Here is a 56,791-nt window from a genome sequence, read left to right as displayed (position 1 = left end):
GATCCGATAGTCGTTCACGACGCCGATACCGGGGCCGTCGTCAACTCGAACCCGGCCGCGGCCGAGCTGCTCGGGTTCGACCGAACGGAACTGGTCGGCACGCACGTCGGTGCGTTCAGTCCGCCCGGATACACGACCGAAGACGCGAACGAACTCATACGGGCGGCAGTGTCGTCGGGCCCGAAAACGGTCGAGTGGGCGATCCGGGACGCGGGCGGGGACAAGCGGTGGGTCGAGGTGACCCTGAAGCGGGCGGAGATAGACGACCGGACCCGCGTCGTCGCGTTCTTCCACGAGATCACCGACCGGAAAGACCGGGAGCAAGCGCGTCTGGAGCGCAACGAACAGCTGACCACGCTGATCGATAACCTCCCCGTCGTCGTGTTCACTATCGACCCCGACGGCGTGTTCACCCACTCCGCGGGGAAAGGGTTAGACAGCCTGGGACTGGAACCGGGCGAACTCGAAGGGGTCCCGGTGTTCGAGGTGTACGCCGACTACCCCGACATCATCGAGGCGGCCGAGACCGCCCTGGACGGCGATGAGGTCCGGGTCACCCAGGAGGTCGGCGAGCTGGTGTTCGAGACGTGGTACCGGCCGCTGTTCGACGGCGGGGAGCTCTCTCAGGTCGTCGGCGTCTCCCGGGACATCACGGACCTCAAGCGCCGCGAGGAGCGCGTCGAGGCGCTCAGCGACGCGACGAACGAACTGCTGTACAGCCGCTCTGAGGAGGCCGTCGCCGAGACCGTCACGGGAATCGCACAGCGTATCATCGACCGGCCTCTGGCCGCGATGTGGGCCTACGACGGGAGCGAGGACACCCTCTATCCCATCGGCGCCGCTGGCCCGGCGACCGACGCCGACGCGGACGGACTGTCCCCGATGGGCCCCGGGACCGACGAGCACCGGATATTCCACTCGGGCGAGCCGACCGTCGTCGAGGATTACGGGGAGCTCCCGAATCCGTCGTCACCGGAGACGCCGCTCCGGACGCTGCTCTGTCTCCCGCTCGACGGCCGCGGGATGCTGTGTATCGGCTCCACGGCGATAGCGCCGTTCGACAGCGACGAGCGGTTCCTGCTCGAGATTCTCGCCAGCACGGCGGCCGCCGCGCTGGCCCGCGTCGAGCGGGAGACCGAGCTCAAGGCGAAACAGACCGAACTGGAACGGTCCAACGAGGCGCTCCAGCAGTTTGCCTACATCGCCTCTCACGACCTCCAAGAGCCCCTGCGGATGGTGTCGAGCTACGTCGACCTGCTCGACAGCGAGTACGGCGACGAACTCGACGAGGAGGCCACGGAGTACATGGCCTTTGCCGTCGACGGCGCGAACCGCATGCAGGAGATGGTCGACGCCCTGCTCAGATACTCCCGCGTCGAGACGCAGGCGCGGGAATTCGAGCCGACGGACCCGGCAGAAGTGGTGGCCGAAACGCTGAGCGCCTTGCGGATGCGCCTCGACGAGGTCGGTGCGACCGTCTCCACTGGGTCGTTCCCGGCGGTACGGGCAGACCCCAACCAGCTCGGGCAGGTGTTCCAGAACCTGCTCGAAAACGCCGTCGACTACGCCGACGAGGCGGGCGTCGAGCCCCGCGTCGAGATAGACGCGACCGAGGCCGACGGCATGGTCGAGTTCCGCGTCTCGGACAACGGACCGGGGATTCCGGCCGGGTCCGAGAAGGACATCTTCGAGATATTCAAGCGGGGCGGGGCACACGAGACAGCGGGCACCGGAATCGGGCTCGCCGTCTGTCAGCGAATCGTCCAGCGACACGACGGGCGTATCTGGGCCGAACCGTCCGAGACGGGGGCGGTCTTCAGATTCACGCTCCCCGCCGCGTCGGAGGTGGACGCCGATGAGTGACGGGGACGCGGGGCGGCCGGTCGAGATTCTGCTCGCCGAGGACAACCCCGGCGACGTCAGGCTGACCGAGAAAGCCCTAGAGAAGGGCAGCGTCCTCAACAACCTCCACGTCGTCAACGACGGCGTCGAGGCGATGGCGTTTCTCAGACAGGAGGGGGACCACGGCTCGGCGCCACGTCCCGACCTGTTGTTGCTCGACCTGAACATGCCCCGCATGGACGGGCAGGAGGTCCTCGCGGAGATGAAAGCCGACGAGGAACTGCGTCGCATCCCGGTGGTCGTCCTGACCAGCTCCGCGGCCGAGGAAGACATCGTCGACTCCTACGACCTCCACGCCAACGCCTACCTGACGAAGCCGGTCGACTTCGACGGGTTCGTCGATATCGTCGGCTCCATCGAGGAGTTCTGGCTCTCCGTCGTCAAGCGGCCACCGAGGTGAGTATGTCCGACACCACATCCCGCATGGACGTGTTGCTCGTCGAGGACAACCCCGGCGACGCGAAACTCGTCGCCCACCACCTCGACAGTTCCGACTCCACCCACCTCGTCGACGACATCGGGCTCACCCACCTCGAATCGCTCGGTGCCGTCGAGGAGACCGAAATCGACCGGTACGACGCCCTACTGCTGGATCTGGGGCTGCCCGAATCGACCGGACTGGAGACTCTCGACCGGGCGACCGAACTGGTCACGGACCTGCCGATAATCGTGCTGACCGGGATGCGGGACCGCCAGAAGTCGATGGGCGCCATCGAGCGGGGCGCCCAGGACTACCTCCCGAAATCCGACCTCGACGGGGACCGCCTCGCCCGGACGCTCCGGTACGCCGTGGTTCGGAGCCGCCAGCAGCGGACGCTCCGTCGGCGGCGCGACCAGATGGAATTTTTCAACAGCATCCTCCAGCACGACATGCTAAACGGGATGAACGTCATCCGCGCGCGTGGGGACCTGCTGGCGGACAACCTCGACGGCGACGAACGGGAGTACGCCGAGACGATCGTCGACTGGAGCGACGACATCATCGACCTCACGGAGAAGGTCCGCTCCGTGCTGAAGACGCTTTCGGAGGACGGGATGAACGAGATGCAACGGCGCGATCTCGGCGCGGTGCTCGACGCCGCGGCCGACCGCGCCCGCTCGAAGAGCCCGGCGTGTACGGTGAACAACCACGTGACGGACATGGAGGTCGCGGCCGACGAACTCCTGGAAGACGTCTTCGGAAACCTCTTTCTCAACGCCGTCGAGCACGGCGGCGACGACGTGACTATCGACGTGACCGCGACCGTCGGGGACGTGTTCGTGACGCTCCGGATCGCCGACGACGGCCCGGGGATTTCGCCCGGCCGCCGCCGCCAGGTGTTCGAGCGCGGCCAGAAAGGCTCGGGCTCCTCGGGGACCGGCTTTGGCCTCTACTTCGTCGACTCGATGGTCGAGAGCTACGGGGGCCGCATCTGGATCGAGGAGAGCGACAGCGGCGGCGCGGCCTTTGTCGTCGAACTCCCGCGGACGGAATAACCTCTGGGCATTTGCAAACATTTTTGCATGATTCTGGCGTATTGTCGACGATGCCGACAAAGAGCGCTCTCGCCCAGCAACTCGGTGTGGTCGCCGGCTTTTCCGACCCCCGGGCCGACCTCGAACAGTACCGGACCCCGCCGGAGCTTGCGGCCCACCTGGTCCACAGAGCCGACCTGGAGGGCGACATCCAGGACCGGACGGTCGTCGACCTCGGGTGTGGCACGGGGATGCTCGCACTCGCCGCAGCCCTCCGGGGTCCCGACACCGTCGTCGGCGTGGATATCGACCCTGACCCGCTGTCGACGGCCCGGAAAAACGAGCGGAAGGTCGGCTCAACGACATCCGTCTCGTGGGTGCGGGCCGACGCGACGCGGGTCCCGCTCTGTCCGCCGGTCGACGGGACGACGGTGGTGATGAACCCGCCTTTCGGTGCGCAGTCGGGCAACGAACACGCCGACCGGGCGTTCCTGGCGACCGCCGCCGAGCTATCGGGCGTCTCCTACTCGCTGCACAACGCCGGCAGCGAGGCGTTCGTCGAGTCGTTCGTGGCCGACAACGGCGGCGAGGTCACCCACGCCTTCGCCGCCGAGTTCGAGGTCCCCCACCAGTTCGACTTCCACGACGACGAGTCCCGGAGTATCGACGCCGAACTCTACCGCATCGAGTGGCGCTAACCCGCTAGTTCCCCGCCCGGGCCACCACGACCCGCGTCCCGTTGCCGGCGGCGTACAGCCGCGACCGGTTGCGCTCGAAGGTGAGACCGCCGATATCCCGACTCGATATGTTTTCCGGCACCGGGCCGCGGTCGACGGTCGACCCGTTCCGGCTGACCGCTATCTCGAAGCCGCCCCCGTCCGGCCGAAGCGTGAGGTTGCGTCCCGCGATACGACCGTCTATCGTCGATGGCTCGGAGGTGTAGACGGTCCGGGCCCGCTCGCCGCGACGTGCCAGCGAGACGCTGTAGACGCTGTCGTTGCCCGCGACCGACCAGCTTTGCCGGTCTACCTGTACCGTCTCGCGCCAGCCCACACCGCCGACGACCACGGTCGCGTCCCCCTGGAGATCCAGCCGCGACCGGGAGACCGCGACGGTCCATATCTCGCGGTCGGCGCTGGCGACGACCACGCCGCTTTCCGTGATGTTCCCCCGGGCCGTCGGCGGGAGGGGCATGCTGTCGACGTAGGCGTTCCGGACATCCTCCTGATAGGTGACGACGTAGTCGCGGACTTCGACCCCGTCCTCCGGGAGGTCGCCGGTATCGAGGGCGGCCCCGTTCGCCGGCACCGACGCGAGACAGAGGGCCGCGAGCGCGACCACGAGCGCAAACCCGGCCACCGAGGGCCACCCGCCGTCGAAGGCCGGGAACGCCCGCCTGTCGGTGTACAGCGTCGCGGCCGAGACCAGCACCGCAAGCAGGAGTACCAGCGCGGTGCCGAGCCAGCGAAACAGCGTGAACCGGCCGCCGCCGACCGGGATGTACACCGCCCAGAGACCCTGGACCACGGCGAACACCAGCGTCGCGAAGAAGACCCTGTCCGGCCCAGGGCGCTCCGAGCGGGCCCGCAACAGCGCCGTCCCGAGGAAGACGCCGGCCAGCAGCCCGATGGCGTGGCCCTGGATGGCGATGTTCGCCCACCCCGGCGTGACGTACTGGACGCTGCCGCCGACGGTCGGCTCCGGCGACCGCAGCGCCGTGTACACGAGGTCGATGATCCGGCTCCCCAGAAGCGCCCCCAGGAAGAGCGAGGGGCGGGTCACCAGCGCGAAGCCGGCCAGCGCAAACACCACGCCGGAGAAGCCGACGATGGGCCCCAGGGCGAACACGCCGGTGAAGACGCCGACGGCGATCATCACGACCGGGACGACCAGTATCCGGGCGAAGGGGTTCGTCCGCAGTGACCCGAACGAGGACTCGCCGCGCCGCTGGGGGTAGTGGCTCCAGACGTACTCGACGACCGTCCCGTAGACAAGCGTCCCCAGCAGATTCCCCGTGACGTGACCGAGGCTCCCGTGTGTGAACGGCCCCGCGAGCATCCCCAGCGGGTAGTAGTACGACCACGTCCGGAACGGGGTCACGAGCAGCTCCGAGTGCCAGTAGGCGCCCTGGACGAAGAGATAGACCGCAAGAACGCCGGCTATCGTCAGCAGCGTCCCCCACGGTACACCGAGCAACAGGCGCCCGCGAAGTCCCGCGACGAGCCCGGGCCCGACCAGCCGCCGGACGGCGACCCACGTCGCGAGGACAGCGAAGACGACGACCAGCGGTCGGACCGGCACAGCGGCGAGGAGTGCAGCCGGCGACTGGAACATTCAGGCAAACATCGACACCGGGGGGGTTTGAAATTGGCGACCGCCGACGCCTCGACAGCCTAGAACGCGCCCAGACCCAGGCTGTAGGGCCAGGCCGTCCCGGCGAGAGAGAGCAGGGCGAGAGCGCCGCCCGCCATCGCGACGTTTTTCAGGAACTGAGTCATCTCGTCTTGCTGTTGTTCCTCGGGCACGGCCCAGAAGCCATGCATCGCGACGGCCGAGACCAGCAGGAAGACCGCCAGTGCCCCCGCCGCGACGACCGGGTAGGCACCGACGATGATGAGGAGGCCGCTGAACACGAGCAGTCCGCCGCTGCCGTAGACCGACGCCGCCGGCGCGGGCAGGCCCTTCGCCTCGGCGTAGGGTATCATCCCTTCGGCGCCCGTGAAGTGGTTCAGGCCCATAAAGGCTAGTACGCCGCCAAAGAGGAGCCGCGCGAGGAGGAAGAGCTCGGCCGCACCGGCCGTCTCGAAGGCCATCAGGCCGACACCTGCCGTCCGAGGGGTGATACGTGTCGATCCGTCGATACCGCGAATGGTGGTTTCATTACGTTACTTGGTTCGGATGCGAACCTATATATCGCTTCCCGGACAAAGAGGATACCAGATCACACCGATGTCATCAGAACTCTTCGCAGACGAGGCCGAGACGAACGACGGCGCCTGTCCGGTCGTCGAGTCCATCGAACAGGTCGGGTCGAAGTGGCGACTGGTCGTCCTCCACGAACTCCAGAACGGCGAGCGCCGGTTCAACGAACTCAAGCGAGCCACGGACGCCAGTTCCCGCACGCTCTCGCGCGTGCTCGACGACCTTCAGGAGACCGGCTTCGTCGAGCGCCGGCTGGAGGAGGACGCGCCGGTCGCGACGTACTACCGGCTCACCCCCAAGGGCGAGTCGCTCTGTCCGGTGTTCGACGAGATAACCGCGTGGGCCGAGGAGTGGCTCTCGTCCTGCGAGCAGTCGTCGAACGCCCGCGATAGCGCCGACGACTGATACTGGTGGCTGTACCTTCGTAGAGATATTCGCGGTGGCGAAGTACGTCAGTTTGTTAGGGCCACCAGTATGAACCGCGCTCGCGAAGACCGCGTCGAACACAGCCTTTTCCATCCCGAAGCCCCTCACTCCGGACAATGGGAGTACAGCCACCGACCGACGACACCGAGGAGCCGACCGCTATCGAGTTCGGCATCGCGGCGCTCGACGCCAAGCTCGGCGAGGAGACCATCGACTACCCCGCCACCGCCCGCGAGGTGCGCGAGCAGGCGGGCCACATCGAGGTGCCGTACAACTCCGCCGGCCACAGCATAACTGTCGGAGAGGCCCTCGAAATGGCGACAGAGACCCGGTTTGACTCCGAGCAGGAGCTGTTCAACGCCTTACACCCCACGTTCGAGCGCAAGCGGCAAGCGGCCTCGAACAGCCTGCTGACACAGCTACGGGCGCTTGTCCCGTTCTGAATCGCCGCGCCGGTCGGTGGGGCCGCGACCGGTATCTCGGTCGCCACGGCTCTGTCACTTCTCGGGCGCCGGCGCGTCCGTGTCGCCGTCCGGCGTCGGCTCGTCCGACCCGTCGCCGGACTGCCGGGCGCCCCGTCGCTCCTCGCTCAGTCGATTGGCGAGGGTTTCGAGTTGCTGTGTCTGTTCACGGCTCACCGTCACGATCATATCGGAGAGGACACCGAACATCAGCAACTGGATACCCAACACGACGGCGATACCGCCAACGGTGGCGATGACCTCGTGGGAGATGCCCCTGACGAACCACTCGTAGATGACGTAGACACCCAGCACCGCCCCGACACCGATGGTGGATACGCCGACGCTACCGAAGTAAAAGAGCGGGTTGTTCGTCTTGGCCATCCGGTACAGCGTCACGATGATGAGTCCACCGTCCCGGACCGGGCGGAGGTTCGTCTCCGATTCCTCGGGCCGGGGCAGGTACGTTATCGGGACGACGACCGTTCTGATACCGTGTTTGACACACTCGACGGCCATCTCTGTCTCGATGCCAAAGCCCTCGGCCGACAGCGAGAGCCGCAGGAACGACTCGCGGGTGAACGCGCGATAGCCGCTGAGGATGTCGGCGTAGTCGTGGCCGTGGATGAGCGAGAACGCGCCGTTGATGATGCGGTTGCCAACTTGGTTGAGCCGCGTCATCGCGCCGGGCCGCATGTCGGCAAAGCGGTTACCGATGACGTGTTCGGCCCGCCCGTCGAACAGCGGTTCGAGCATCCGGTCGGCCTCCTCGGCCCGGTAGGTCTCGTCGGCGTCGGCCATCAGCACGTAGGGCGCCTCGACGTGTCGGCGAACGGCCTCGCGGACGGCCTGGCCCTTCCCCTCGCCAGACTGCTCGACGACGCGAGCCCCGGCCGCCTCGGCGAGTTCGTAGGTGTCGTCGTCGCTGCCCCCGTCGACGACGAGGACGTTCTCGAACCCCTGCTCGCGGAACCCCTCGACGACGGACCCGATAGTCGCGGCCTCGTTGTAGGCTGGGAGCAACACGCAGACGTCGTCACGGTCGGCCATTGTCGAACGTCTGCCACGCGCACTCAAATAACTGCGGGTCCTCGCAAACGCGAGCGGTGCTCTCGGCTCCGACTGCTTGACCCGCTAGCGTCTGTCGTTCTCTCCGCCACTCACACTACACTCTTGGAAGCCCTCACCCACTCGACCCGGCTGTGCGGGATATCCTCGCTGCGCTCGGATAGTGCCCGCGCAGCCGGGTCGACCGCGTTCGCCCTTCCAGTCCGCCAGGCTCTCCGCCGTCAACCTGCCCTTCCCCGACTCAGCCGATGAAACGGCTTCGCGGCCGGGAGTGCGCTCTGTCGCACGACTCGGGGAAGGGTAGGCTATCCCTGGTGGACTGAAAGGGCGAGCAGTCGAGGGCTTTCGGGGTATGAGCAAATGCGGGGGAAGAGATTGCTAGCGAGCAGTCGAGGGCTTTCGGGGCGGTGAAGAGTCTGATTGCAGCGGTAGGAACAGCTGGCGAACAGCCCCAGAGTGGCTCTGCGAGCCGATCGAACACGACCGGCAGAAGTGGGTCCCCGTTACTCCTCGCGGTCGTCGCTCATGTGTTCCCAGACCTCGACACAGCCACAGCCGTCCTCGACGTCCTGCAGGTGTGCGTCGTCGCGCTCGCGGCTCTCGGACTTCTGGTTACTCACGTTGCGAGTAACTATTCTGAGCAATCAATAAATACTTTCCGGCGCCTCCCGCGCGTTTTACGTAGCGGGTCGTAAAGGGGAGAGTATGACCGAAGCGTCCGACGTGTTCGACCGCGTTGGGCTGACCGAGTACGAGACGACGGCCATCGAGCAGTTGCTGGCGCTGGGGCGAACCACCGCCCCCAATCTGGCCGAGGCGACCGGCATCCCCAAGGCCCGCATCTACGGCGTGCTGGAGTCGCTGGCTGACCGCGGGTTCATCAAGGTGATTCCCGGCCGGCCCAAGGAGTACCAGCCCAAAGCGCCCGACGAGATACTCGACCGGGCCGTCGAGAACAGCCGCCAGTCCTACGAGTCCTTCGCGGCCGACATCGAGGCCAGCCGAGACGACTTCCTGGCCGAGTACGAGCCACAGTTCGAGCGGGCCAGCGAGGACATCTCGCCGACCGCCGAACTGTTCCACGTCGTCGACGTGGGCGAGCCAAGCGAACGCGAAACTCGCCGGCTCTACGGCGACGCCGAGGAGACGCTTGGCATCATCACCAACAGTTTCGCGTATCTGGACAGCGTTATCGGGGCGCTAGAGGGGGCCGTCGACCGCGGCGTCGACGTATCTGTGCTCTTTCTCCATCCCGACGCGTTACCGGCGGAGAAGGCAGCCGTGCAGGCGGAGATGGTCGAACGACTGGCGACGGAGTTGCCTGAGGTCGGGGTTCGGTTTAGCACGGAGAAACTGCCGTGGCGCGGGACGCTGGTGGACCCGAGCATGGACTACGACGGCGGCGAGGCGATTTTGCTAGTGGAGGAGCCCGACGTGCCAAACCACATGCGCCAGGCGGCGTTGACGGAGAACGGCTCTTTTGTCGCGGGGATGAAGCGGTACTTCGACCTGGTGTGGGAGTACGAGAGCACGGCGACTCAGACGTAGCCGAGGTCTTCGAGACGGTCGTAAGTACCCTCGTCTAAGTCTTCGAGGCTCTCGCCGTCGGTCCTGACATCCAGCTTGGACAGCTCGTCGAACACCTCGTCGACGCGACCGTCGTCGGTCCGGGCGATGCGATAGGCGGTCTGTGGGTCCCGGCTGTGTATCGTCGCCGCGGTGTCACGGACCCGGCAGTATTTCACCACGACGCCGGCGTCTTCGTCGTAGTCGAAGACGGCACGCTTGTCGTCGAGCCACGGTGAGAGGTCCGAGACGTAGTCGCTGGCACGCCGCTGGAGCGGTTTGTCCAGCCCGACCGCAGTGGCGACCACTGGCTCATCGGGGCAGGACCCGGCCGACGGGGACGCTCCCTCGCGGACGGCGTTTACCACGTCCGGGAACGCCGTCAGCGTCGCCGGGCGTTCGACCCGGCGGGGCTCGGTCTGGCCTGGCTGTCTGACAAGCAGCGGGACGTGGACCACGGCGTCGTGGATAGCGACGCCGTGTTCGGCGATTCGAACGCTGTCCTGGAGCCGGCTCGGCTCGCCGAACCCCTCTCCGTGGTCGCTCGTGATAACGAGCAAGGTGTCATCGAGGTCGCCGCGGCGCTTGAGCGCGGCGACCAGCCGCTCCAGTTCGGCGTCCATCTGTCTGATAGCACCGTCGTACAGCGACTCGACGGCCTTCTTTTGCCACCAGGGGTTCTGGCCGCCGTGGAACACCCACTTCTGGTCTTCGAAGGCTGACTGCAGCCCGCTGGCCTTCGAGCCGCCCCACAGGTCGTGTTCCGCGGCGGGCTCGTATGGGATGTGAGCGTCCATTAGATTGACACAGGCCGCCCACGGGCCGTCGCTGTCCCCGCTCCACTCTAGGAACGCGTCGACGTAGACATCGGCAGGCGTCGAGGCAGTGACACACCCAGGCAGATAGCGCATGTAGTCCGACTGGAGTTTCGTGGCGACGCCGTTGGCGAGCGAGCGGACCGGGTGGTCACTGGCCAGCGCCGTCTTGACGAACTCGGCGTAGTTGCCCTGGCCCTCGTTCGAGACGAACTCGTGTGGGTTCACGCCGTCCGGGAACGGAACGTTCCGTGCGCCGACGACTGTGTCGAACCCGTCCTTTAGTCCGACGTCAACCGCTGTCAGCCAGTCGATCTCGGTGAAGATGCCGGTGTCGTACCCCTCGGCGCGGAGCTTGTGAAAGACCGACACCGTCGGGTCGAGTCGCTCGGCCGCCGAGACGACGCCGTGCTCGTCGACATGGAGCCCAGAAAAGATGCTCGCGTGGCTCGTGACACTCCGGGCACCGGGCGCACGCGCCTGTTCGTACAGTGTCGCCCGCTCAGCGGCGAACGACTCGAGGAACGGCGTCGTCTCGTTTACGTGTCCGTAGGCGCTGAGATTCTGCGCACGGGCGCTGTCGAGGATAACCAGGAGGATGTTCGGGTCGCTCGACATGGCTACATATACCCGAGGTCTTCAAGATGTTCCCTGACTTCGGCTCCCGACCGGTCGCCGTCCGCCGACGCCGTGGGCCGTGGTGTCGACATGTGGTCGTTTTCGTCGAGTTCGGCTTCGATTGCCGCCCGGATATCGACGACGCTCTCGATGGCGTCGACCATGTCGGTGTCGGTCCCCGCGACCATCGCCTCGTCGGTGTGGACGCCGTCCTGTAAGCCGTGGTCACTGACTAGGAGCAGTTCGTCGTCATCGCCGAGGTCGTCCCGGACATCGCCGACGAACTCGTTGAGTTCCTCGTAGGCACGGTCCTGCAGCGAGGGCTGTTCATACGCGACGTGCCCGATGAGATCGAGCCCACTCGTGTAAGCGAACACAAGTTCGTGCCGTCCCCCTCTGAGCGCACGGCGTGCGCGGGCGAGGCGAACCATCGACATCTCTAGGCACTGCTCGTAAAACAACCCTGGGTCCGTCGAGGAGTGCCCGCCCTTCGCTTCGAGGTCCCGCTCGAAGAGGTCTCCGAGGTCCCGCCGGAGGCTATGTTCGCGGTCCTCCGTATCTGGGTCGACCACGTAGTTTGGGATGCCGATGGGTGCCGCCTTGTGGCCGTCAAAGACCGTCGTCAACCCGTTCTCCTCGTAGTAGGTCGCCGGAATTCGGAACGCGTCCTGTTCGGTGTTGTTCAGAAGCCATGCCCCAAGACGCGTCTGGAGCCCCGACGGGAGGAGGTAGTCCGCAGCAGCGCTGCCAAACCGGAGGACCGGGCTCTCCCAGGCGACGCCGTCATCAAGCGTGATACCGTGTTCCGACGGCGTGAGGCCGGTGATTATTGTCGGCCAGAGCTCGTGCGTGCTAGGTCCACCCTCGACGCTCCGTATCGTCTCGATAGGTCGGTGGTCGGTGAGCGTCAGGTTCGGATGCGCGGTCGAGTCAACTAGCTCTGGGTCGAGTGCATCGATACCCAGCACGAGGAGGACCATATCTACTCCGAACGTATCAGTCAGTGATTTAAGACCTTTCGATGCTCGCGGTACGCTTACCCGACAAGTGACCGATACACGTCGAGGTACTCCTCGGCGATTTTCCGCCAGTCGTACTTCTCCTCGATGCGGTCCCGTGCCTGCCTGGCTATCTGTTTCGTGAGGTCGTAATCCGAGAGCAGCGTGGTGACGGCGTCCGCGATTGGCTCGGGTGACTCTATTGGAACGACGAACCCCTCCTCCCCCTCTCGGACCATCTCGCGCGCCCCGGAGATGTCGGTGACGACCACCGGACAGCCGGCCGCCATCGCCTCCAGACGCACAAGCGAGAAGCTTTCTGACCGGGACGGATGGACGAAGGCGCGCGCCCGCGAGAGGTGATCTCGGACGACAGCCTGGTCGACGTACCCGTGGAAGGTGACGTTCTCCGATAGGTCGAGCCGCTCGACCTGTGCGCGCAGTTCGTCTTCTAGCGGGCCGTCGCCGAAGACGTTGAGGTGAACGTCCGGGTGTTCCCGCCGGATGATGTCAAGTGCCTCGAAGAGGACGTCGTACCCCTTCCGTTCCCGGAGGCTCCCGATAGCTACCAGCTCCGTCGTGTTGTCGGGCTCGCTGTACTCGAAGAAGTCCGGGTCGACACCGAGCGGTATCGTCCGGAGCTTCGACTCGTCGACGAACTCGCTGTACACCTCCCGGGCCTCCTCATGAACGACGATGACCCGGTCCGCGGTCTCTAGCGTCCGCTGGAACAGGTCCATCCGAGGTGGGTCAAAAACGACATCCCGCGTCGCGTCGACAGCCGAATGCAACGGATCCGTAAGCGATCGCGAGAGGTCCGACCCGACCCACGACGACAGCATCCGGTTGAACTCCTCGGCCATAATCGCGTGTCCCGCCTGACAGGGGCCGACGACGACCGGTACCTCCCCCTGCAGACCCGAGACCAGGAGCGGATTGAACCACCGGTAGCTGAGGTTCATGTGGTGGTAGATGTCCACGGGTCCCTGACGCAGCTCCCGCAGGAGCGTCCGGTATAATTTCGCGTAGAACACGATCCTGTTCGAGCCGCCCAGCGGGTGTACAGTGACGTTATTCGGGTCGACCGGGTCCGAAACCGTCCGCGTGTACGTATCGACGGTAAAGCGGTCGTCGTGGAGGTTGTTCAGGAGGTTGTAGCTCTTCCCGTATTCGTCGTTGTGCATATCCGCTTTGGTCGGCCCGACGAGAACCCGCGGCATGGGTGGTGATGGAGTAGTCGCAGATAAAACCGTTGTGTCTGTCGACAGCCCGTCCAGCGGATAGAACCGAGACGGAGAACATAATAACCCAACAGAAAAACAGGGCGTGTACGATGGACATAGACCGGGCGAGCGTCACCATTTACGCCTCGAATCTCCTTTTGAGTCTCCTGGGATTCGTCGGCACCGCCTACTTCGCGCAAACGCTTGGCGGGACAGTGCTCGGGATTTTCTTCACGTTCGACGCCGTGATGAGCGTCGTCGAGACGGCGACCCGGTTAGGTGTCGATACGGGCATCGAGAAGCGGATGAGCGAGGCCGGTCAGGAGCGTCGGGGTGCGTACCTGACTGCCGGCTATCTGATAACGCTCGTGCCGATATGCATCGTCGCGGCGCTGCTTTTCCTGTTCAGGGACTGGGTCACCACCTACATCGGTGTCGCGATCGTCCCGCTGCTCGTGGTCCTCATCGTCTCCAGCACCGGGCGCTGGCTTATCGGCGCGGCTCTCCGCGGTGAGGGGGCGGTAGCACGGGCCTCCGTCATCGAGCTGGTCGGGGAAGCAGTCAGAGTGGTGACGAGCGTCGCCCTCATCGCGGTCGGCTACGAGGTCTTCGCGCTCCTGTATGGCGTCCTCGTCGGTATCCTGTTCAAATTCGTCGTGTTCTACTTCTCGTTGTCGAGCGACATTGTCTGGCCGACGATGGACACCGTCAGGGACCTGTGGGGGTTCTCGAAGTTCACGTCGTTCAACAGCGTGAGTTCCCTGGCGTACAACTGGGCCGACACGCTAGTGCTTGCGTACTTCGCCTCGAAGAGTGCTGTCGCGGTGTACGAGGCATCGTGGAAGGTCAGCGTCGTCGCGGTCATGGCCAGCCAGGCACTAAGTCGAGCAGTGTTTCCGTCCATCAGCGAGTGGGCGTCCCGCGGGGAGTACGGCCGTATCGAGACGGCACTGAGCGAGGGGTTCACCTACGGCCTCTTGCTCGTCATCCCGGCCGTGGTTGGCGTGACGATACTCGCCGAGCCGTTCATGCAACTCGTCTACGACTTCGAGACGGGCGGGCTTATTCTCGTGCTCCTGATGGCCGAAAAACTCCTGCAGGCTCCGAAAATACTGATTCAGCGAACGCTCACTGGTATCGGAAAGCCAAACCTCGTGTTCCGGACGGCCGCGCTGACCCTCGTCGCGAACGTCGTTTTGAATCTGTTGCTCGTCCCGGAACTCGGGTCAGTCGGGGCGGCGGCGGCGACGATAACGACAGTGAGCATCGCGCTCGTCGTCCAGATCGTATACCTCCGACAGTTCATCACCGTGACGGCAAACTGGCGCGCCCTCGGCAGACAGACGGTGACGGCGCTGGCGATGGGTGTAGTCGTGTACGCGGCGGCGACCGTCCTGCCGCCGTCGACGCTCATGACGCTCGGCGGCCTCATCGCGCTTGGCGTGGTGGCGTACGGCCTCGGCATGGCGACGGACCGCGAAATCAGGGAACGCGTGTTACAGATGGTGTAGCTACCGACAACACGCGGTGAGTACCGACCGATACCGCTCACAGGCCGCCTCGAAACTGTACTCGGCCTCTATCAGGTCGCGTCCGTTCTCGCTGATGCTGTCTAGGTCGTCCCGCTCCAAAATATCGAGTACCGTTTCCCGGAGAGCCGCCGGCTCCCGTGAGTCAAGCAGGAAGCCAGTCTCACCGCTACGGACGACATCGGGGACGCCCGAGACCGGTGAGGCCAGTACGGGCGTCCCGCAGGCCAGCGCCTCCAGAATCGTCGTCGGCAGTCCCTCCGTCGGCTGTGACGGCAACACGAGCAGCGAGAGGTCGTTCAGTTGCTCTGGAACGTCGTTGTGATCCACCCAGCCGGTGAGTTCGACCTGCCCGCATTCGATTTCCGCCGTGAGTTCGGTTTCGAGCCACCCCCGGAGGTCGCCGTCACCGATAAACCGGAAGGTCACGTCGGCTGGAAGGTCGGCGGCGACGGAGGCGAGCTCCCGAATGCCTTTCTCCTCATCGATCCGGCCGAGGAATCCGACGACACGGTCACGGTCGGCGTAAGGCCGACGCACCCGGAACTCGTCCGTGCGAACGTAGCGCGCTCCAATCGGATACACCGTCGGCGCTTCCGGATGCAGGTCAAGTTGGCGGGCCATTTCCGGCGTGTAGGTGACGACGCCGTGGGCCGTGGCGAACCCGGTCCGTTCCAGCGCACGCACCACCCCGGCGAGCCCGGCAGCCACCCTGTCGGGCAGTCGCTGTTTCCAGTTCAGACGGAGCGTCAACGGCACGTCACCGCGTGGTTCGACGAGGACAGTCTTCCCGAGCAGGCGGGCCATGACGATTGGGAGTAGGTAGGAGGTCGCGCCGAAAAACAGGACCACGTCCTCGTCTCGGTCGGCGATGACCCGGCACATCCGGAGTTGATTCAGCAGGAACCGGACCGCGGCGGTAACGACGGACTCGCCGGCGCTCTTTCGGGTCAGTTCGATGAGTTCGTGCCGGTCGCGTATTTCCGAATCCGCGGGCAGGTCGGCCGTCACGAGCGAGACAGACGTGATGGCAGAGAGGATATCGAGCAGGCTCCGCGTAGCGTTCTCACCAGCGGCGGCCAGGGGATGGGTCACAACGCAGACGCTCGGGAGTGGGTCCTCACTCACGGCTTTCAACCTCGCTTATCCTCACGGTTGTCTCGCCCCGTTCCACGTTCCGTTTTGTGTGCGGCAAAGCGCTCGCGAACAGTGGTATCCATGTTGCTATCATCAGCAGGTCGGTTCATCGTCACTCCGCTGCAGCACAACGATAGTTGGGTTCCCGTCCTCGGGGAACGAGGCAAAGCCGGCGCTGTCTCTGAATTTCCGTTCCGCGCTAAGTTCGGTGTCGACCGGCGGCCCGAAGGTCCGGACGATTTCGTAGTCTTCCTCGGCGAACAGCGCCGACATACGTTCGGTCACGCCCGGGTACACTGACGGGTCCTTGAAGAATCGGAAGTAGTGGTAGCTGGAGAGGACGACGTAGTCAGGCGCGTTACAGTCCAGCCGTTCGAGGCCTGGTTGCCACTCTTGACGTGGGATCGTCGAGTGGATGACATACCGGTTCACCGTAGCCTTGTCGGGAAACTCCGGGAGGTACACTCGCTGGGAGTACACGTCAACGGTGTCTGAACTGTCCAGGTTGGCGTGTGTCCAAGTCGTCGCCTCCTGCCGTGACTGATTGAGATCGGCGACGCCAGCGAGAGTGTGGACCCCCGAGAAGACGATAACGAGCGTGAGCAAGCCGATGCCAGCCACCCGGACAGACCGCGTAGACCGGGTTAGCTCGGCTCCGGCGACGCCGGCGAGAACCGCGAGAATCGGGAACAGCGGCATCACCCGCGGGAACTGCGTCATGTTCCCCTGAATTATGACCCAAAAGTACGGGCCTGCGTAGAGAAGTAACAGCCAGACAGCACTGTCAAGCGTGCCACGCAGCAGGAAGCCGACAACGAGTACTACGGACACCATCGCAAACAGGAACAGCGCGATGCCCTGGCCTTCAGCGAGGTGTGCCAACTGGATGAGCCATCCGGGGTCCGACCAGCTGTACGAGACGTCGGTCGTGCTCCGGACGACGTATCGGGATATTTCGTCGGCCCACGAGCCCGGATGGACGAATATCGACGGCGTCGTGGTAACGTACCCGAGTATCGTCAGCGCCGGGTATTTCCAAGCCGTCGTGACGAACTCGACGACTGTCCCCGACTCCTCCCAGTGGCGCTCGATGATGACGAGCGCGAGAGGGGCGACGAGGAGCCCGGCAGTCGCCTTCGTCGACGCTGCCAGGCCGGCGACCAACGCGGCGGCCAGCAGTGTTCTGGTGTTGCCGGAGTGAAACGCACGGACCGTAAGCAGGAACCCGAGCATCAAAAAGAACGTCATCGGAACGTCCTCGGTCGCGTAGTGGGCCGTGAGGACGTACCCGACGGTCGTCGTGAGAAACACCGACGCCAGGATTCCGGCACGGCGGTTCAGCAGCTCACGTCCGAGGTAGTAGACGACGACAACGGTACCGACACCGAACACGACGGAAACGAGCCGACCGGCCAGCAGCACATCGTAGAAGGCCCTGAGGAGGTCCGGAGACACGCCCCAGCTCGGTGAACTCCCCACGCTGGCCGCGCCCGAGATGATGTCGCCGAACTGCCCAGTCATGAGCCAGTACAGTGCCACCGGAACGAACGAGAGCCCGAGCAGGTAGAGGTGGAAGTTCCCGCCCTTCCGGAAGTTGTCGATGAAGGGGTTCTGCTCGTACCCAATCCTGAGCGCGAGTTCGATGGCTCCGGTTTCATCAGGGAAGGTCAGATGCGGGCGTAGCCGCCAGGTACCGAAGACCATCAGCAGGAACGCAGCCAGCGCAATGAGCGGCACAAACGGTTCGCGGCGGACCGACGTGCGTATGCTGTTCCACAGACTAGAGGGCATTTCCTCGTGATTGACCACTGACTGTAATAGTCTGTGCGATTTCGGGAGACAGCATCCCGATGATATAGGCCTCGGTGTTGCTTTCGGATACGTCTCTTTGTTAAGGGAGTCACAACCTAAAAACCACTCTAACGGACTAATACTCGAAATTTCTGCGGTATCGGTACAGATCGAGCAGGTAGCAAATGGCAACTGTTAATAAATGCGCACCTTGTAGCGCATACAGAGCCTTAGAATGGCAAAAACAGGGAGCCTACCGGACGGGTCGGTCGTATCAGCGACAGACACCGACAGTGACTTCCAGACATCTGTCGTGCTTCCTGCATATAACGAGTCCGAGAATCTGGAGCCGCTGATCGATGAGATTCAGTCGACGTTCCGGGACAATACGACGTACGGCCCGTATCAAATAATTGTCGTTGACGACGGGAGCACGGACGGGACGGCCGAGACGATACGGCAGATCGCGACGGACCGTGACGAAGTGACAGGGGTCTTACTTCGACGTAACTTCGGTCAGAGTGCGGCTCTGGCCGCCGGAATCGACTACGCGACAGGAGAATATATCGTGACGATGGACGCTGACCGGCAGAACAACCCGGCGGACATTCCGAAGCTCCTCACGAAACTCGAGGAGGGGTACGACTGCGTCAGCGGCTGGCGGCGCGACCGCGACGACCCGCTTTCGAAAACCATTCCGTCGGCGATACAGACACGGTTGGCGAAGCTGACCGGGCCGGATATTCACGACTTCGGATGCACGCTGACCGCCTACCGAGCTGCGGGGCTGAAAGAGATAGACCTCTACGGAGAGGGACATCGGTACATCCCGGCAAAGTTGCACAAGCGCGGGTACAAAATAACAGAACTACCCGTCGACCATCGTCCGCGGACTGCTGGTGAGACGAAGTACGGCATGAAACGGCTGGTCAAAGGGTTCGTCGACCTTCTGTTTCACGTCTTCTGGAACCGGTTTTCCACTCGGCCGTCCCACTTCTTCGGCGGTATCGGGATCGTTCTGATGACCGTCGGTAGCCTTATCGGATCACACATGGTAGTTCTCAAGTACGCCTTCGGACAGTCGCTGGCACCACACGTCCCGCGGCTCATTCTGACTGTCGCCCTCGTCATATTCGGGGTTCAGCTTGTGATGTTCGGGTTCCTCGCGGAGATGATCGTGAAACAGCAGTACCGGGACGAGGAACCGTACCGCGTCAACGCCGTTATCGGTGAAGACTGACAATGCAAGACTTCGACTCACACACTATCGAGAACGTACTGCTCGTCAGCATCGACTGTCTCCGTGAAGACGTGCTTCAGCGGGGGATATCGGAGGGCATCGTCCCGACGCTCGAACGACTCGCAACGGATGGCCTGTACTTCGATCAGGCGTACACCGTGGCGAACACCACTGATCCGAGTCTCACGTCGTTCATGACTGCCTCGTACCCCCACACGCACGGCGTGCAGGAGAACGGCTGGGGGCTTGACGAATCCGTGCCCGTCCTATCGGAGGAAATACAGGAGGCCGGGAACGACACGTTCGGCGTCGTCAGTGTCGATCACCTCAGTGACGAACACTCGGGACTCGGACGCGGGTTCGACGAGTACTGTGACGGCGGCGGCTCCTACGACACGCTGTACCCGATTCTGAGTCGAATATACGACACGAAGACGTTCAACACGGTATTCGGAGCGGTGAAAGACATCGGAACGGAACAGTGGAATTTGAAGTCGCTCCTGCGCCAGACGGGCCTCATCAGACTCCACTGTCGAACGGCCAAGAGCGTGACACAGAACGCTGTCGACCAGCTCGACCGCGTTGACAGCCCCTTCTTCGGCTGGGTCCACTACTTCGATATGCACGAGCCGCGGAACTACGACCGCAGCGATCTCGAAGCCCACGACGAGTACACAGCCGCGATGAAGCTCATCGACGAGTACGTACAACAGTTACTCGACGAACTCGAGGCGCGGAACCTCCGCGAGGAAACGCTCGTGATCCTCACCGCTGACCATGGCGAGGCGCTAGACGACCACGGATACACTGGCCATGGCCGCCAGCTCTACGACGAGGAACTCCACGTCCCGCTTGCGTTCCATCACCCGGACATCGAACCGGAGACCGTCTCCGATCAGGTCCGAACGATTGACATCGCACCGACAGTACTTGACCTGTTAGACGTCGAAGTACCGGACAAGTTCGAGGGGCGGAGCATCCGCGCGAACGACGACGGCACGCCGCCGGGAGACCGCGACGCGTTCCTGACGGCCTACCCGGAGTTTACGGAGTCGATCGGCCTCCGCACGCCGGTGTGGAAACTCATTCGTGAAGGATCCGACCACGAACTGTACGACCTGTCCGCTGACCCCGACGAAGAGAGCGACCTCGTCGCCACTGGAGCGACCGACGGAACGCCGTACGACGACCTCCGCGAGAAGCTACAGGAATGGGATAGCGCCGGGAGCGAGGTCAGCGACCAAGACGTCGATGCCGACACCCAGGAGATGCTGAAAGATCTCGGTTACGTGGACTGATCGCAGGACTCAAGTGGTTCTCAATCGGTGCTGATAGCAATGAGAGATATTATATTCGTTACCGCAGACTCTGTCCGCTACGATTTCGTGGACGCCATGGAGTTCGTTTCTACGTTCTCTCAGCACCAGGGCGTGACTGGGGCTCACTACACGCGGCCCAGCCTCGCCAGTATTCTCACTGCGTCGTACCAGGGGGCTATCGAGTCCCGTGCGATGTCTCCGACAGTCGCCGAAGCGTTCTCGCAGGCGGGATACACGACCATCGGCCTCTCCTCGTCTCCCCACACTGACCCACGGTTCGGATTTGATGCTGGGTTCTACGTGTATAACAACTACTCCGAAGCGGGCAACCGCGGCAACCCTCTTCGGCAGTTCGCGTCACAGTTCGACCTCATCCGGAAGGTCTACCATCGCTTCCGGCCGCCCCACGCGAAGCTCTCGAACCGGCTTCCCGACAACGAACTCATCGACAACGCGATCGCGGCGTTCAACGACGAGTCGGGGCCACGGTTTATGTGGCTCCACATGATGGGGACGCATCGCCCGTACGGCCTCGGCGACGACGCCGTGCCGAAAGAGATCGACCGAAAGGCGCTGTTTGCCCCTGAAAAACTCAGTGCGGACGAGAAGGAAACGATTACGCAGAAGTACCGCCAGACCCTCTCCCGGGCGGATGCCGAGATAGAGCGCCTTGTCGACTCCGTCGACTCGTCGGACCCCCTCGTCGTGTTCAGTTCGGACCACGGTGACGAGTTCGGCGAGGACGGCCAGTACTTCCACCAGCCACAGCGGCGGCGAGTGGTCGACACGCTGACCACCGTGCCCGTGGCGACGAATGACCTCTCGCTGTGTGAGCCCCTCAGCGTCCTCGACATCGCGCCGTCGCTACTGGGTGAAGTCGGCGGTGAGATCCCCTCCGAGTGGCACGGGAAAGACGTCCGTGAGACGCCACGCGACCAGACACTCACGATCGCGCCGTGGCACGGAACGACGACCGTCGCGTGGCAGGACTTCGAGACGAAGATTGTAAGCCGCGACGCGGACGTGTCGATGGTCCGGAACGGTGAAACGGTCGACGTCGAGCGCAATGACGTGGATGAAGACCTCAAACAACAGATGCGTGACCTCGGTTACGTCGAGTGATGGCCGATGACGGTAGCCTTCTAAAGGGATACATTTCGGTCTTTACAGGGGATCTCGGTCGGCTTCTGACGTTCGCCGTTTTCATCCCGTTACTGGTCCGTACCGTTGGCCAGGACGGGTTCGGGACCTACGCGCTGGTGATGGCGATTTTCCTCCCGAGTCGGAAAATACTGAACCTCGGGCTGTTCGAGGCGACCAAGACGTACGCGTCGAGGGAGACCGGCGACGACCGAACCAGCCTCGTTACCACATCGTTCGCGCTTCACGCCGCGACCCTGCTCGTCGGTATTCCGGCGCTGGTCGGACTCATTACCTGGTTTACCGACGGAACACTCCAATCGGCGCTGTACCTGATGCTCGGTGCAGTCGTCGGCGAGCAACTGTACTACTTTGGTCGCGGCGTGCTCCACGCGTACAAACGGGAGGAGCTCGCCGAACCGCTCGTCCCTGCCCGGTCTGTCATCCTCGCTGTCGTTGGGCTCTCGTTAGCCAGTGCCGGATACGGCGTGCCGGGCGTGTTTGCCGGATTCGCGACAGGGTTTCTGCTCACTGGTATCCTCTCGACGGCACTAGCGTTCCGTGAGGCCGGTGTACTCCCGTCCGTACGCAGTTTAGCTCTGAAAACGTACACGCGACCCTTGGTTCGGTTCGGGGTTCAGTCGATGGCGCTTACACTCCTGTTGACGAGTATGTACAAGATCGATGTCCTGCTCGTCAGCCACTTCTGGGATGCGACGAAAACTGGGCACTACCGGGCGGCGCTACAGGTTTCGGAGTTCATGTGGGTTGTCTCAGTGGCGATGGAGATGGTGATGATCCAGTCGACAGCGGAGCTCTGGGAAGACAAGAAGATAGACCGCCTTACGTCGCTGCTGTCACGCCTTCTCCGGTACGTCATCGTTCTCACAGTTTTGCTCGTCGCCGGCGTGTTCGTCCTAGGCGAACAGTTCCTCACCGTGTACTTCGGCGCGCCGTACGAGGCAAGCGTCCGGCCACTACAGGTACTTCTTCCGGGCGTGCTGGGCTTTGCTGTCGCACGGGTTATCTGGCCGGTGTTACAGGCAGGGGGGCACTTGCGCCAGTTACTGCTCGCAACGGGGGTGTCAGTGGTCGTCAACGTGGTCCTGAACGTGCTGTTGATACCGCGTGTTGGCATCGTCGGCGCGGCTATCGGCACCTCGACGGCATACGGGCTCATGGCGGTAACCCACATTTTAGCCGCACGCAATGTCGGTCTCAGGCCGCTCACCGGGTTCCCGGCAGTTCGGGTTCTCACTCTCGGGCTCGGTACGACCCTGTTGTTGCTCGCACTGGAACCGTACGGTCCGTGGTTTGTTGACCTGAGTGTCCTCCCGCTCGTTGGGCTAGGAGTCTACGCACTCGGGACCCACGTCTCCGGCGTCCTGACTATCAGCGAGGCGACCGAAGTCCTAGACTCAGTGCTGAATTAAATCACTGTTACAGAATCGATCGCATTCAGGAAGCGGTGGCTACCGCCAGACGTACATTCCGTAGAGATATCCCACGCCGACACTGCCGGTGAGAAGAAATAGGAAGACCAGCTGCAGGACTGCGCCGAGAGACGGGGATTCGGCGAATCCGCGGAGGCGTGACGGGAGGAACCGAAACAGGAGGTCACCGAGGAAGTCCGACTCCTCGCCGGTCGATTCCGGTACAAACACCTCCATCCCGCGTTTCGAGTACCCCTGCCAGAACGCGCGGTCGACGAGCCAGCCGGGGTCGGTCCGGTAGTCGAACACCTTGTGAGCGACCAGCGCGTCGGGGACGTAGTAGACGCCCGTGTCGTACTCGCTCCGGAGGCGGGCACACAGCTCCGTCTCGCCACCCTGGAGGTTCTTTTCGCCCTGTCGCCCGCCGATGTCGTCCTCGAACCCTCCGAGGTCGAGAAACACGTCCCGGCGAAAGGAGATGTTCGAGCCGAAGGTGTTGCGGACTTCGCCGGCCTCGTCGGGGTCGCCGTCCGGTCCGAACCCGCGGTTGGTGACGCCGACGAGCCAGTAGAACTCCTCGGGGAGAAACCGGGGCTTGCCGGCGACCCAGGCCGGGACCATCCGTCCGCCGACCGCCTGCCGGTCCCCGTCTGCCTCGTAGGCGGCGACCAGTCGCTCGGCCCAGTCCTCGGCGGCGACGGCATCGTCGTCGAGAAAAGCGACCACGTCCCCGGTCGCCCGCTCAGCGCCGTTGTTCCGGCTCTCCAGCAGGCCGATGTTCTCGTCGTTGCAGTGTGTCACCACGTCGTCGCGGTCGCCGAAGTCGTCCTCGAACTGCTCGTAGACGTCGTCGTTCCCGTCCGAGACAAGTACCAGCTCCACGTCTCGGTGGGACTGTCCGAGAACGCTCTCAGCGGCCTCCATGCAGTCATCGTACCGCTCCAGCGTGTGCGTACAGAGGACGACCGAGACGCGCATTGGCGTGGAATGCATCACCGTCGCTGTTAGGCGTTTCCATCCCGTGTCGGGCCGCTCATCGACCCGAGGTCAAAAGGCTTATGCGGGCCTTGGCAGTGTCTCTGACTAATGAGTCACTCACGGGGCACGTCTACCGATACCCCCGAACCTGAGTCCGCGCTGGACAGGGTCAAATCATGGTACCACGTGCCAGCCCTCCTCCTCGTGTTTGGGTTCATGCTGTGGAATCGGGCCCGGAACTACACGAACTTCATCGTCGACGGCGAAGTTATTTTCAGCGGGACCGACCCGTGGTATCACTACCGGTCGACGATGTTCGTCGTCGAGAACTGGCCGGCGACGATGCCGTTCGACCCGTGGACCCGCTTCCCCTATGGAAACCGTTCGGGCCAGTTCGGGACGCTGATGGACCAGGTATTCGGGACGATATCGATCGTCATCGGGCTGGGCGATCCCAGCGCCCACACCGTCGCGATGGTCGCGCTCTTTGCCCCGGCCGTGATGGGCGCCGTCGCCGCGATTCCGACCTATTACGTCGGCCGACGGCTCGCCGGTCGTATCGGCGGCGTGACCGCGGCTGGAATACTGGCGCTGTCGGCCGGACTCTTCCTCCAGCGGAGCGTCGCCGGGGTGTACGACCACCAGGTCGCCGAAGGATTACTGCAGGTGACCTCCGTCCTGGCCGTGATGGTCGCCGTCTCCGTCGCCGAACGCGACAAGCCGATCTACGAGCAGTTCCTCGACCGCGACGTACCGGCGCTCAGAGCCAGCGTCGGCTACGCCGTCCTGGCCGGGCTCGCCATCTCGCTGTACCTCTGGACGTGGCCCCCGGCCGTCCTCCTGCTCGGCATTCTCGGCGTCTTCTTCCTGCTCTGGCTTACCCTCGAATTCGTCCGAGGCAAGAGCCCGGAACACGTGGCGATCTCCGGGGCCGTGATGATGACTACGGTAGCTGTGCTACAACTTGCCGTCATCAGGCGGCTGACCATCTCCGCAACGGACCACACGCTGCTGCAGGTGCTGCTTGCGGCCGTTATCGCCGGCGGCTGTGTCTTCATGGCCTGGCTCGCCCGCTACGTGGAAGCCAACGACTACGACCGGAACCTCTATCCCGTCGTTGTCGGTGGTACTCTGGCGATACTCGCAGTACTGTCCGCGGTGCTGACACCGGACCTGTTCAGTTACTTCGTCGACCAAGTGCTTCGAGTCGTCGGCTTCACGCAGAACCCAGGTGCCACGACCACTTCCGTCGGTGAGGCGACGCCGCTTCAAGATCCGAGCCGCCTCTACCAGTACCACGGGCTCGCGCTGTTTGCCGCAATCATCGGCGCCGGTTTCGTCCTGTTCAACCAACTTGCCGACAGCGAGGCGAGCGCGGAGCAGTTCCTGATGGTCGTCTGGTTCGCGTTCATCCTGGCCGCTTCGTTCACCCAAATCCGATTCGGCGTCTATCTCGTCTTCCCGGTAGCCGCACTCTCCGCGGTCGCCGTCGACTACGTGGTCCGGTGGACCGACTTCTCCTTCGAGGACGGCGTCGAGGCCTACGAGGTCATTACTATCGTCTCGGTCGTGCTAGTTCTGTTCGGGACGCTCGTGCTGGTCTCACCGACGGCACTGGCCGTGGGCGGGGGCGCGGGCCCCGGCGAAGAACCGGCCGCCTGGACCGAGGGCATGGAATGGCTGGACGAGAACTCACCCGAGGAAGGAGTCTACGGAACTGGCGGTAACGGGACGCTGGAGTACTACGGTACCTACGCCGACCAGGAGGATTACGACTACCCCGAAGGGGCATATGGCGTGATGTCGTGGTGGGACTACGGCCACATCATCACGGTTCAAGGTGAGCGGATACCGAACGCGAACCCGTTCCAGCAGGGATCGGACGCGGCAGCAAACTTCCTGCTCGCGCCTAACGAGACACAGGCCAACGGTGTCCTTGAAACGGTGGACGAAGACGACGAAACTCCGGCCGAAACCAGGTACGTGGCTGTCGACTGGAAGATGGCCAACACCTACGGCCAGGGCGGCGGGAAGTTCTTCGCCCCGCCCCGGTTCTACGACGTCTCGAACGTCTCGGAGAGCGACTACTACGGGACGATTCGGAACCGACAGAACCCACAGCAGTACATGAACTACCGGACCCAAGACTACTACGATAGCATGGTCGTCCGGCTCTACGAGTACCACGGCAGCGCCAAGGAACCCCAGTCGGCGTCCCAGCCGTTCGTCTACGTCGTCGACTGGGATCAGGCGACCACGCGCAACGGTCAGAACATCCGGGCCTCGCCGGAGGACGGCTCGCCCGCGGTGAAGCGGTTCAGGACGATGGAAGCGGCCCGAAACTTCACCGAGTCGGACGGGACCGCACAGATAGGCGGCTTCGGCGCCCAGCCCGGCGAGCGGGTCCCGGCGCTGGAACACTACCGCTTTGTCGGCTCCAGCGAGACGAGCGCGTACAGCTCCGGCGCGCACAACCAGTTCCAGCTCATCGAGTCCGGGTTCGGTCAGCTCCCGAGCCAGCGCTCTACGACCGGGGACTGTGCGGCCAACCAGACATCGATGCCAGTCGGCAACCAGACCTACTGTATGTCGGACGCGGCCGCCGGGACGATGGACCACACCAACCCGGCCTGGACAAAGCTGTTCGAGCGGGTCCCCGGCGGGACTATCGAGGGGACCGCCCCGGCAAACACCACCGTCGAAGCGAGCGTCCCGATGCGAAACAACGTCACCAACGAGACGTTCACCTACACCCAGCGTGTCGACGTTGGGTCCGACGGCCAGTTCGAGATGACTGTCCCGTACTCGACGACCGGGTACGACGACTGGGGCACCGAAGAAGGGTACACGAACGTGAGCGTTCGAGCCCAAGGGGCCTACGAGTTCAGCGTCCCGGTCAACCCGCAGGCGTCGATACCGCTCAACGGAACGGCCGAGGTCACGGAGGGGCAGGTCGTCGGCGAGGACGGCTCGGCGACGACGGTGAACCTGTCCGCCCCCGACAACGACCAGACGACCGAGACGACAACCGACACCAGTACAAACGAAACGTCTGATGGAACCACCGACGGGTCCGCAAGCGGTGACACGTCGACAACTGACGGCGGCGAGACGGCGACGCCGAACACCGTCGCGCGACCGGCGGCCGAACCGTAGGCACTGAAGGGCGTTTTTTGCTGTAACTTCAGTCTCCCGAAAGCGCGACTCGAAAAACCCCAGTCAGAAATCGACCGGGTTGAACGTCCCGTTGATGTCCCACTCGTGGAGGCAGTGGGGGTTTCCGGACTGTTTCTCGCCGTCCACGACCGCGATTCGCCAGGTGCTGTGGTCGTCGTCCCACAGGTCGCGTCGCCCGCACCGCTCGCACTCCCGTTCGCGTGGTGAGGTAATTGCTGGCATATTTGGGAACAGCCCGTCAACGATTATCAGCGTGCCGGTCCGGGCGGGGTCTTATTCCACATAGCGTAGCGGGAGCCGGTTCCACACTGGTCGGTCGCGTTCCGGCGTGTCTGGCATACCTGATTCACCGTCCGACGAGCGGCGGAGCCGAGGCGTTCGTCGCTCGGGGACGCCCTAGAAGTCAGGAAGGTCGCCGGCGTCGACCTCCTGGGCCTCCCAGTCGAGGTAGTCGTCGGCCAACACGTCACAAACGACCTGGCCGAGTTCGGTCAGCCCGGCGTTTATCGAAGAGACTGTCTCCCAGGACTCGATATCGGGGTGGATCTCCCGCTCGCGCCAGTTCTCCGGCAGGCCGGGGGCGTGATAGCCGACCCGCCCCGCAAAGGAGTCCCAGAAGAAGTCAAACTCCGCGACAAGGTCGAGGTCGGTGACGATGGCCCACGTGTCCTCGTCGATGCCGGTGTCGGCGGCCCACCGGGTGAAAGCGTCGTCCCAGGCGCCGTCAGCGAGGGCCTCGGAGAGTTCATCGCGTCGGTATTCGTCGCCCTGTACGTCCACGTCGTCGTACTCCGCTGTCTCGACTGCGGAAGACAGGGTCGGCCGGTCGGGGACAGCAACGTCAAGTGCCATACGTCCCTTTCGGCGGCGAGAAGGATAAACGTCATCGCCCTCGCTGCGGGACGGCGGTACCCGCGCCTCAGGCCGCGACGTACTGTGATTCCCAGTCCTGTCGCGCGTCGAGTTCCCGCTGGCCCCGGCGTGTCAGCGTATAGAAGTTGGTCCGCCGGTCACGTTGCCCTTTCTCTACCAGTCCCTTCTCGACCAGCGTGTCGAGGTTGGGATAGAGCCGGCCGTGGTTGACCTCGCTCTCGTAGTACCCCTCCAGTTCGTCCTTGATAGCGAGGCCATGGGGCTCGTCCAGTCCGGCGATTACGTACAACAGGTCACGCTGGAACCCAGTCAGGTCGTGCATGTGTCTCGTGTTTTCAGTTGGTGTCCACACATATCATAGTTGCTAAAATATTGGTAAGATACTTACTATTAGGTTAGTTACCGTCGTCTTGCGGTTACCACCTCACCGACCTGTAATTTAGTAGTTATTATCGAGCAACGAGACGCGATGTGTAACCACTTCTTCTCAGATTGTCACTCTTGAGCGGGCAAACGCCGTCGGCCGACCCGACAATGGTAAAGGAAGCCGCTGTGTAGCCGGGCGTGATGACCGAACACACGGCGTCGGCGGACGAGGAGTTTCCCGAACCGAGAGGGGACGGGTCCGTCGAAGTCGTGGGGACCGCCCACGTCTCCGAGCAGAGCGTCGAGGAAGTGGAATCGACACTCGAGGAACGGCGGCCCGATATCGTGGCCGTCGAGCTCGATGAAGGGAGATACCGACAGATGCAGGGGGAGGCACCCGACGACCTGAACGCGAGCGACCTCCTCCGGGGGAACACGGTCTTTCAGTTCCTGGCCTACTGGATGCTGTCGTATATCCAGGCCCGGCTGGGCGACCGGTTCGACGTCGAGCCCGGCGCCGACATGAAAGCCGCCATCGACACCGCGGAGGAACTCGGCCTGGGTCTGGCGCTGGTCGACCGGGACATCCAGACCACGGTCCAGCGGTTCTGGGCCCGGCTGACCGCCCGCGAGAAGCTGACGTTGCTCGGGAGCCTGCTCGCGGAGATGGGGCCGCCACTGACCGTCGGACTCACCGTCGGGGCCGTCTTCGGCGGCGCCATCGCCGTCGTCGCCGGCGCGTTCACCGACAGTCTGTTGCTTCCCGCCGGCGCGCTCGGGGGCGCGATACCCGGCGGCCTGGTCGGCCTGCTGGACACGCTTCTCGTCGTCGTCGCGGTGAGCCTCGTCGTCGGGCTACCGGTCGCACTCGCGCTCGGCCGCCTTGGCGGCGACACCGAGGACGTCGAGGCGTTCGACATCGAACAGATGACCGACACCGACGTGGTGAGCGCGATGATGGAGGAGTTCCGGCAGTTCTCCCCCGGCGGGGCGGAGGCGCTCATCGACGAGCGCGACGCTTTCATCGCCCACCGGCTGGTCGAACTCCGCGAGGCGGGCTACCACGTCGTGGCCATCGTCGGCGCGGGCCACCGCGAGGGCATCGAGCGCTATCTCGACCACCCCGAGGAACTCCCGCCGATGTCGTCGCTGGTCGGCACCGAGAGCGGCGGTCGGTTCTCGCTGTACAAGCTCGTGGGCTACGCCGTCGGGCTGGCCTTCCTGGTCTTTTTCGGCCTGCTCGTGCTGGGCGGCGCGAGCCAGGCCGTCTTGCTCAAGCTGTTCGTCGCGCTCGTCGTCGTCAACGCCGTCTGTGCGGGCGGGCTGGCGAAGGTGGCGGGGGCACACTGGTCCAGCGCCGCCGCCGCCGGCCTCTTTGGCTGGCTTACGAGCCTCTTTCCCTTGCTCGCGGCGGGCTGGTTCGCCGGCTACGTCGAGTTGCGCTACATCTCCGTCAACGTCGGCGACATCGCCGACCTCAACGAGATACTGAGCGACGAGGAGGCCCCAATCGCCGACCTGATGGCGCGGATGCGAGCCGTCCCACTCTTCCGGCTCATCCTCATCGTCGCGCTGGCCAACGTCGGTAGCGCCGTGGCTTCCTACGTCGTCTTTCCGCTCCTGTTGCCCTACATCGCGGCCGACATCGGCGGTATCGACGGCGTGACGCGCCTGCTCTGGGCCGGTATCGAACAGGGGTACCAGATACTCGTCGGGGGGCTGTAATGCACCTTGAGTTCAGCCAGCGGGAGATTCGGGACCTCGCCGTCGCCTGGCTCGCACTGGGCGTCGCCTTTACCCTCCTGCTGGAGCGGGAGATCGTCGCCGCGCTCGATCTGGGCGGCCAGCTGACCGCGCTGCGCCCCGGTGTCGTCGCCGGGACACTCCTGGTTAGCCTGCTGACCGTCGGCGTGGGCTTTCTGTTGCACGAGATCGCTCACAAAGTGGTTGCGGTGCGGTTCGGCCAGGCCGCGGCCTTCCGGGCGGACTACCGGATGCTCGGTTTCGCCGTCGTCGGGGCGCTCGTTGGCTTCCTCTTTGCCGCCCCCGGCGCAGTCGTCCATCGGGGCCGCATCACCGCAAAGCAGAACGGCCTCATCGCGCTCGCGGGGCCGGTGACGAACCTCCTGCTCGCTGTCGTCTTCCTGGTACCGTATTTGGCCGTTCTGTCCGCCGGAACGAGCGGCTTCCTCGCCGAAGTCGCCAGCCGCGGCCTGCAGATAAACCTCCTGCTGGCGGGGTTCAACATGCTCCCTTTCGGCCCGCTTGACGGCCGAAAGATTCGCGCTTGGAGCACGCTCGTCTGGGCCGTCGTCGCGGTCCCGTCGCTCCTGCTGGCGGTCGGCGCGCTGTTTGTCCTCTGACGGAACGATGCTCTTTTGCCCGCCCCACGCACCGGTTTCGGTATGACCGAGGACGACGCGACTCCCGACGAAGACGAGGCGGAGGGGCTGACCTACGCCGAGACCGGCGTCGACATCGACGCGAGCGAAGCGGCGACGAAGGCACTCATCGGCGCGGCCGGCGAGTTTGAGGGCGACTACGCCGGCCTCGTGGATATCGGCGACCAGTATCTGGCGCTGGCTACCGACGGCGTCGGCACCAAACTCCTGGTGGCGGAAGCCATCGACGACTACTCTACCATCGGCATCGACTGCATGGCGATGAACGTCAACGACCTGCTCGCGACGGGCGTCGAACCCGTCGCGTTCGTCGACTACCTCGCCGTCGAGACCCCGGACGAGGCGACGAGCGAGGCCATCGGCGCCGGGCTTCAGGAGGGGGCCGAGCGCGCCGGTGTCGCCCTGGTCGGCGGCGAGACGGCGGTGATGCCCGACGTAATCAAGGGCCTCGATATCGCCGGGACCTGCGCCGGCCTGGCGCCGAAAGACGCCGTCTTCCCCGGCGAGGCCGAGGCCGGCGACGCCATCGTCGGCTGGCCCTCCTCGGGCATCCACTCCAACGGGCTGACGCTGGCACGGGAAGCCGTCACCCGGAACCACGAGTACACCGATCCGTTCCCGCCCGCGCCGGAGCGGTCCATCGCCGAGGAACTCCTGACGCCGACGCGCATCTACAGCGAGGTGCTGGCGCCCCTCCGCGAGGCCGAGACCCACGCTGCCGCCCACGTCACCGGCGGCGGGTGGACGAACCTCACGCGGATGGGGGCGTTCCGCTACGAGATTACGGACGCCTTCGACCCCCAGCCCGTCTTCGAGTTCGTCCAGGAGGAGGGGAACGTCGGCGACGAGGAGATGCATCGGACCTTCAACATGGGGACCGGGTTCGTGGCTGCGTTGCCCGAAGACGACGCCGAAACCGTTGTCGAGGCGAGCGAGGACGCACGGGTTATCGGTCACGTCGCGGCGGGCAAAGAAGCGGTCTCGATTCGTGGGCTGGAGCTACGGGACTGAGCGTACAAACGGGGCAGCGACGATTCAGACGGAGAGGCGGTCGCTTTGCGATTCCTGTTCAACGACCAGCAGCTGAAGTGCCTGCCTGATGTGGTACCTGGCGTGTTTGTCGGTCGTCTCTTGCAGTGCCGCTTCCAGATGGGTGTTGATTGACTCTGCCATGGTCTTCAGTCACATATTCTCATTCCGGTTATATATACCAGCGCTATCGTTGATCCCAGTAGGCGCCGCCTGAAGGGTGGAAAACGGAGATTGAAGCGGAGCCACGGCTGCTGGCGTTCACTGTGTCCTGGCGCGGTTCGCCAACGACCCGTATGACCGGTCAGCTAACCGTACGAGCGATGTCGGCCTCGGTGATGACACCGACGGTCCGGCCGCCCTCGACGACCATCACCGCGGCGTTGTGGTTGAGGTACGCGTCCACCTCGTCGATGGTCGCGTCGGGTTCGACGGTGGCGATGGATTCGTGCATGACCTCGGCCACGGGGAGTTCGCCGACGTTTTCCTCCGGGCGCTGGCGGATGGCGGAGTTGCCGATGAGCCCCTGGGGCGAGCCGTCGCGGATGACCGGGACCTGCGAGTACCCCTTCTCGTCCATCAGCTCCTTGCTCTGGTGGACCGAGTCGTCGGGCTCGACGCTCACGACGGGCGAGTTCATCACGTCGCGAGCGCGGATGATCCCGCCCTCGGCCTCGTCTAAGGCGTTGACGATGCGCCGCAGCGTCGAGAGCCGCGGGTCCACGTCACCGCCCTCGATGCGTGCGATAAGCGGCTGTGAGACGTCGGCGTGTTCGGCCAGTTCGCTCTGGGTCAGGTCCAGCTCGTTTCGCCGCTCCCGCAGGTCCTCGGGCGTCGGCAAGTCCATAGTTCGCCATAACTCGGGGTAATTAAAAAACCCACGGTCGGGACCATCCCCGGCCGGCTATCCCCCACAACGGCCCGTATCAGGCTTCGGCTTCGGCGTCCTCGTCTTCTTCGGTCTCGAACACTTCGATGACTTTCAGGGGGACGTCCCGCAGGGCACCGCCGATTTCGCTTTTGGCGATGCGCTGGGCGTGCTCAACGGACTCGGCGTTGAACACGTCCATCTCCAGGACGAGACCGACGAGAGCGGTGTCTGCGGCGATAAAGGCCGAGTCGAACGGCTCGCCACAGGCCGGACAGCCCGTCGCGCCGACCTCCACCTCGACGTAGTCCATATCGGCCTCGTTGAGGCGCTTGCCGGCCTCGCTGACGGCGACGCCGATGGCGTCGTCGATATCTTCTACGTCACGGACCAACCAGGCGGCTTCCATCGCCACGAGATAGTTCATGTATCGAGCATCGAGGGCTGGCTACTCGTTAGTTGCGGTTCGCGGCCGCCGCGCACGTCACCGCTACTATCGCTATAACTTATGGGAAACAGGGACCAACCTTGCCGCCGAGTTACGCGACTTCCCCGGAGAAGCTGCCTTCTTATTGACATAGTGACACCTCAGACTAAACCGCAACACGGCGGCGCCCCAGTTCATCACGAACGTTCCGACATACGGCAGTCCCGGCCCCAAGGTATATATACTGGTTTGGCCCACCGAAGAGTGAAGCGAACATGGCTGCCCGACTGCAAACCGCGACGATATTCGCACTGTACCAGCTCACCCTGCTCGCCGGCATCGTCCTGCTCCCCGTGGCGATGGTCACCGAGCGGCTCGGCCTCCGGCTCCCCATCGACCGCGCCGTCGACGGACTCAACCGAGCCTACGAACAGGCACAGGAGTAAGCAGCCTCGTCACCACAGTTTTATCAGCGCCCGACTGCTATCGGGCGGTAATGACCGACCCGAACTCACCGCTCTCCCAGCCGCCGACAGCCGACCGGTTCCAGACGGACCCCTACGAGCCCGAGGTCGGCTCGCTACCGGACCGCTCGGGCGGGGACGCGGAGAAAGTCAACAAGACCGGGACGACGACCATCGGCATCACCACCAGCGAGGGCGTCGTCATCGCCACCGACATGCGGGCCTCGCTCGGTGGCCGCTTTGTCTCCAACAAGAACGTCCAGAAGGTCGAACAGATACACCCGACGGCGGCGCTGACGCTGGTCGGTAGCGTCGGCGGCGCCCAGTCGTTCATCCGCACGCTGCGGGCCGAGGTCAACCTCTACGAGGCCCGCCGCGGCGAGGACATGAGCATGCAGGCTCTCTCGACGCTCGCCGGGAACTTCGCCCGGGGCGGTCCCTTCTTCGCCATCAACCCCATCCTCGGGGGCGTCGACGACGACGGCCATCACGTCTACTCCATCGACCCCGCCGGCGGCGTCATGCAGGACGACTACACCGTTACGGGCTCCGGGCTGACCGTCGCCTACGGGACCTTAGAGGACCGCTACGAGGACGACATGACCAACGAGGAAGCGAAAGAAGTCGCCGCCGCCTCTATCAAGGCCGCCGCCGAGCGCGACACCGGTTCGGGCAACGGCATCTATCTGGCCGACGTGACCAGCGACGGCGTGGACATCAACGGCTACGACTTCGACGAACTGCTCTAAACCCACTTTTTACTGCTGGGGGTTTCCCCGGTCGCCTTCGGCGACCTGTGGGAACCCCCTTTGCAAAAATCTACGTTAAAAGGCCGGACTCTCACTGCGTTCGAGTCCGGTAAAACGGCGCTCGCGTTCGCTCGCGCCGTATGCTCAACATTGCAGCCACAGCCTCCCCAGCCGACTGCGCTGCTCGGCTCGTGGGACTCGCCTGCGCTACTCATCCCTCGCGCGTAGTTCGCGGCCGTCGCCGCGAAGGTGCGCGCCGAGTTCTGTGTCGCAAGCATACCGCGCCGAGAGACGCGAGGCGCGGTTTCGCCGGAAGCGCGACCGCAGGTCGGGCCTTCCGGTGGTTTTTCACCACGTTTTTGCGAGTCGAGCGGGACCTTCGGTCCCGCTGACCATGCGAACGGGCGTGTAACGCCCGTGAGCAGAGAGCGGTTCCCGCAGGCCGCCGTAGGCGTCCTCAGAAGCGCGGCGCGCTTCTGATGGGCTGCGAAAATCGCGTTGCGATTTTCGAACGACCGAGGAAACCCGACGTGGTTCGAGAGAGCGCGTTGCGCTCTCTCGTCATGCAGAGACGGCCCCGCCGTCTCCTAGCAAAGTAAAAAGTGGTAAACCGCGAGCTACCACAGTACCGGTATGGAACTGTTCGGGACGGCAGGAATCCGCGGCGGGGTCGACGAGCGGGTCACGCCCGAACTGGCGCTGTCGGTCGGACGCGCGGCCGGGCAGGACGGCGGGGAGTTCGCCGTCGGCCACGACGGGCGGGTCACGTCGCCGGCACTCGCCGACGCCGTGTCCTCGGGGCTGGAAAGCGCCGGTGTGGAGGTGAGCCGCATCGGGCAGGTCCCGACACCCGCGCTGGCGTACGCCTCACGGGGCCGGCGGGGCGTGATGGTGACCGCGAGCCACAACCCCCCGACCGACAACGGCCTGAAGCTGTTCGTCGACGGCCAGGAGTACGACGACGAGGCGGAGGCCACAATCGAGCGCAGGGTCGCCGACGGCGTCGAGCCCGCGCCGTGGGCGGTGTGGGGCGATACGATAGCCGAGGACGTGCTGTCGGCGTACCGCAGCGCCGTCGTCGACTACGCCCGGGAGTTCGGGGCAGACCCCGGCCGGCTCACGGTCGCGGTCGACTGTGGCAACGGGATGGCCGGCGTGGCGACGCCGCAGGTCCTGCGTGAACTCGGCGCCGACGTGGTCTCGACGGAGGCAAACGTCGACGGCCACTTCCCGGCCCGCGAGAGCAAGCCAACGCCCGAGACGCTGGGGTCGTTCAGCCGGTTCGTCGATGACTCGACCGCCGACCTGGGGATCGCACACGACGGCGACGCCGACCGCATCGTCGTCATCGACGGGGACGGCGAAATCGTCCACGAGGACACCGTCGTGGCGATGTTGGCCGAGGAGTACACCGACGCCGCAGCCGTCGAGGACCCCGTCGTGGTGACGACGCCCAACGCCTCCGGGCGCATCGACGAGCGGGTCGAGGCCGCCGGTGGCCGCGTCGAGCGGGTCCGGCTGGGCGCGCTCCACGAGGGCATCGCCCGCGTGCGACGGGACGCTATGAGCGACACCGAGGTCGTCTTCGCCGCCGAGCCGTGGAAGCACATCCACCCGGTCTTTGGCGGGTGGATTGACGGCGTCGCGAGCGCGGCCATTATCACGCGGCTGGTCGCGGAGCGGGGGCTCGCCAAGCGCCGCGCCGCTATCACGGAACGGCCCTACCGGAAGGTGAGCGTCGACTGTCCCGACGGCCACAAGCCAGCAGTAATGACAGCGCTGGAGAGCGACCTGCCGGACGCGTTCCCCGAGACGGAGGTCGACACCGACCACGGCGTCCGCCTTACATTCCCCGACGAGGCCTGGACCCTCGTCCGGCCCAGCGGCACCGAGCCGTACGTCCGCATCTACGCCGAAAGCGACGACGTGGACGGGCTGGTCCGGCGGGTGCGCGACGTCGTCGAGTCGGCGGTCGAATCTGCCGAGAGCTGAGGCCGGCGATTGGGCGGCGGTCCCCGCCCCGTCGGCGGTGGGTATTTGCCCCCGCCGCGCGAGGGCCGGATATGGACGACCTGCTTTCCGCGGCCCGCGACGCGGCCGACGCTGCTTACGTTCCCTACTCCGAGTACGCCGTCGGCGCCGCCATCGAGACCGCCGACGGGACCGTCTACACTGGCTGTAACGTCGAGAACGCGAACTACTCCAACAGCCTCCACGCCGAGGAAGTCGCCATCGGCACAGCGGTGAGCGACGGTCACCGGTCTTTCTCGCGGCTCGCAGTGACCTCGACGAAACGGGACGGCGTCACGCCCTGTGGGATGTGCCGCCAGACGCTCGCGGAGTTCTGTGACGACGACTTCCCCGTCCGCACCGACGGCGAGGACGGTACCGAGTACACGCTGGGCGAACTGCTCCCGGCGACGATCACCCGGGAGCATCTGGAATGACCGGCGACAGCGAGGACCCCAACGACGAGGTGCAGTACCACCTCGAAGTCGGCCCCGATGACGTGGCCCCGAGCGTCCTGCTGCCGGGCGACCCCGGGCGCGTCGAGACCGTCGTCGCCGACTGGGACGACCACGAGGTCCGGGGGGATCACCGGGAGTACCGCACCGCGACCGGGACCCACGAGGGGACCCCCATCTCGGTTACGTCGACGGGAATCGGCTCGCCGTCGGCGGCCATCGCCGTCGAGGAACTGGCCCGCATCGGCGCCGACACCCTCCTCCGGGTGGGCTCCTGTGGCAGCATCGTCCCCGAGGCGAGCGTCGGCGACCTCGTCATCACGACCGGCGCAGTGCGACAGGAAGGCACCAGCAAGGAGTACGTCCGCGAGGACTACCCCGCAAGCGCCGACCCGCGGGTCGTCTCGGCGCTGGTCGCGGCCGCCGAGGAGCTGGGCTATGACTACCATCTCGGGGTCACCTGCTCGACCGACAGTTTCTACGCCGGCCAGTCACGACCCGGCTTCGACGGGTTCGAAGCGCGAGACAGCGAGGCCAACATCGACGAACTCCGGGAAGCCGGCGTCAAGAACTTCGAGATGGAGGCCGCCAGCATCCTCACGCTCGCCGCTATCTACGGACTGCGCGCCGGCGCAGTCTGTACCGTCTACGCCAACCGCGAGACCGGCGAGTTCCGGACCGAAGGCGAGGCGAAAGCCTCGAAGTGTGCCAGCCTCGCCGTGACTTATCTCGAGCAGATGGACGACGCCGTCGAACAGTCCGACAGCGACCACTGGCACGCCGGGCTGAGCATCGAGCGATAACAGCGGTATGGGCCGGAAGTGGCCTCCGTGCCACGACCCGGGGAAGGGCAGGCTGTCCGTTAAGAACGCGAGATGGAGTCGTTCGCAGAACGCATCCGGCGACGAAGTCGCCGGTTCACCCGCAGCGCGCGGACTGCCGCGCGGCGAAGCCGCGCGAAAGGAGCACGCAGCGATTTTTCCCCAAGTTTTTGCCTGAGCGAGCGCCGCGAAGCGGCGCGAGTGAAGTGCAAAAAGTGGTCTTACATATCCGGCCACGCCTTCAGGGCGCGGCCGGGGCCGGTGATGTCGTTGATCCAGCGGACGGCGATAGCCTTCTTGAGCAGCTTCGCCGGGAGGCCCCCGAACGTGTCGATGGGGACGCCCACGACGTCGTGGACGACGGCCTTCTCGCCGATGGAGATGGCGGTGCCCTTGTCCTTGTGCGTCCAGGTCTTCAGGGGCTGGCCGCGCACGGCGCGGGCGATGTTCTCGCCGGCGACCTCGGCGGCCGTCCAGGCGGCCTCGGCGGTCGGCGGCGCCGGGTTCTCGCCGGGCTGCTCGATGAGCGCACAGTCGCCGATGGCGAAGACGCGCTCGTTCGTGGTCTGGAAGTTGCCCTCCGAATGGATGCGGTGGTTGCGCTCGTCTTTCTCGAGGTCGACGTCGCGCACGCAGTCGCGGCCGGTGATGCCGCCGGTCCAGACGAGCACGTCGTAGTCGAGTTCCTCGTCGTCGCCGATGTAGACGGTTTCCTCATCGACCTCGCCGATGAACTCGCCGCATTTGATGTTGACGTCGCACTCCTCCAGTCGCTTGCGCAGCGCGCCCTGGAGTTCGGAGTCGTTGCCGGGGAAGATCTCGTCGAGGCCCTCGACCAGGTGGATGTCGATGGGCGCGCGGTGGTCGTCCCGGAACTCGGCTATCTCGCCACAGGCCTGGATGCCGGAGAGGCCGGCGCCGCCGACGACGACCTGCGCGGGGTCGCTCTGGGAGGCCTCGCGGGCGGCCTCCTGGACGGCGTCGTGGATACCAAGCGCGTCGTCGAGGCTCTTGAGCGTGTGGGCGTGCTCGCTCAGGCCGTCGATGCCGAAGAAGGCGGTCTGAGAGCCCAGACCGACGAGCAGGTAGTCGTAGTCGACGCCGTCCCGGTCGGCGAGTTCGACGACGCGGTCGTCGGTGTCGATGCCGGTGACGGTGTCCTGGATGAACTCGGTCGTCGGTTGTTTGATCTCGTGGACGGGAATCGTGATGTTGTCCTGGACGGACGGGTCCCGGATACAGCGGTGGGACTCGTGGAGGACGAGGTGATAGTCTGTATCGGAGATCCAGGTGATGTCGGCGTCACCGTTCAGTTCGTCTTCGAGGCTCTTGATGGCGCCTGCACCGGCATATCCAGCGCCGAGTACGACGACCTTGTCGGTCATACCTTCGATTCCGAACGGGGATGATACAAAGGCTACGGAATCGCTGTTGTCGAAGTGATAAATCGTGGGAGATAAGAGTGGTAGGCTCGCGGCCCCGGAGAGAGACTAGTGTTCGGGCTCGCCGGCCGGTGCCCGCATGTCGTCTATCTTGAGAATGAGCTTGTTGCTCGTGTCGTCTTTCCCCTGTAGCGTGCCGATTATCTGGAGCTTCGAGAGCGGTGTCGGCCCGACGGTGATGTCGTCGTCCTCGTGAAATCCGGTAATGGAGCCCTGTAGCTGAATCTCGGCCCGGCACTGCTCGGGGTGGTGGACGCTCGTCAGGTCGATCTCCTCGACGTTTGCGTGCTCGACCAGTTCGCCGTTGTGCCGCAGTGGCACCTCCGCGGCCTGATCCATCTCCTGAATCTGGAGCGTGTCGTAGGCGGTCGCCGTGGGCTTGTACCCGCCTTTCGGTCCGGGAACGCCTTCGACCAGCTGGAGGGCTTTCAGGCTCTGCATCTGGTTCCGTATCGTGCCGGGATTGCGGTCTACTTTCTCGGCGATATCCTCGCCTTTGACGGCGCTTTCGCTCTCTCGGTACAGGTTTACCAGCTCCTGCAGAATGTTCTTTTGGCTGGGTGTCAGCTCGATTGAAGACATGATATCTCGTTCGGCGTAGCCGGCCTTAAAAGCGACGGTGGTCCCGACCGGCAAGCCAGTGACAGTTCGTCCTGGGGCGAAGAATAGCGACATAATTTTCACCGGGCACCCGAGAGTGACGCAGTATGAACGGAGAACGCGTGTTGGTCACCGGTGGTGGCGGGTTCATCGGGTCCAACCTGGCGAACTATCTCGCCGAGGACAACGATGTCGTCGCTCTGGACGACGGCTATCTGGGGACGCCGGAGAACGTGAACGCGGAGGTCGAGTATGTCGAAGGGAGCGTGCTCGACGACGACCTGCCGACTGACGTAGACGTCGTCTTCCATCTGGCCGCGCTGTCGTCCTACGCGATGCACGAGGAGAACCCGACCAAGGGGGCTCGCGTCAACGTCGAGGGGTTCGTCAACGTGGTCGAGCAGGCACGACAGGACGGCTGTGAGACGGTCGTCTACGCCTCGACATCCTCGATTTACGGCGACCGGACCGACCCCTCGCCGGAGGACATGCCGGTGACGGTAAACACCGGCTACGAGGCCTCGAAGCTCGCTCGCGAGCGCTACGCCGAGTACTTCCACAACCACTACGACCTCTCGATGGCCGGGATGCGCTTTTTCTCGGTCTATCAGGGCATGGAGGACGGCGCCGAGGAACACAAGGGCGACTACGCGAACCTCATCGCGCAGTTCGCTGATGACATCGCCAACGGCCGTCGGCCCGAGATCTGGGGCGACGGGACCCAGACGCGGGACTTCACTCACGTCGATGACGTCGTGCGGGGCCTCGAACTGGCGGCCGACCACGAACTGACCGGCATCTACAATCTCGGTACGGGCGAGCAGTACAGCTTCAACACGCTCGTCGAGGCGCTCAACGACGCACTGGGGACCGACGTGGAACCGGTCTACGAGGACAACCCCATCCCCGAGGACATCTACGTCCACGACACCCTCGCTGACGCCTCGAAGATGCGCGAGGCCACCGGCTGGGAACCGCGGATTTCCTTCGAGGAAGGTGTCAGGCTGGTCTGTTCGCAGTACGAGCAGCCGTCCACTCGCCAGTAGACTTTATCCGCTCGGCGAGAGAATACGCGTGTGGACACTCGAATTCTCGGCGTGCCGATGGACCTGGGTGCTGACCGGCGCGGCGTCGACATGGGACCGTCAGCGATTCGGTACGCTGGGCTCGCGGACCAACTGACGGCGCTCGGGGTCGGCTGTGCCGACGGCGGTGATATCTCGGTCCCCCGACCCGAGGAGCGCGACCCCGACGCGACACAGCTCGACAGTGGACGGGCGAAGTTCCACCGGGAGACCAGAGCGGTCTGTGCCGACGTTTCGACCGTCGTCAGCTCGGCGGTCACCGACGGTGAAACGCCGCTGGTTCTGGGCGGTGACCACTCCATCGCCATGGGTACGGTAGCGGGGGCGGCCAGCGACGACGAGTCGCTCGGGATCGTCTGGTTCGACGCCCACGGCGATTTCAACACGCCCGAGACGACGCCGACCGGCAATATCCACGGGATGGCGCTTGCGGCTATCCTCGGAACGGCCTCGTTCGGTGGGAGCGCCTGGGCGCACACGCCGGCGGTCAGCGCCGAGAACGTGGCACTCGTCGGTGCCCGGGATATCGACGACGGAGAGCGGGACCTGCTCCGTGACAGCGACGTGACGGTGTACACGATGTCGGATATAGACGCCCGCGGTGCTCCGGAGATTGCTCGGGAGGCGCTGTCGGTCGCCACGGACGGGACCGACGGCCTCCACGTCTCGCTGGACCTCGACTGGCTCGACCCCGCGGAGGCACCGGGCGTGGGAACACCGGTCCGAGGCGGCGTCTCCTACCGGGAGGCCCACAGCGCGATGGAAGCCGTCGCCGAGCACCGCGACCAGCTTCGGTCGTTCGAACTCGTCGAGGTGAACCCGATTCTGGACGACCACAACCGGACCGCCGAGTTGGCGTGTGAGCTGGCCGCGAGCGCGTTCGGAAAACGGGTGTTCTAGCGACGGACCGCTCGCTCGGTGTCCCGGCTCGCCACCGGCACACGGGTCGGAGTGTCGACGAACGAAAGAGAGGGGTCGCGTGACTACTCGTCGCTGACGGCCGCCGGCACCACCGTCACACTGGCCACCGCATCGCCCTCTTCCAGTTCCATTATCGTGACGCCTTTCGTGTTGCGGCCGACCTCCGAGATGTCACCGGCGCGGATACGCATTATCTGCCCCTGTGCGGACATGATGACCAGGTGGTCGTCGTCGGTGACGGCCTTTGCCGTCGAGACGCGTCCGTTTCGCTCGTCGGTCTTGATGTCGATGAGCCCCTGCCCGTAGCGGGACTGCGGGCGGTACTCCGAGAGACGCGTCCGCTTGCCGTAGCCGTGCTCCGTGACCGTAAGCAGCGACCGGTCGTCCGCGTCGGTGGTCGCGACCATCGCGGCGACCCGGTCGTCGCCCTGTAGCTCGATGCCGTGGACGCCGCGGGCGGACCGCCCCATCTGGCTGACCTCGCTCTCGTCGAAGCGGATGGTCATCCCCCGCTCCGTGGCGATGACGAGGTCACCGGTGCCGTCCGTGACGTCTACGTCGACGAGTTCGTCGCCGTCCGCCAGCTTGGCGGCCCGAATCCCCGTCGAGAGGATGTTCTCGAACTGGTCACAGCAGGTCCGCTTGACGTAGCCCTGGCGGGTGACCATCGTGATGCACTCGTCGTCGTCGAACTCGTCCGTCGAGACGACGGCCGTCAGCTCCTCGCCGTCGTCGAGGTCGAGCAGGTTGATGGCGGACTTCCCGCGGGCGGTGCGGGACATCTCGGGCACCTCGTAGGTCTTCAGCCGGTAGACCTGTCCCTGGTTGGTGAAACAGAGCAGGTAGTCGTGGCTGTTGGCCCGGAAGACCTTCGAGACGCGGTCCCCCTCTTTGGGGTCCGCGCCGATGATGCCCTTGCCGCCGCGGTTCTGCGGGTCGAAGTTCGAGACGGGCATGCGCTTGATGTAGTCGTCCTCGGTGATGACGACGACGCAGTCCTCCTCGGGGATGAGGTCCTCGTGGGTGACCTGCCCCTCGTCCTCGATGATGGACGTCCGGCGGTCGTCATCGTACTCGGCTTTCATCTCCTCGAGTTCGTCGACGATGACCGAGTCGAGCTTCGCGTCGCTCGCGAGGACGGATTCGAGGTAGTCGATGGTCTCCTGGACGTCCTCGTACTCGGCCTCTATCTCGGCCGCTTCCATCGAGGTGAGCGAGCCCAGCTGCATCCGGACGATGTGGGCCGCCTGCTCCTCGGAGAAGTCGAACTGCTCGTGCAGTCCCGCGCGGGCGGCGTCGCGGTCCTCGCTGTTTCGGATGAGCTCGACCACGTCCTCGGCGTTTTCGAGGGCCTTCAACCGGCCTTCGAGGATGTGGGCGCGGTCCTCGGCCTCCTGGAGGTCGTGTTCGGAGCGCCGGCGGACGACCTCGCGACGGTGGTCGACGTAGTGCTGTAAGGTCTCCTTCAGCGAGAGCACCTTCGGCTGGCCGTCGACCAGGGCGAGGTTGATGACGCCGAAGGTGGATTCGAGGTGGTGGTCGAGCAGCCGGTTCTCGACCACGTCGACGTTCGCGCCCCGCTTGAGCTCGACGACGACGCGGACGCCGTTGCGGTCTGACTCGTCGCGCAGGTCCGAGATGCCCTCTATCTTCCCCTCGTTTACGTCCTCGGCGATGCGCTCGACGACGCGGGCCTTGTTCTCCTGGTAGGGCAGCTCGGAGATGACGATGCGGCCGTTCTCGCGGTCGACCTCGTACTCGGCCCGGACGCGGAGCCGACCCCGCCCCGTGGCGTAGGCCGAGTAGATGGCGTCCCGGCCGACGATGTTCCCGCCGGTCGGGAAGTCCGGCCCCTTGATGTGGTCCATCAGGTCCTCGACGGTGGCGTCGGGGTTCTCGATGAGGTGGGTCGTCGCGTCGACCAGCTCGCCGAGGTTGTGGGGCGGGATGTTCGTCGACATCCCGACAGCGATACCCGAGGAGCCGTTCAGCAGCAGGCTCGGGACTTTCGACGGGAGGACGTCGGGTTCCTGCAGGCGGTCGTCGTAGTTACTGGAGAAGTCGACCGTGTCCTTCTCGATGTCCGCGAGCAGCTCCTCGGCGATGGGGGCCATCCGGGCCTCCGTGTACCGCATCGCCGCGGCGGGGTCGCCGTCCATCGAGCCGAAGTTCCCCTGCCCGTCGACGAGCGGGTACCGCATCGAGAAGTCCTGTGCCATCCGCACCAGCGTGTCGTAGATGGCGCTGTCGCCGTGTGGGTGATAGTCACCCATCGTCTCGCCGACGATGGATGAGGATTTGCGGTGGGCGGTGTTCGAGGAGACGCCCATCTCGTGCATCGCATAGAGGATGCGACGGTGGACCGGTTTCAGCCCGTCGCGCACGTCCGGGAGCGCCCGACCCGCGATGACCGACATCGCGTAGTCGATGTAGGACTGCTCCATCTCGTCCTCGATACGGACGTGCTTGATGCGGTCGGCGGGTGCGTTGGGGTCGTCGGGAACGTCCGAACTCATATGTCGACCCACTCCGCTTCCGGCGAGTGTTCCTTGATGAACTCCTTGCGCGGTTCGACGGCGTCACCCATCAGGACGTTGAACATCTTGTCGGCCGCGGCGGCGTCCTCGATGGTGATCTGCTTCAGGATGCGGTTGTCGGGGTCCATCGTCGTGTCCCAGAGCTGCTGGGGGTTCATCTCGCCCAGACCCTTGAACCGCTGGACCTGCGTCGGGTTGCCGTCGCACTTCTCTTCGACGATGCGGTCCCGCTCCTCCTCGGTCATCGCGTCGTAGGTCTCGCCCCGGTACCGAACCCGGTAGAGGGGCGGCTGGGAGGCGTAGACGTAGCCCGCCTCGATGAGCGGTTTCATGTGCCGATAGAGCAAGGTGAGCAACAGGGTTCGGATGTGGGCGCCGTCGACGTCGGCGTCGGTCATCATGATTATCTTCTCGTAGCGAAGGTCGTCGATGTCGAACTCGTCGCCGATGCCCGTTCCCAGCGCCGTGATGAGGTTCCGAATCTCGTTGTTCTCCAGAATGCGGTCGAGGCGGTGTTTCTCGACGTTCAGAATCTTCCCCTTGATGGGAAGGATGGCCTGGAACTCGGGGTTGCGGCCCTGTTTCGCGCTCCCGCCCGCGGAGTCGCCCTCGACGACGAACAGCTCGGCGTCCTCGGGTTCGCGCGTCTGGCAGTCGGCCAGTTTCCCGGGCAGCGCCGTCGAGTCCAGCGCGGACTTCCGACGGGTGAGCTCCTCGGCCTTCTTCGCGGCCTTGCGGGCTTTGGCGGCCTCGACGGCCTTGCCGACGATGGCTTCGGCGGTGTCCGGATGCTCCTCGAAGAACGTCGAGAGCCCGTCGTGCATCGCCGACTCGACGATTCCGCGCACTTCGCTGTTGCCGAGCTTGGTCTTGGTCTGGCCCTCGAACTGCGGGTCGGGGTGTTTGACCGAGATAACCGCTGTCAACCCCTCGCGGATGTCGTCGCCCTTGAGGGTGTCGTCGAGGTCTTTCAACAGCCCGTTGTCGGTCGCGTAGTCGTTGACCACCCGCGTCAGCGAGGTCTTGAACCCGGTGAGGTGGTCGCCGCCCTCGCGCGTGTTGATGTTGTTGGCGAAGGCGTGGATAGAGCCCTGGAGGTCGTCGGTCCCCTGCATCGCGATTTCGACCTGGACGACCCCCTCGGGGATTTCCTCCTCGTCCTCGAAGTAGATGACGTCGCGGTGGAGCGGCTCTTTGGTCTCGTTGAGGTACTCGACGAACTCCTTGATGCCGCCCTCGTACTCGAAGCTCTCGCCCGTCCCGTCGCGCTCGTCCTCGATACCGATAGCCACGCCGGAGTTGAGGAAGGCGAGTTCGCGAAGCCGGGACGAAAGCGTCGAGAAGGTGAAGTCGCCGGTCTCGAATATCTCGTCGTCGGGCCAGAACCGCACCGTGGTGCCCGTCTCCTCGTCCGGTTCGAGGTCGCGGACCTTCTTGAGGTCGTACTCGGGTTCGCCGTGGTCGAAGCGCATCTTCCACAGCGCGCCGTCGCGTTTGACCTCGACTTCGAGCCACTTCGAGAGGGCGTTGACGACGCTGACCCCGACGCCGTGGAGGCCGCCCGAGACCTGGTAGGACTTGTTGTCGAACTTCCCCCCGGCGTGGAGGATAGTCATCACGACCTCGACCGCGGGTCGGCCGTGCTCTTCGTGTTCGTCCACGGGGATACCACGGCCGTCGTCACTGACGGAGACGCTCCCGTCGTCGTGGATAGTCACGTCGATAGTGTCACAGTACCCGGCAAGGGCCTCGTCGATAGCGTTGTCGACGACTTCGTAGACGAGATGGTGGAGACCCCGAGCGTCGGTCGACCCGATATACATCGCCGGCCGTTTCCGGACGGCCTCTAACCCTTCCAGGGTCTGGATCGACTTTGCGCCGTACTCTTCAGACTCTCCTGACATAGGAACTGATTTCCTGTAATAGGTGTGGACTGATAAAGTTCCCGCACGCGCGTGCGTGAGCCGAAGGTAACACAGCCCAACGGTCGGATAGCCTGGTCTTACCACACCCACGCGTCCACGACACGTCCGGGCGGACCGACCTGTCGCTCAGTTCGAGGCGCCGAGTGTGTCCGGCCGCTGTTCAGTTTCACCGTGGTGGCGATTACCTTTTAACCCCGACGGCGGTACCTACTCTACGAAATGACTTCGTTTCAGTCGCAACTCGGCGACGGGGAGGGCATCGCCGAGGAGCTGGCCCAGTCCCAGCGGGCCATCTCCATCGCCGAGTTCTTCGAGAAGAACAAGCACATGCTCGGCTTCGACTCGGGGGCCCGGGCGCTCGTCACTGCCGTCAAGGAGGCGGTCGACAACGCCCTGGACGCCTGCGAGGAGGCGGGCATCCTGCCCGACATCTACGTCGAGATACAGGAGGCCGGCGACTACTACCGCCTCATCGTCGAGGACAACGGGCCCGGCATCACCAAGGAGCAGCTCCCGAAAATCTTCGGGAAGCTCCTCTATGGCTCGCGGTTCCACGCCAGAGAGCAGAACCGCGGGCAGCAGGGTATCGGTATCTCCGCCGCCGTCCTCTACTCGCAGCTCACCTCCGGCAAGCCCGCAAAGATAACCTCGCGGCCCAAGGGTCAGGCCGACGCGCAGTACTTCGAGCTCATCATCGACACCGACACGAACGAACCGGAGATCAGCGTCGACGAGACCACCTCCTGGGAACGGCCCCACGGCACCCGAATCGAACTGGAGATGGAGGCCAACATGCGGGCCCGGTCGAGCCTGCAGGACTACATCCAGGACACCGCCGTCGTCAACCCCCACGCCCGCATCGAGTTCATGGAGCCGGGGCTGGACGAATCGCTGAAGTTCGAGCGCGTCGAGGGCGCCTCGCTGCCGGCCGAGACCGAGGAGATTCGACCCCATCCCCACGGCGTCGAACTCGGCACGCTGCTGAAGATGCTGGACGCGACCGATTCGTACTCTATCTCGGGCTTCATGCAGGGCGAGTTCACCCGCGTCGGCCAGAAGACGGCCGACAACGTCATCGCCAACTTCAACGACCGACACTTCGGCCGCGGGATGGCGTGGTCGCCGCCCGCGAGCCACGAGGACGCCGACATCGCGAGCGCTGTCGAGGACGCGGTCGCCAACAAGGGCGCGACCGCGACCGCCGACTTCGCCGCCGCCGTCACCGACGCAATCGAGGACCGGGGCCGGGTCGCCCACCACGATATCGTCGAAATCATCGACGCGGCGGCCGACGACGCCGAAGCCGAACACGACAAGACCTTCGGCGCCGCGGTCCGCGAGAACGCCGTCGCGGCCGCCTGGGCCGCCGTCACCGCCGAGCGGACCAGCGACCTCTACGAACTCGTCGACGCCGCGACCACCGTCCGGAAGGACGACGCGGCCGTCGAGGGGGTGGCCTCGCGGCTCGCCGAGAAGTTCGCCGACCCCGAAGACGCCGGCGACGACGACGACCGTCGCCACCGCCTGACACGCGACGAGTTCCGCGCGTACGTCGACCGCGCCGCGGACATGACCGAAGAGCAAGACGACGCGACCTTCGGCGACACGGCCAGGGAAAACATCGTCGAGGAGCTGTGGGGCGTTGCCGGCCAGGTTCCCGAGGAGCCGCCGAACGTCTCCGAGGTGGCGGGCGACCGCGACACCGCGAGCGAGCTGCTGACGGCGATGCGCGAGACGGAAATCATCGCGCCGCCGACGGACTGTCTGGCGCCCATCACCGACGAACTGGTCGAGTCGGGCCTCCGCAAGGAGTACGACGCCGACTTCTATGCCGCCTCGACACGGGACGCGTCGGTCCACGGCGGCGACCCCTTCATCGTCGAGGCCGGCATCGCCTACGGCGGCGACCTCCCCGCAGAGGGCAGCGTCGAAGTGCGTCGGTTCGCCAACCGCGTCCCGCTGGTCTACCAGCGCGGGGCGTGTGCGACGACGGACGTGGTCAAGTCGATCAACTGGCGCAACTACAACTTAGACCAGCCCGGCGGCTCGGGCATCCCGAACGGCCCGGCCGTCATCATGGTCCACGTCGCCTCGACGAACGTTCCCTTCACGAGCGAGTCCAAAGACGCCATCGCGAACGTCCCCGAGATGGAAGACGAGATAGAACTCGCCATCCGGGAGGCCGCCCGCGAGCTGAAGAGCTACCTCAACAAGCGCCAGTCGATGCAACAGCGCCGGGAGAAACAGGACAAACTCGCGACCATCCTCCCGGAGATGGCCGAGAAGCTCACCGAGGTCACCGACAGCGCGGAGCTACACATCGACGACTCGCTCGCCCGCATCATGAACAACGTCCTCGTCGAACGCGAGGTCGAGGGCGACACCGTCCGGCTCGTCGTCGAGAACAACGACGACACCAACGCCGACCTCGACGTGACCGACATCGTCAGCGCCGAGCCCAGCGACTCGAACGGCGCACAGGTCGTCGAGATGGACGGCGAGTGGTTCGTGAAGTGGTCGCCGACAGTTGCGGCCGGCGAGAAGGCGGTACTGGAGTACAGCGTAGACGACGAGGCCGACTTTACCGTCTCGGTCGACGGCGTCGAAGAGGAGAAACTGACGGTGGACGCCTAACATGAGTTCAGAGACACAGACACAGGAGGAGGTAGCACGCGAGAAGCTCATCGACCTCGCCGAGGAGTTCTACGACCAGTTCGCCGAGGGCGACGTGCCGACGATGTCCATCCCGACGCGGACCAAGTCGAACATCGAGTACGACGAGGACAAGGACGTCTGGGTGTACGGTGACCGGCAGTCGACCCGGTCGGCCAAGACCGTCTCGGGCGCCGAGAAGCTGCTCAAGGCCACCTACGCCATCGACTTCCTCGCGAAGCAACTGGAGGAGGACCGCTCGTCGACCCTGCGTGAGCTGTACTACCTCTCGGAGTCGTGGGACCTCGAAGAGGCGCAGTTCAACAGCCAGGACGAATCAAACGACCTCATCGAGGACCTGGAGATCGTCTCGGACGTGACCCGCGAGGACTTCCACATGCGCCCCGAGGAGTCGGGCGCGACCATCATGGGGCCGCTGAAACTGCGCGAGCAGACCCGCCGCGGAGAGCGCGAGATTCACTGCCAGAAGGATGTGGGTGAAGGGGGCTACCAGATTCCGAACAACCCCGACACCATCGAGTTCCTGGAGAACGACGCCGACTTCGTCCTCTGTGTCGAGACTGGCGGGATGCGCGACCGGCTCGTCGAGAACGGCTTCGACGAGGAGTACAACGTCATCGTCGTCCACCTCAAGGGCCAGCCGGCGCGGGCGACCCGTCGCATCACCAAACGGCTCCACGACGAACTCGACCTGCCGGTCACGGTCTTCACTGACGGTGACCCGTGGTCGTACCGCATCTACGGCTCCGTCGCCTACGGCTCTATCAAGTCGGCCCACCTCTCTGAGTATCTGGCGACGCCGGAGGCGCAGTTCATCGGCATCCGGCCCGAGGACATCGTGGAGTACGACCTGCCGACGGACCCCCTCTCCGATTCGGACATCAACGCCCTCGAATCGGAGCTGGAGGACCCCCGCTTCCAGACGGAGTTCTGGAAAGAGCAGATAGAGCTCCAGCTAGACATCGGGAAGAAGGCCGAACAGCAGGCGCTGGCTTCGCGGGGGCTCGACTTCGTGACGGACACGTATCTGCCGGAGCGACTGGAGGAGATGGGCGTCATCTGAGCTCGCGGCCAGTATCAGTGGCATCGGACACGCTTTTATTCGGAGCGGCGTTAGTGACCCTCATGCCAGTGATGTCGAGCGACGACTTCTCGTTGCACCGCGAGGACTGCGGCGAGTTCGACGACGGGATGCCGGTCTCCTCGTTCCCCGACGAGGTGTCTTCTATCGAGGACCTAGACTGTGACTGCTGGAGCGAGTTCGACTCGCTCGCGGAGGCCAGCTAGCGTTCGTCCAGTACGACCGGAACGCCGCGTTTCGCGACGTCCTCGGCGAAGGCGCCCGAATCGGCTTCGAGGGCCTCGAACGTGTTGTAGTGGATCGGGAGCACGAGGTCGGGGTCCATCGCCTCGGCGAGGTCGGCGGCGGCGTGGCGGTCCATCGTGTAGCTGCTGGCGATGGAGGGACAGAACAGCGAGACGTCCAGTTCGGCGTGGCCGTCCAGTACGTCGCTGTCGCCGGGCCAGAACACCCTGGTGTCGTCGACGGCGAGGAGGAACCCACAGCCGATACCCTTCGGATGATAGGGGCTGCCGTCGGCCCGGACGTTCGGCCCGTCCTCGCGGTTGTACGCCGGGGTCGTCCAGACGGGCACGTCACCGACCAGCACTTCGTCTTCCATCGACACCTGCCGGACCTCGTAGTCGAGGTCCGCGACCCGGTCGACGTCGCGGTCCGTCGCGTGGACGTTGATGCCCTCGAACGCGACGACCGTGGCGTCCTCGCTTGCGACCCGGCGGATGCCGTCGGGGTCGTAGTGGTGAACGTGTGTCACGAGGACGATGTCACCGTCTCGGGGCGCGTAGTCGCGGGCCGGCGGATGGCCGGCCGCCGGCGTGTCCGGCTCCCACTCGCCGGTGAGGACGCCGTACCGGCCGGGGTCGAGGTAGACGACCGTGTCGTCGCCTTCCAGACGGAGCGTCGCGTAGCCCAGCCACTCGGCGGTGATGCCGTCGTGTCTGATGGTCATACCCGGTAGTTGCGCAAGCGACGGAATACGACTGTCGGTCACGGGTCATCGGCCGTAGGCCATGGGGGTGAGACGGCCCGACCTGCCGGGGCGTCAGGACTACTCCCCGTCCGCCAGGTCGACCTCGATGGAGACGTACCGGCTCTGGCCCGAGGCCGGATAGGGCTCGTCGGTCCCGCCCGGGTTCCCGAAGTCGTAGTCCAGCCGCTGGTTGTCGTTGGTGTCCTGATGGGCGACAAGCACCAGCGGCTGGCGGTCGGGGGGCTGTTCGTCGAGCGTGATTTGTACGTCCGCATGCGTGCCGGCTGCGAGATAGCCCGACGTGCCCAGTACGGTTCCGTTCTGGTCCTGTGCGTGGACGACGATGAACCCACCGCTGGACATCGACGCCGAGTCGACGGTGAGCTGGCCCCCCTCCACGCTCGGGTTCTCGACGGTCATCGACGCCACCGGGGAGGAAAGCAGGACAAAGGCGACGTAGGCGATGCCAAGCAGGATGGCGGCGTGTTTCGCGCCGTCTTTCAGGCTCCCCTCGCCGAGCTGGCCGCCGATGAAGCCGGTCAGGACGGCCTGAACGAGCGCGATGTGGAAGAAGACGAGAGTGTAGGCGGCCTTGTCCACCCGACCCAGCCGGGCGAACTGATCGGTGTTGACGCCGAGGCGGTTCGCGTTCGACGGCGTCGGGACCGAGGAGGGCAGCGCCGGCACGAGCACCTCCTGGACGGCGACGATGATGACCAGGAAGACGAAAAAGGAGATGTAGATGACTACGAGATACGTCAGCATCTGCTGGCGCCGGCGGTTTCGCAGCCGGTGGTCGGCGCGGGCCTGGTCGGCCGCGATGCGCAACACTGGCCCCAGCTGTCCGGAGGCGTGCATCGCCTTCGTCAACAGCGTGACGACCCGGGAGAGGGAGGTCGTCCGGATGCGCCGGCCAAAGCGGACGAGCGCGTCGTCGACGTTCGCCCCCATGCTGATGTCGGCCCAGATGCGGTCGACCTCGGGGCTGAGAACGCCCACGTCGCTTCCCCGTACCCGGCGGATGCTCTCGACGAGTGTCATCCCGGCCTCGTTGAGACTGGCGAGCCGTTCGAGCAGTTCGGGCGTGGCGGCCTCGATGCGGCTGACGCGTCGGCTGTAGACGGTCCGGACGACGGCGAAGGAGCCAAGCACCACCAGCAGCGACTGGACGACCAGGTCGTCCAGCATCCGGACGTTGACCGACGCCGTCTGGAACGCCGACGGGAGGCGGACGGCAAACAGCACGAGCGCGACGGGGACCGCGAGATAGAGGACGTGTGTCGGGTTCCAGACGAGGGTGCGGGCGGGCGACCGCAGGGTCGCTTTCAGCGAGCCCAGCCGGTCGTGGAACCGGAGCCGCGCCCAGTTGGGGTCGCGCTCGCCGACGGTGCCGCCGTCGGTCAGCCCGGTCGCGTCGCTGGCATCAGAGGGTCGTCCCATCGTGGCCGTCGCCACCCGTTCCAGCGCCCGGGTCGTCCCCGTGTCGCCGATACCGAGCGCCGAGAGCTTCTGGTTGAGATACACCATGAAGCCGAGGTTGGCCAGCGGAATCGCGAGATAGCCGAGCAACTGGAGGAAAGGGAGCGTGTCGGTCGTCGTCAGCCCGAACACCATCAGGATGGTGATGAGAAAGAGCACTCCGGCGACGAAGATGGTGACGTAGGCCTCGGCGATGGTCGCCAGCGACTCCAGCAGGTCGGCCTGGCGCTCGGCGGCCTCCTCTTGGTGACGTTCGTACTGGTTGTGCAGGAACGACGAGAGCGACTGGCCGCTCTGGAGGACCGACGAGAGGTTCTCCGAGAACGTCTTGAACCGCTCGCTGGGGGTCCGCTGGTTCATCCGCTTGATGCTCGAAATCATGTCCTGGCCGAACAGGTCCATCTCGCGGACGGCGACGCCGAACTCCCGGGCGTTCTCGCCGTATATCTCCTCGTTTTTCGCCAGGACGGTCATCACGTCCGGGAACGACATCCCGCCCCGCGAGAGGGCGTACATGAACGCGATGGTGCGGGCCATCCCCGCGTCGATGTTGCGCTGGCGGACCTCCGCCCGGTTTTTCGGCATCTCCCAGCGCAACACGTAGGTCAAAAGCGCCGTGAGTGCGCCGAAGACGACGCCGCTCGTGACGAGAATCGCGAGCGTCTGGCCGCTCGAAAGCACGAGTTCGAACCCGCGAATCCCGAGAGCGTTGACCATCGTCCGGGGCAGTCCCATCATGAGGTCGATGATGACCGGAACGAACAGGAGGAACCCACCGACGACGTAGGCACCGGCGACGGCGCCGCCGACGGCCGCCAGTCCGGTGTGGAGGTACGTCCGCGTGGCGTAGGTCCGGTAAGACTGCCCGATGTAGGCCGCTTCGAGCTGGCGCTCGCGCTCGTCCGACGGCGCGACATACCGGCCAAAGAGCCGGCGGGCGACACTCGTCAGCCGGCGGTCGATCGGCTCGCTGGCCGAGGAGAGCACGACGAGTGCGAGGATTCCGGCGACGACGGCAAGCGGCGCCAGTCCCAGCGGGTTCAGCGCCATCTTACTCAGCGGAGCCGATGCGCTCCATCACTCGCTCCTTGTCCGCGTAGTACTTGTTGACCATCGCGGTAAAGCGCCGGTAGTCGGTGACGCCCCGCTCCTGGAGGAAGGTGAGAAACCGCTTCCGGTCGTTTATCTCGGTGAGTAGCTCCGACTGGCTCCAGCCGCGTTCTTCCCGTATTTCGTCGACCAGCTCGCTGTTTCGTTCCTGGAACCGGTCGCCGGTGGCCTGCCAGGCATAGGTCGTCGAGTAGTCCAGTTCCCCGGTCCGCTGGTCTATCCCCTCGATCTCGGCCAGCGTCTTGGCCCGACGGACCCGCTCGTCGCCCGAGCGGGCCAGCACCTGCACACAGAGGATATCGAGGCTCTGGACCATCGGTCGCGGGACGTTGATGGGCTCGTTTTCCAGCCGGTTGATGACCGTCTGGACCGAGTCCGCGTGCATCGTCGAGAACGTCGTGTGGCCGGTGTTCATCGCCTGGAACAGCGTGATGGCCTCCTCGCCGCGGACCTCGCCGACGATAATGTACTCGGGCCGGTGGCGGAGTGCCGACCGCAGCAGGTCGTACATCGTGATGTCGGAGTCGTCCAGCCGTTCGCGAGTCACGGAGGAGAGCCAGTTGTCGTGGTACAGCGACAGCTCGCGTGTGTCCTCGATGGTCAGGACCTTCGAGCGGGGCGGGATGAACATCGCCAGCGCGTTCATCGAGGTGGTCTTGCCCGCCGCCGTCCCGCCGGCGAAGATGAGCGACTTGTTGGACTCGATGGCGAGCCAGAGGTAGCCGAGCATCTCCAGGGAGAAGGTGCCGAAGTTCAGCAGGTCGATTGGGGTAAACGGCTCTTCGGCGTACTTACGGATAGTAAAAGCGGACCCGCGGGGCGTGACCTCCTCGCCCAGCGCCAGCTCGATGCGCGAGCCGTCGGGCAGCGTCGTCGAGACGACGGGGTCGGAGATAGAGACGTGCCGGCCCGACCGCTGGGCGAGCTGGATGACGAAGTTGTTCAGTTCCTGTTCCGCGAAGGCGATGTTCGTCTCGATGTCGGTGTACTCGTCGTGGTAGACGAAGATAGGGAGGTCCGAGCCGTCACAGGAGATGTCCTCGATAGCCGGGTCGTGCATCAGCGCGTCGATGCGGCCGTACCCCTGGAACGAGCGATAGAGATAGTAAAAGAGGCGGTAGAACGTCTCGGCCTCGATGACGACGCCGTACTCTTCCAGCCGGTCGTACAGCTCCTCCCGGAGGGCCTGTTCGGGGTCGTCGTCGACCCCATCGCGGTAGATGAGGGGGCCACGGATGTCCTCGTACAGGCGGTCAAGCAGCTCCGATTCGAAGTCCGTCAGCGACGGCTCGACCACCTGATAGCGCTTCTCGTCGGTCTCCGGGTCGCGGTTGATGGAGACGAAGGCGAAGGGGGCGTTGAGCCAGTAGCGTTCGAGCTCTTCCCAGCCCTCCATGCCGGAAAAACGGGTCAGCGACCCGTGGCGAGTCGGGTCGTAGTTCGACTCGGGCACCGCCGTCCCCGACAGGATGGTGGCAGTCCGGGAGAGCCACGCCTGTATCTGGCCCAGAGGGTTCTGGACGCGGTCACCGGGGTCGGGTGTTTCGGGGTTAGACATCGGTCAGGAGATGGGGGCGATGGATGTACATCGGGTTTGGTGGCCAGCTACTTAAATTCGCTCGCCGACTCAGTCGCCGTGCCGGCCGGCGCCTGTGCCGGTTAGGTCACGTCCGCGGTGAGCAGGGCAACGGCCAGGGCGGGTGCGACGAGCGCACCGACGGGGATGGTGGTCCCCGGGAACCCGCCGTCGAGATTCAGCAGGACTGTCCCGGCGAGCGTACACAGGCCCACGAGACCGAGCAGGCCGCCAAAGAGCCGGACCGGGTCAAGCGGGAGGCGGTCCTCGAACGCCGCCTCCCGGGCGTAGTAGTAGACACTCGCGGCGAACGCCACGGCGAACAGCGCCAAGGCGGCGGTCCAGAGCGAGCCCGCAAGCGCCGCGTTGTCGCCCTGTTGCAGTTCGGTCACCTGCCACGTCCAGAGGAAACTCAGCTCGTTCGGGACCGAGAGGCCGTACAGGTAGAGGGTCTGGAAGGGGAGAAACCGGAAGACAACGCCCGTCACCGGACCGTTCCCGAAGACGGAGACCGACCACGGGGCGACGGCCACCAGCCACGTCGACAGCACAGCCAGTTCACCTGCGTACTCGGATTTGACCCACGCCATGCTGTTTGCAGGGCCACCGTCGACCCGGTAAAAGCTACCGGTCAGCCCGTCCCGGCAGCGACAGCGCCGATACGTTCTTTGGCACGGGCGTCCAAGCGTGGATATCCGAATGAGGCGTGACTACTTCACAGTCGACATCCGGCCGGAACCGGGCGACGGCGGCATCCCAACGCTAGCCATCGAATATACGGGTCCGGAGGGCGGCCTGCGTGACCGCCTCACCGAGACAGCGGAGGCGACGCTGGATTCGAGCGAGCTAGACGTCGCCTTTCGCCACCAGGCCGAAACGGACGGCGGCGTCCTCTCGCTGACCGACCGGATGACCGGGGAGTTCATCTTCGAGGTGCCCGCCCCGGTCGAGTCGGTTGACACGCTCGTCTCGGCCGCCCAGCGACACGGCGGTGACGGGGAGTACGAGGTCCGACTGACCGACAGCAACGGGAAGTCGCTGGTGTACGAAAAGGAGACGCTGCTGGTGTACGACGAGGACGGGAATCTCCTCCGACAGCGCAGCCTCATTCCGGGCAGCGTCGAGCTCTAGAGCCGGCCTGCCAGAGACGGGAGCACCCTGGTCACGTCGGCACGGACGACGTACTCCGCCGCGTCGTCCCGCGGCGTCGCATCGAAGTTCACGACGGCGAGCGTCGCGTCCGCATCGACGGCGATGCGCGGGAGCAGCGCGGCGGGCCGGACGGAGAGCGACGAGCCGGCGGCCAGGAACACGTCGCTCTCGCGGGCCAGTCGCTGTGCCTCCGAAATCGCGGTCTCAGGGAGCGACTCCCCGAACAGGACCACGTCGGGCCGGTAGACGCCGCCACAGTCACACCGAGGCGGGAATTCAGTCGACGGGGCCCCGTCGTCCCCCATCCTCTCCGCGGCCCGCTCGAACACCGGCCCGGCCGGCTCGGTCGCCCCGCAGTCGTCACAGCGGACCCGCCGGTTCGTCCCGTGTAGCTCGACGACGCGGTCGCTGCCGGCGTCGGCGTGCAGGCCGTCGACGTTCTGTGTGACCACCGCATCGAGGGCGCCGCCGGTTTCCATGGCCGCCAGCGCGTCGTGGGCGGCGTTCGGTTCGGGGTCGCCACTGGTCAGTTCGGCCCGGAGGTCGAGCCGGTCCCGCCAGAAGCCGGCGGGGTCGGC

51 protein-coding genes (2 of these 51 running past the window's edge) are annotated in these 56,791 nt (G+C 65.0%); 27 read left to right on the top strand and 24 right to left on the bottom strand.

The window, feature by feature from the left end:
- The 4 genes in view from VJ162_RS02020 to VJ162_RS02005 are tightly spaced (at most 50 nt apart) and all read left to right on the top strand, a layout consistent with a single transcriptional unit that may run on beyond the window.
- Positions 1-1,863, top strand: the 3' portion of a protein-coding gene (locus VJ162_RS02020; protein WP_324662051.1) for a PAS domain-containing sensor histidine kinase. The gene continues 54 nt to the left of window position 1, outside the view; only the last 1,863 of its 1,917 coding nucleotides appear in the window; its start codon lies off the left edge, out of view; the stop codon is at positions 1,861-1,863.
- Complete coding sequence (locus VJ162_RS02015) at positions 1,856-2,302, top strand: response regulator (RefSeq protein WP_324662050.1); 447 nt, start codon at positions 1,856-1,858, stop codon at positions 2,300-2,302. The genes VJ162_RS02020 and VJ162_RS02015 overlap by 8 nt, the downstream gene beginning before the upstream one ends.
- Positions 2,303-2,304: 2 nt before the next feature.
- Positions 2,305-3,378: a hybrid sensor histidine kinase/response regulator gene (locus tag VJ162_RS02010; protein WP_324662049.1), complete on the top strand. Its 1,074-nt coding sequence runs from the start codon at positions 2,305-2,307 to the stop codon at positions 3,376-3,378.
- Between the two features lie 50 nt (positions 3,379-3,428).
- Positions 3,429-4,055: an METTL5 family protein gene (locus VJ162_RS02005; protein ID WP_324662048.1), complete on the top strand. Its 627-nt coding sequence runs from the start codon at positions 3,429-3,431 to the stop codon at positions 4,053-4,055.
- 4 nt (positions 4,056-4,059) lie between these two features.
- On the opposite strand, the gene VJ162_RS02000 is transcribed toward VJ162_RS02005, so the two are convergent.
- Positions 4,060-5,691, bottom strand: coding sequence for a rhomboid family intramembrane serine protease (locus VJ162_RS02000; RefSeq protein WP_324662046.1), 1,632 nt, complete (start codon positions 5,689-5,691; stop codon positions 4,060-4,062).
- Between the two features lie 59 nt (positions 5,692-5,750).
- Entirely contained in the window at positions 5,751-6,170 is a 420-nt protein-coding gene (locus tag VJ162_RS01995) for a DoxX family protein (protein WP_324662045.1), read from the bottom strand.
- Positions 6,171-6,306: 136 nt separating this feature from the next.
- Here VJ162_RS01995 and VJ162_RS01990 point away from each other — a divergent pair, with 136 nt between their 5' ends.
- Positions 6,307-6,684, top strand: a complete 378-nt coding sequence (locus VJ162_RS01990; RefSeq protein WP_324662044.1) for a winged helix-turn-helix transcriptional regulator — start codon at positions 6,307-6,309, stop codon at positions 6,682-6,684.
- Positions 6,685-6,821: 137 nt separating this feature from the next.
- A complete protein-coding gene (locus tag VJ162_RS01985) occupies positions 6,822-7,148 on the top strand; it encodes a DUF5789 family protein (RefSeq protein ID WP_324662043.1) in 327 nt (108 codons plus the stop codon).
- Between the two features lie 54 nt (positions 7,149-7,202).
- On the opposite strand, the gene aglJ is transcribed toward VJ162_RS01985, so the two are convergent.
- A complete protein-coding gene (gene aglJ / locus VJ162_RS01980) occupies positions 7,203-8,216 on the bottom strand; it encodes an S-layer glycoprotein N-glycosyltransferase AglJ (RefSeq protein ID WP_324662042.1) in 1,014 nt (337 codons plus the stop codon).
- Between the two features lie 723 nt (positions 8,217-8,939).
- Here aglJ and VJ162_RS01975 point away from each other — a divergent pair.
- A complete protein-coding gene (locus VJ162_RS01975) occupies positions 8,940-9,782 on the top strand; it encodes a TrmB family transcriptional regulator (RefSeq protein ID WP_324662041.1) in 843 nt (280 codons plus the stop codon).
- Here VJ162_RS01975 and VJ162_RS01970 read toward each other — a convergent pair.
- From VJ162_RS01970 to VJ162_RS01960, 3 genes are read right to left on the bottom strand one after another with little or no spacing between them, the layout of a single operon-like run.
- Positions 9,773-11,233 (bottom strand): sulfatase-like hydrolase/transferase, encoded by a 1,461-nt coding sequence (locus VJ162_RS01970; protein ID WP_324662040.1) that lies wholly within the window; start codon positions 11,231-11,233, stop codon positions 9,773-9,775. The genes VJ162_RS01975 and VJ162_RS01970 overlap by 10 nt on opposite strands.
- Before the next feature lie 2 nt (positions 11,234-11,235).
- Complete coding sequence (locus tag VJ162_RS01965; protein ID WP_324662039.1) at positions 11,236-12,213, bottom strand: alkaline phosphatase family protein; 978 nt, start codon at positions 12,211-12,213, stop codon at positions 11,236-11,238.
- 56 nt (positions 12,214-12,269) lie between these two features.
- Positions 12,270-13,451 carry a glycosyltransferase gene (locus VJ162_RS01960; RefSeq protein WP_324662037.1) on the bottom strand — a complete coding sequence of 394 codons (1,182 nt, stop codon included), beginning with the start codon at positions 13,449-13,451 and terminating at the stop codon, positions 12,270-12,272.
- Between the two features lie 113 nt (positions 13,452-13,564).
- Between VJ162_RS01960 and VJ162_RS01955 the strand changes: the two genes are divergently transcribed.
- Complete coding sequence (locus VJ162_RS01955; protein WP_324662036.1) at positions 13,565-14,965, top strand: oligosaccharide flippase family protein; 1,401 nt, start codon at positions 13,565-13,567, stop codon at positions 14,963-14,965.
- Here VJ162_RS01955 and VJ162_RS01950 read toward each other — a convergent pair whose 3' ends face one another.
- Together VJ162_RS01950 and VJ162_RS01945 are read right to left on the bottom strand one after the other, a co-directional pair.
- Complete coding sequence (locus VJ162_RS01950) at positions 14,966-16,111, bottom strand: glycosyltransferase family 4 protein (protein WP_324662035.1); 1,146 nt, start codon at positions 16,109-16,111, stop codon at positions 14,966-14,968.
- Between the two features lie 102 nt (positions 16,112-16,213).
- Positions 16,214-17,911, bottom strand: coding sequence for a glycosyltransferase family 39 protein (locus tag VJ162_RS01945; RefSeq protein ID WP_324662034.1), 1,698 nt, complete (start codon positions 17,909-17,911; stop codon positions 16,214-16,216).
- Positions 17,912-18,146: 235 nt separating this feature from the next.
- Between VJ162_RS01945 and VJ162_RS01940 the strand changes: the two genes are divergently transcribed.
- From VJ162_RS01940 to VJ162_RS01925, 4 genes are read left to right on the top strand one after another with little or no spacing between them, the layout of a single operon-like run.
- Entirely contained in the window at positions 18,147-19,151 is a 1,005-nt protein-coding gene (locus VJ162_RS01940; RefSeq protein ID WP_324662033.1) for a glycosyltransferase family 2 protein, read from the top strand.
- Between the two features lie 2 nt (positions 19,152-19,153).
- Entirely contained in the window at positions 19,154-20,449 is a 1,296-nt protein-coding gene (locus VJ162_RS01935) for a sulfatase (protein WP_324662032.1), read from the top strand.
- A 39-nt stretch (positions 20,450-20,488) separates the two neighbouring features.
- Positions 20,489-21,592: a sulfatase-like hydrolase/transferase gene (locus VJ162_RS01930; RefSeq protein ID WP_324662031.1), complete on the top strand. Its 1,104-nt coding sequence runs from the start codon at positions 20,489-20,491 to the stop codon at positions 21,590-21,592.
- Positions 21,592-23,043, top strand: a complete 1,452-nt coding sequence (locus VJ162_RS01925) for a lipopolysaccharide biosynthesis protein (RefSeq protein WP_324662029.1) — start codon at positions 21,592-21,594, stop codon at positions 23,041-23,043. The genes VJ162_RS01930 and VJ162_RS01925 overlap by 1 nt, the downstream gene beginning before the upstream one ends.
- A gap of 39 nt (positions 23,044-23,082) precedes the next feature.
- On the opposite strand, the gene aglG is transcribed toward VJ162_RS01925, so the two are convergent.
- Positions 23,083-24,021 carry a glucosyl-dolichyl phosphate glucuronosyltransferase gene (gene aglG / locus VJ162_RS01920; protein ID WP_324662028.1) on the bottom strand — a complete coding sequence of 313 codons (939 nt, stop codon included), beginning with the start codon at positions 24,019-24,021 and terminating at the stop codon, positions 23,083-23,085.
- A 108-nt stretch (positions 24,022-24,129) separates the two neighbouring features.
- Between aglG and VJ162_RS01915 the strand changes: the two genes are divergently transcribed.
- Complete coding sequence (locus VJ162_RS01915) at positions 24,130-27,177, top strand: oligosaccharyl transferase, archaeosortase A system-associated (protein ID WP_324662027.1); 3,048 nt, start codon at positions 24,130-24,132, stop codon at positions 27,175-27,177.
- 63 nt (positions 27,178-27,240) lie between these two features.
- Here VJ162_RS01915 and VJ162_RS01910 read toward each other — a convergent pair whose 3' ends face one another.
- The 3 genes from VJ162_RS01910 to VJ162_RS01900 all read right to left on the bottom strand — a co-directional run bounded on the left by VJ162_RS01910 (position 27,241) and on the right by VJ162_RS01900 (position 28,393).
- The gene (locus VJ162_RS01910) at positions 27,241-27,420 is read right to left on the bottom strand and encodes an HEWD family protein (RefSeq protein ID WP_324662026.1); all 180 of its coding nucleotides are present in this window, start codon (positions 27,418-27,420) and stop codon (positions 27,241-27,243) included.
- Between the two features lie 174 nt (positions 27,421-27,594).
- The gene (locus VJ162_RS01905) at positions 27,595-28,050 is read right to left on the bottom strand and encodes a hypothetical protein (RefSeq protein WP_324662024.1); all 456 of its coding nucleotides are present in this window, start codon (positions 28,048-28,050) and stop codon (positions 27,595-27,597) included.
- 67 nt (positions 28,051-28,117) lie between these two features.
- The gene (locus tag VJ162_RS01900; RefSeq protein WP_262176942.1) at positions 28,118-28,393 is read right to left on the bottom strand and encodes a PadR family transcriptional regulator; all 276 of its coding nucleotides are present in this window, start codon (positions 28,391-28,393) and stop codon (positions 28,118-28,120) included.
- Between the two features lie 245 nt (positions 28,394-28,638).
- On the opposite strand from VJ162_RS01900, the gene VJ162_RS01895 reads away from it, so the two are divergent.
- From VJ162_RS01895 to purM, 3 genes are read left to right on the top strand one after another with little or no spacing between them, the layout of a single operon-like run.
- Positions 28,639-30,162 (top strand): TraB/GumN family protein, encoded by a 1,524-nt coding sequence (locus VJ162_RS01895; RefSeq protein WP_324662022.1) that lies wholly within the window; start codon positions 28,639-28,641, stop codon positions 30,160-30,162.
- On the top strand, positions 30,162-30,800 hold the full coding sequence (locus VJ162_RS01890; protein ID WP_324662021.1) for a site-2 protease family protein: 639 nt from the start codon (positions 30,162-30,164) through the stop codon (positions 30,798-30,800). The genes VJ162_RS01895 and VJ162_RS01890 overlap by 1 nt, the downstream gene beginning before the upstream one ends.
- 42 nt (positions 30,801-30,842) lie before the next feature.
- Complete coding sequence (purM, locus tag VJ162_RS01885) at positions 30,843-31,850, top strand: phosphoribosylformylglycinamidine cyclo-ligase (protein ID WP_324662020.1); 1,008 nt, start codon at positions 30,843-30,845, stop codon at positions 31,848-31,850.
- 24 nt (positions 31,851-31,874) lie between these two features.
- Here the strand turns inward: purM and VJ162_RS01880 are convergent, their stop codons facing one another.
- From VJ162_RS01880 to VJ162_RS01870, 3 genes are all read right to left on the bottom strand, one after another.
- On the bottom strand, positions 31,875-32,012 hold the full coding sequence (locus tag VJ162_RS01880) for a hypothetical protein (RefSeq protein ID WP_324662019.1): 138 nt from the start codon (positions 32,010-32,012) through the stop codon (positions 31,875-31,877).
- Positions 32,013-32,172: 160 nt separating this feature from the next.
- Entirely contained in the window at positions 32,173-32,715 is a 543-nt protein-coding gene (locus tag VJ162_RS01875) for a CBS domain-containing protein (RefSeq protein ID WP_324662017.1), read from the bottom strand.
- 79 nt (positions 32,716-32,794) lie between these two features.
- Positions 32,795-33,163, bottom strand: coding sequence for a DUF555 domain-containing protein (locus tag VJ162_RS01870; RefSeq protein ID WP_324662016.1), 369 nt, complete (start codon positions 33,161-33,163; stop codon positions 32,795-32,797).
- Between the two features lie 275 nt (positions 33,164-33,438).
- On the opposite strand from VJ162_RS01870, the gene VJ162_RS01865 reads away from it, so the two are divergent.
- The 5 genes from VJ162_RS01865 to VJ162_RS01845 all read left to right on the top strand — a co-directional run bounded on the left by VJ162_RS01865 (position 33,439) and on the right by VJ162_RS01845 (position 37,644).
- The gene (locus VJ162_RS01865) at positions 33,439-33,609 is read left to right on the top strand and encodes a hypothetical protein (protein WP_324662015.1); all 171 of its coding nucleotides are present in this window, start codon (positions 33,439-33,441) and stop codon (positions 33,607-33,609) included.
- A 50-nt stretch (positions 33,610-33,659) separates the two neighbouring features.
- Positions 33,660-34,376 carry an archaeal proteasome endopeptidase complex subunit beta gene (gene psmB / locus VJ162_RS01860; protein WP_324662014.1) on the top strand — a complete coding sequence of 239 codons (717 nt, stop codon included), beginning with the start codon at positions 33,660-33,662 and terminating at the stop codon, positions 34,374-34,376.
- Between the two features lie 633 nt (positions 34,377-35,009).
- Positions 35,010-36,368, top strand: a complete 1,359-nt coding sequence (locus VJ162_RS01855) for a phosphopentomutase/phosphoglucosamine mutase (RefSeq protein ID WP_324662013.1) — start codon at positions 35,010-35,012, stop codon at positions 36,366-36,368.
- Between the two features lie 71 nt (positions 36,369-36,439).
- Complete coding sequence (gene cdd, locus VJ162_RS01850) at positions 36,440-36,823, top strand: cytidine deaminase (RefSeq protein ID WP_324662010.1); 384 nt, start codon at positions 36,440-36,442, stop codon at positions 36,821-36,823.
- On the top strand, positions 36,820-37,644 hold the full coding sequence (locus VJ162_RS01845) for a nucleoside phosphorylase (protein WP_324662009.1): 825 nt from the start codon (positions 36,820-36,822) through the stop codon (positions 37,642-37,644). Before cdd ends, VJ162_RS01845 begins: the two co-directional genes overlap by 4 nt.
- Positions 37,645-37,883: 239 nt before the next feature.
- On the opposite strand, the gene VJ162_RS01840 is transcribed toward VJ162_RS01845, so the two are convergent.
- Together VJ162_RS01840 and VJ162_RS01835 are read right to left on the bottom strand one after the other, a co-directional pair.
- Positions 37,884-39,047, bottom strand: coding sequence for an NAD(P)/FAD-dependent oxidoreductase (locus tag VJ162_RS01840; RefSeq protein ID WP_324662008.1), 1,164 nt, complete (start codon positions 39,045-39,047; stop codon positions 37,884-37,886).
- Positions 39,048-39,152: 105 nt separating this feature from the next.
- Complete coding sequence (locus tag VJ162_RS01835; protein WP_324662006.1) at positions 39,153-39,686, bottom strand: HTH domain-containing protein; 534 nt, start codon at positions 39,684-39,686, stop codon at positions 39,153-39,155.
- A gap of 125 nt (positions 39,687-39,811) precedes the next feature.
- On the opposite strand from VJ162_RS01835, the gene VJ162_RS01830 reads away from it, so the two are divergent.
- Both VJ162_RS01830 and rocF read left to right on the top strand, forming a co-directional pair.
- Positions 39,812-40,750: an NAD-dependent epimerase/dehydratase family protein gene (locus tag VJ162_RS01830; protein WP_324662005.1), complete on the top strand. Its 939-nt coding sequence runs from the start codon at positions 39,812-39,814 to the stop codon at positions 40,748-40,750.
- Between the two features lie 30 nt (positions 40,751-40,780).
- The gene (gene rocF, locus VJ162_RS01825) at positions 40,781-41,689 is read left to right on the top strand and encodes an arginase (RefSeq protein ID WP_324662004.1); all 909 of its coding nucleotides are present in this window, start codon (positions 40,781-40,783) and stop codon (positions 41,687-41,689) included.
- A gap of 83 nt (positions 41,690-41,772) precedes the next feature.
- Here rocF and gyrA read toward each other — a convergent pair whose 3' ends face one another.
- A complete protein-coding gene (gyrA, locus tag VJ162_RS01820; RefSeq protein WP_324662002.1) occupies positions 41,773-44,226 on the bottom strand; it encodes a DNA gyrase subunit A in 2,454 nt (817 codons plus the stop codon).
- A complete protein-coding gene (gene gyrB / locus VJ162_RS01815; protein ID WP_324662001.1) occupies positions 44,223-46,151 on the bottom strand; it encodes a DNA topoisomerase (ATP-hydrolyzing) subunit B in 1,929 nt (642 codons plus the stop codon). The genes gyrA and gyrB overlap by 4 nt, the downstream gene beginning before the upstream one ends.
- Positions 46,152-46,391: 240 nt before the next feature.
- Here gyrB and VJ162_RS01810 point away from each other — a divergent pair, with 240 nt between their 5' ends.
- From VJ162_RS01810 to VJ162_RS01800, 3 genes are all read left to right on the top strand, one after another.
- Entirely contained in the window at positions 46,392-48,806 is a 2,415-nt protein-coding gene (locus VJ162_RS01810) for a DNA topoisomerase VI subunit B (protein WP_324662000.1), read from the top strand.
- Between the two features lies 1 nt (position 48,807).
- Positions 48,808-49,908, top strand: coding sequence for a DNA topoisomerase IV subunit A (locus VJ162_RS01805; RefSeq protein WP_324661998.1), 1,101 nt, complete (start codon positions 48,808-48,810; stop codon positions 49,906-49,908).
- 62 nt (positions 49,909-49,970) lie between these two features.
- Positions 49,971-50,132, top strand: coding sequence for a hypothetical protein (locus VJ162_RS01800; RefSeq protein WP_324661997.1), 162 nt, complete (start codon positions 49,971-49,973; stop codon positions 50,130-50,132).
- Here VJ162_RS01800 and VJ162_RS01795 read toward each other — a convergent pair.
- From VJ162_RS01795 to VJ162_RS01780, 4 genes are all read right to left on the bottom strand, one after another.
- A complete protein-coding gene (locus tag VJ162_RS01795; RefSeq protein ID WP_324661996.1) occupies positions 50,129-50,875 on the bottom strand; it encodes an MBL fold metallo-hydrolase in 747 nt (248 codons plus the stop codon). The genes VJ162_RS01800 and VJ162_RS01795 overlap by 4 nt on opposite strands.
- Before the next feature lie 99 nt (positions 50,876-50,974).
- Positions 50,975-53,425: a type II secretion system F family protein gene (locus VJ162_RS01790; RefSeq protein WP_324661994.1), complete on the bottom strand. Its 2,451-nt coding sequence runs from the start codon at positions 53,423-53,425 to the stop codon at positions 50,975-50,977.
- Position 53,426: 1 nt separating this feature from the next.
- Positions 53,427-55,043, bottom strand: a complete 1,617-nt coding sequence (locus VJ162_RS01785) for a type II/IV secretion system ATPase subunit (protein WP_324661993.1) — start codon at positions 55,041-55,043, stop codon at positions 53,427-53,429.
- 101 nt (positions 55,044-55,144) lie between these two features.
- A complete protein-coding gene (locus tag VJ162_RS01780) occupies positions 55,145-55,651 on the bottom strand; it encodes a DUF7549 family protein (RefSeq protein ID WP_324661992.1) in 507 nt (168 codons plus the stop codon).
- Positions 55,652-55,760: 109 nt separating this feature from the next.
- Between VJ162_RS01780 and VJ162_RS01775 the strand changes: the two genes are divergently transcribed.
- Positions 55,761-56,192: a DUF5793 family protein gene (locus VJ162_RS01775; RefSeq protein WP_324661990.1), complete on the top strand. Its 432-nt coding sequence runs from the start codon at positions 55,761-55,763 to the stop codon at positions 56,190-56,192.
- On the opposite strand, the gene VJ162_RS01770 is transcribed toward VJ162_RS01775, so the two are convergent.
- Positions 56,189-56,791, bottom strand: partial view of a Sir2 family NAD-dependent protein deacetylase gene (locus VJ162_RS01770; RefSeq protein WP_324661989.1) — the 3' portion only. 171 nt of this gene lie beyond the right edge of the window; the window shows 603 of its 774 coding nt (coding positions 172-774); the start codon falls outside the window, past its right edge; its stop codon occupies positions 56,189-56,191. The genes VJ162_RS01775 and VJ162_RS01770 overlap by 4 nt on opposite strands.

The organism is Haloarcula sediminis (assembly GCF_035656455.1).
GTDB lineage: Archaea > Halobacteriota > Halobacteria > Halobacteriales > Haloarculaceae > Haloarcula > Haloarcula sediminis.
The sequence above is the reverse complement of the archived record's forward strand: the minus strand, read 5'-3'. Positions and strand labels throughout refer to the sequence as shown.

Coding starts and splice junctions, on each gene's coding strand:
- psmB (WP_324662014.1), top strand. CDS start 33,660: ATGACCGACCCGAACTCACCGCTCTCCCAGCCGCCGACAGCCGACCGG.
- VJ162_RS01965 (WP_324662039.1), bottom strand. CDS start 12,213: ATGGTCCTCCTCGTGCTGGGTATCGATGCACTCGACCCAGAGCTAGTT.
- VJ162_RS01970 (WP_324662040.1), bottom strand. CDS start 11,233: ATGTCGAGCGACCCGAACATCCTCCTGGTTATCCTCGACAGCGCCCGT.
- VJ162_RS01940 (WP_324662033.1), top strand. CDS start 18,147: ATGGCAAAAACAGGGAGCCTACCGGACGGGTCGGTCGTATCAGCGACA.
- VJ162_RS01895 (WP_324662022.1), top strand. CDS start 28,639: ATGACCGAACACACGGCGTCGGCGGACGAGGAGTTTCCCGAACCGAGA.
- aglG (WP_324662028.1), bottom strand. CDS start 24,021: ATGCGCGTCTCGGTCGTCCTCTGTACGCACACGCTGGAGCGGTACGAT.
- VJ162_RS01995 (WP_324662045.1), bottom strand. CDS start 6,170: ATGGCCTTCGAGACGGCCGGTGCGGCCGAGCTCTTCCTCCTCGCGCGG.
- aglJ (WP_324662042.1), bottom strand. CDS start 8,216: ATGGCCGACCGTGACGACGTCTGCGTGTTGCTCCCAGCCTACAACGAG.
- VJ162_RS01790 (WP_324661994.1), bottom strand. CDS start 53,425: ATGGCGCTGAACCCGCTGGGACTGGCGCCGCTTGCCGTCGTCGCCGGA.
- VJ162_RS01915 (WP_324662027.1), top strand. CDS start 24,130: ATGAGTCACTCACGGGGCACGTCTACCGATACCCCCGAACCTGAGTCC.
- VJ162_RS01805 (WP_324661998.1), top strand. CDS start 48,808: ATGAGTTCAGAGACACAGACACAGGAGGAGGTAGCACGCGAGAAGCTC.
- VJ162_RS01905 (WP_324662024.1), bottom strand. CDS start 28,050: ATGGCACTTGACGTTGCTGTCCCCGACCGGCCGACCCTGTCTTCCGCA.
- VJ162_RS01855 (WP_324662013.1), top strand. CDS start 35,010: ATGGAACTGTTCGGGACGGCAGGAATCCGCGGCGGGGTCGACGAGCGG.
- gyrA (WP_324662002.1), bottom strand. CDS start 44,226: ATGAGTTCGGACGTTCCCGACGACCCCAACGCACCCGCCGACCGCATC.
- VJ162_RS01810 (WP_324662000.1), top strand. CDS start 46,392: ATGACTTCGTTTCAGTCGCAACTCGGCGACGGGGAGGGCATCGCCGAG.
- VJ162_RS01900 (WP_262176942.1), bottom strand. CDS start 28,393: ATGCACGACCTGACTGGGTTCCAGCGTGACCTGTTGTACGTAATCGCC.
- VJ162_RS01845 (WP_324662009.1), top strand. CDS start 36,820: ATGACCGGCGACAGCGAGGACCCCAACGACGAGGTGCAGTACCACCTC.
- VJ162_RS01870 (WP_324662016.1), bottom strand. CDS start 33,163: ATGAACTATCTCGTGGCGATGGAAGCCGCCTGGTTGGTCCGTGACGTA.
- cdd (WP_324662010.1), top strand. CDS start 36,440: ATGGACGACCTGCTTTCCGCGGCCCGCGACGCGGCCGACGCTGCTTAC.
- VJ162_RS01935 (WP_324662032.1), top strand. CDS start 19,154: ATGCAAGACTTCGACTCACACACTATCGAGAACGTACTGCTCGTCAGC.
- VJ162_RS01945 (WP_324662034.1), bottom strand. CDS start 17,911: ATGCCCTCTAGTCTGTGGAACAGCATACGCACGTCGGTCCGCCGCGAA.
- VJ162_RS01780 (WP_324661992.1), bottom strand. CDS start 55,651: ATGGCGTGGGTCAAATCCGAGTACGCAGGTGAACTGGCTGTGCTGTCG.
- VJ162_RS01925 (WP_324662029.1), top strand. CDS start 21,592: ATGGCCGATGACGGTAGCCTTCTAAAGGGATACATTTCGGTCTTTACA.
- VJ162_RS01875 (WP_324662017.1), bottom strand. CDS start 32,715: ATGGACTTGCCGACGCCCGAGGACCTGCGGGAGCGGCGAAACGAGCTG.
- VJ162_RS01985 (WP_324662043.1), top strand. CDS start 6,822: ATGGGAGTACAGCCACCGACCGACGACACCGAGGAGCCGACCGCTATC.
- VJ162_RS01830 (WP_324662005.1), top strand. CDS start 39,812: ATGAACGGAGAACGCGTGTTGGTCACCGGTGGTGGCGGGTTCATCGGG.
- VJ162_RS01930 (WP_324662031.1), top strand. CDS start 20,489: ATGAGAGATATTATATTCGTTACCGCAGACTCTGTCCGCTACGATTTC.
- VJ162_RS02010 (WP_324662049.1), top strand. CDS start 2,305: ATGTCCGACACCACATCCCGCATGGACGTGTTGCTCGTCGAGGACAAC.
- VJ162_RS02000 (WP_324662046.1), bottom strand. CDS start 5,691: ATGTTCCAGTCGCCGGCTGCACTCCTCGCCGCTGTGCCGGTCCGACCG.
- VJ162_RS01890 (WP_324662021.1), top strand. CDS start 30,162: ATGCACCTTGAGTTCAGCCAGCGGGAGATTCGGGACCTCGCCGTCGCC.
- VJ162_RS02015 (WP_324662050.1), top strand. CDS start 1,856: ATGAGTGACGGGGACGCGGGGCGGCCGGTCGAGATTCTGCTCGCCGAG.
- VJ162_RS01910 (WP_324662026.1), bottom strand. CDS start 27,420: ATGCCAGCAATTACCTCACCACGCGAACGGGAGTGCGAGCGGTGCGGG.
- VJ162_RS01990 (WP_324662044.1), top strand. CDS start 6,307: ATGTCATCAGAACTCTTCGCAGACGAGGCCGAGACGAACGACGGCGCC.
- VJ162_RS01865 (WP_324662015.1), top strand. CDS start 33,439: ATGGCTGCCCGACTGCAAACCGCGACGATATTCGCACTGTACCAGCTC.
- purM (WP_324662020.1), top strand. CDS start 30,843: ATGACCGAGGACGACGCGACTCCCGACGAAGACGAGGCGGAGGGGCTG.
- VJ162_RS01880 (WP_324662019.1), bottom strand. CDS start 32,012: ATGGCAGAGTCAATCAACACCCATCTGGAAGCGGCACTGCAAGAGACG.
- VJ162_RS01795 (WP_324661996.1), bottom strand. CDS start 50,875: ATGACCATCAGACACGACGGCATCACCGCCGAGTGGCTGGGCTACGCG.
- VJ162_RS01835 (WP_324662006.1), bottom strand. CDS start 39,686: ATGTCTTCAATCGAGCTGACACCCAGCCAAAAGAACATTCTGCAGGAG.
- VJ162_RS01975 (WP_324662041.1), top strand. CDS start 8,940: ATGACCGAAGCGTCCGACGTGTTCGACCGCGTTGGGCTGACCGAGTAC.
- VJ162_RS01785 (WP_324661993.1), bottom strand. CDS start 55,043: ATGTCTAACCCCGAAACACCCGACCCCGGTGACCGCGTCCAGAACCCT.
- VJ162_RS01955 (WP_324662036.1), top strand. CDS start 13,565: ATGGACATAGACCGGGCGAGCGTCACCATTTACGCCTCGAATCTCCTT.
- gyrB (WP_324662001.1), bottom strand. CDS start 46,151: ATGTCAGGAGAGTCTGAAGAGTACGGCGCAAAGTCGATCCAGACCCTG.
- VJ162_RS01775 (WP_324661990.1), top strand. CDS start 55,761: ATGAGGCGTGACTACTTCACAGTCGACATCCGGCCGGAACCGGGCGAC.
- VJ162_RS01840 (WP_324662008.1), bottom strand. CDS start 39,047: ATGACCGACAAGGTCGTCGTACTCGGCGCTGGATATGCCGGTGCAGGC.
- VJ162_RS02005 (WP_324662048.1), top strand. CDS start 3,429: ATGCCGACAAAGAGCGCTCTCGCCCAGCAACTCGGTGTGGTCGCCGGC.
- VJ162_RS01960 (WP_324662037.1), bottom strand. CDS start 13,451: ATGCCGCGGGTTCTCGTCGGGCCGACCAAAGCGGATATGCACAACGAC.
- VJ162_RS01800 (WP_324661997.1), top strand. CDS start 49,971: ATGCCAGTGATGTCGAGCGACGACTTCTCGTTGCACCGCGAGGACTGC.